This is a genomic window from Candidatus Poribacteria bacterium, assembly GCA_028820845.1.
In the GTDB taxonomy this organism is placed as follows: Bacteria; Poribacteria; WGA-4E; order WGA-4E; family WGA-3G; genus WGA-3G.
Genome location: JAPPII010000120.1, coordinates 1 through 52,977, shown reverse-complemented (window position 1 = coordinate 52,977; position 52,977 = coordinate 1). Strand labels below are relative to the sequence as shown.

At 47.9% G+C, this 52,977-nt stretch carries 47 protein-coding genes; 18 read left to right on the top strand and 29 right to left on the bottom strand.

Annotation, left to right across the window (positions count from 1 at the left end):
- Positions 1-128: 128 nt before the first annotated feature.
- The 9 genes from OXN25_23070 to OXN25_23030 all read right to left on the bottom strand — a co-directional run bounded on the left by OXN25_23070 (position 129) and on the right by OXN25_23030 (position 10,415).
- On the bottom strand, positions 129-2,261 hold the full coding sequence (locus OXN25_23070; protein ID MDE0427749.1) for a TonB-dependent receptor plug domain-containing protein: 2,133 nt from the start codon (positions 2,259-2,261) through the stop codon (positions 129-131).
- Between the two features lie 21 nt (positions 2,262-2,282).
- The gene (locus tag OXN25_23065) at positions 2,283-4,526 is read right to left on the bottom strand and encodes a TonB-dependent receptor plug domain-containing protein (protein MDE0427748.1); all 2,244 of its coding nucleotides are present in this window, start codon (positions 4,524-4,526) and stop codon (positions 2,283-2,285) included.
- 288 nt (positions 4,527-4,814) lie between these two features.
- A complete protein-coding gene (locus OXN25_23060) occupies positions 4,815-5,663 on the bottom strand; it encodes a phytanoyl-CoA dioxygenase family protein (protein MDE0427747.1) in 849 nt (282 codons plus the stop codon).
- A gap of 251 nt (positions 5,664-5,914) precedes the next feature.
- The gene (locus OXN25_23055) at positions 5,915-6,994 is read right to left on the bottom strand and encodes an SUMF1/EgtB/PvdO family nonheme iron enzyme (GenBank protein MDE0427746.1); all 1,080 of its coding nucleotides are present in this window, start codon (positions 6,992-6,994) and stop codon (positions 5,915-5,917) included.
- 3 nt (positions 6,995-6,997) lie between these two features.
- Positions 6,998-7,780: a biotin/lipoate A/B protein ligase family protein gene (locus tag OXN25_23050; GenBank protein ID MDE0427745.1), complete on the bottom strand. Its 783-nt coding sequence runs from the start codon at positions 7,778-7,780 to the stop codon at positions 6,998-7,000.
- Positions 7,777-8,409, bottom strand: coding sequence for a hypothetical protein (locus OXN25_23045; GenBank protein ID MDE0427744.1), 633 nt, complete (start codon positions 8,407-8,409; stop codon positions 7,777-7,779). The genes OXN25_23050 and OXN25_23045 overlap by 4 nt, the downstream gene beginning before the upstream one ends.
- 175 nt (positions 8,410-8,584) lie before the next feature.
- On the bottom strand, positions 8,585-9,448 hold the full coding sequence (locus OXN25_23040) for a hypothetical protein (protein ID MDE0427743.1): 864 nt from the start codon (positions 9,446-9,448) through the stop codon (positions 8,585-8,587).
- Positions 9,449-9,683: 235 nt separating this feature from the next.
- The gene (locus tag OXN25_23035) at positions 9,684-9,947 is read right to left on the bottom strand and encodes a hypothetical protein (GenBank protein ID MDE0427742.1); all 264 of its coding nucleotides are present in this window, start codon (positions 9,945-9,947) and stop codon (positions 9,684-9,686) included.
- Between the two features lie 243 nt (positions 9,948-10,190).
- The gene (locus OXN25_23030; GenBank protein ID MDE0427741.1) at positions 10,191-10,415 is read right to left on the bottom strand and encodes a hypothetical protein; all 225 of its coding nucleotides are present in this window, start codon (positions 10,413-10,415) and stop codon (positions 10,191-10,193) included.
- Positions 10,416-10,796: 381 nt separating this feature from the next.
- On the opposite strand from OXN25_23030, the gene OXN25_23025 reads away from it, so the two are divergent.
- Both OXN25_23025 and OXN25_23020 read left to right on the top strand, forming a co-directional pair.
- Positions 10,797-11,135 (top strand): hypothetical protein, encoded by a 339-nt coding sequence (locus OXN25_23025; GenBank protein ID MDE0427740.1) that lies wholly within the window; start codon positions 10,797-10,799, stop codon positions 11,133-11,135.
- A 501-nt stretch (positions 11,136-11,636) separates the two neighbouring features.
- Positions 11,637-12,728: a transposase gene (locus tag OXN25_23020; protein ID MDE0427739.1), complete on the top strand. Its 1,092-nt coding sequence runs from the start codon at positions 11,637-11,639 to the stop codon at positions 12,726-12,728.
- A 187-nt stretch (positions 12,729-12,915) separates the two neighbouring features.
- Here the strand turns inward: OXN25_23020 and OXN25_23015 are convergent, their stop codons facing one another.
- A complete protein-coding gene (locus OXN25_23015; protein MDE0427738.1) occupies positions 12,916-14,049 on the bottom strand; it encodes an ABC transporter substrate-binding protein in 1,134 nt (377 codons plus the stop codon).
- 767 nt (positions 14,050-14,816) lie between these two features.
- Entirely contained in the window at positions 14,817-17,840 is a 3,024-nt protein-coding gene (locus OXN25_23010; GenBank protein ID MDE0427737.1) for a hypothetical protein, read from the bottom strand.
- A gap of 312 nt (positions 17,841-18,152) precedes the next feature.
- Between OXN25_23010 and argG the strand changes: the two genes are divergently transcribed.
- Entirely contained in the window at positions 18,153-19,391 is a 1,239-nt protein-coding gene (gene argG, locus OXN25_23005) for an argininosuccinate synthase (GenBank protein ID MDE0427736.1), read from the top strand.
- 73 nt (positions 19,392-19,464) lie between these two features.
- On the opposite strand, the gene OXN25_23000 is transcribed toward argG, so the two are convergent.
- From OXN25_23000 to OXN25_22935, 14 genes are all read right to left on the bottom strand, one after another.
- The gene (locus tag OXN25_23000; protein MDE0427735.1) at positions 19,465-20,457 is read right to left on the bottom strand and encodes an AAA family ATPase; all 993 of its coding nucleotides are present in this window, start codon (positions 20,455-20,457) and stop codon (positions 19,465-19,467) included.
- 119 nt (positions 20,458-20,576) lie between these two features.
- Positions 20,577-21,932 carry a sulfatase gene (locus tag OXN25_22995; GenBank protein ID MDE0427734.1) on the bottom strand — a complete coding sequence of 452 codons (1,356 nt, stop codon included), beginning with the start codon at positions 21,930-21,932 and terminating at the stop codon, positions 20,577-20,579.
- Between the two features lie 29 nt (positions 21,933-21,961).
- Positions 21,962-22,456: a hypothetical protein gene (locus OXN25_22990; protein ID MDE0427733.1), complete on the bottom strand. Its 495-nt coding sequence runs from the start codon at positions 22,454-22,456 to the stop codon at positions 21,962-21,964.
- 34 nt (positions 22,457-22,490) lie between these two features.
- Positions 22,491-23,057 carry a Uma2 family endonuclease gene (locus OXN25_22985; protein MDE0427732.1) on the bottom strand — a complete coding sequence of 189 codons (567 nt, stop codon included), beginning with the start codon at positions 23,055-23,057 and terminating at the stop codon, positions 22,491-22,493.
- Between the two features lie 140 nt (positions 23,058-23,197).
- Positions 23,198-23,620, bottom strand: coding sequence for a T9SS type A sorting domain-containing protein (locus OXN25_22980; GenBank protein MDE0427731.1), 423 nt, complete (start codon positions 23,618-23,620; stop codon positions 23,198-23,200).
- 4 nt (positions 23,621-23,624) lie between these two features.
- Positions 23,625-25,565, bottom strand: coding sequence for a dockerin type I domain-containing protein (locus OXN25_22975; GenBank protein ID MDE0427730.1), 1,941 nt, complete (start codon positions 25,563-25,565; stop codon positions 23,625-23,627).
- Between the two features lie 327 nt (positions 25,566-25,892).
- Positions 25,893-27,011 carry a hypothetical protein gene (locus OXN25_22970; GenBank protein MDE0427729.1) on the bottom strand — a complete coding sequence of 373 codons (1,119 nt, stop codon included), beginning with the start codon at positions 27,009-27,011 and terminating at the stop codon, positions 25,893-25,895.
- Positions 27,012-27,422: 411 nt separating this feature from the next.
- Positions 27,423-28,157: a HEPN domain-containing protein gene (locus OXN25_22965; GenBank protein MDE0427728.1), complete on the bottom strand. Its 735-nt coding sequence runs from the start codon at positions 28,155-28,157 to the stop codon at positions 27,423-27,425.
- Between the two features lie 28 nt (positions 28,158-28,185).
- Positions 28,186-28,599 (bottom strand): aspartyl protease family protein, encoded by a 414-nt coding sequence (locus OXN25_22960; GenBank protein MDE0427727.1) that lies wholly within the window; start codon positions 28,597-28,599, stop codon positions 28,186-28,188.
- 42 nt (positions 28,600-28,641) lie between these two features.
- Entirely contained in the window at positions 28,642-31,017 is a 2,376-nt protein-coding gene (locus OXN25_22955; GenBank protein MDE0427726.1) for a glutamine amidotransferase, read from the bottom strand.
- A gap of 64 nt (positions 31,018-31,081) precedes the next feature.
- Positions 31,082-32,074, bottom strand: coding sequence for a Gfo/Idh/MocA family oxidoreductase (locus tag OXN25_22950; GenBank protein MDE0427725.1), 993 nt, complete (start codon positions 32,072-32,074; stop codon positions 31,082-31,084).
- A 34-nt stretch (positions 32,075-32,108) separates the two neighbouring features.
- Complete coding sequence (locus OXN25_22945; protein MDE0427724.1) at positions 32,109-33,083, bottom strand: Gfo/Idh/MocA family oxidoreductase; 975 nt, start codon at positions 33,081-33,083, stop codon at positions 32,109-32,111.
- A 45-nt stretch (positions 33,084-33,128) separates the two neighbouring features.
- The gene (locus OXN25_22940; protein ID MDE0427723.1) at positions 33,129-34,343 is read right to left on the bottom strand and encodes a Gfo/Idh/MocA family oxidoreductase; all 1,215 of its coding nucleotides are present in this window, start codon (positions 34,341-34,343) and stop codon (positions 33,129-33,131) included.
- 189 nt (positions 34,344-34,532) lie between these two features.
- The gene (locus OXN25_22935) at positions 34,533-35,480 is read right to left on the bottom strand and encodes a dihydrodipicolinate synthase family protein (GenBank protein MDE0427722.1); all 948 of its coding nucleotides are present in this window, start codon (positions 35,478-35,480) and stop codon (positions 34,533-34,535) included.
- A gap of 188 nt (positions 35,481-35,668) precedes the next feature.
- Between OXN25_22935 and OXN25_22930 the strand changes: the two genes are divergently transcribed.
- The 15 genes from OXN25_22930 to OXN25_22860 all read left to right on the top strand — a co-directional run bounded on the left by OXN25_22930 (position 35,669) and on the right by OXN25_22860 (position 48,837).
- A complete protein-coding gene (locus OXN25_22930) occupies positions 35,669-36,115 on the top strand; it encodes a cytochrome c maturation protein CcmE (protein MDE0427721.1) in 447 nt (148 codons plus the stop codon).
- A gap of 66 nt (positions 36,116-36,181) precedes the next feature.
- Complete coding sequence (locus OXN25_22925; GenBank protein ID MDE0427720.1) at positions 36,182-38,200, top strand: heme lyase CcmF/NrfE family subunit; 2,019 nt, start codon at positions 36,182-36,184, stop codon at positions 38,198-38,200.
- A gap of 19 nt (positions 38,201-38,219) precedes the next feature.
- A complete protein-coding gene (locus tag OXN25_22920; protein MDE0427719.1) occupies positions 38,220-38,762 on the top strand; it encodes a cytochrome c-type biogenesis protein CcmH in 543 nt (180 codons plus the stop codon).
- A gap of 48 nt (positions 38,763-38,810) precedes the next feature.
- Complete coding sequence (locus OXN25_22915) at positions 38,811-39,155, top strand: hypothetical protein (protein MDE0427718.1); 345 nt, start codon at positions 38,811-38,813, stop codon at positions 39,153-39,155.
- A 1-nt stretch (position 39,156) separates the two neighbouring features.
- On the top strand, positions 39,157-40,470 hold the full coding sequence (locus OXN25_22910; GenBank protein ID MDE0427717.1) for a carboxypeptidase-like regulatory domain-containing protein: 1,314 nt from the start codon (positions 39,157-39,159) through the stop codon (positions 40,468-40,470).
- A complete protein-coding gene (locus tag OXN25_22905; protein MDE0427716.1) occupies positions 40,463-40,858 on the top strand; it encodes a hypothetical protein in 396 nt (131 codons plus the stop codon). Before OXN25_22910 ends, OXN25_22905 begins: the two co-directional genes overlap by 8 nt.
- A 5-nt stretch (positions 40,859-40,863) precedes the next feature.
- Positions 40,864-41,472: a HEAT repeat domain-containing protein gene (locus tag OXN25_22900; GenBank protein ID MDE0427715.1), complete on the top strand. Its 609-nt coding sequence runs from the start codon at positions 40,864-40,866 to the stop codon at positions 41,470-41,472.
- 229 nt (positions 41,473-41,701) lie between these two features.
- On the top strand, positions 41,702-43,483 hold the full coding sequence (locus OXN25_22895; protein MDE0427714.1) for a 2-oxoacid:acceptor oxidoreductase subunit alpha: 1,782 nt from the start codon (positions 41,702-41,704) through the stop codon (positions 43,481-43,483).
- 18 nt (positions 43,484-43,501) lie between these two features.
- Positions 43,502-44,416, top strand: a complete 915-nt coding sequence (locus OXN25_22890) for a thiamine pyrophosphate-dependent enzyme (GenBank protein ID MDE0427713.1) — start codon at positions 43,502-43,504, stop codon at positions 44,414-44,416.
- Between the two features lie 121 nt (positions 44,417-44,537).
- Positions 44,538-45,233, top strand: coding sequence for an ABC transporter ATP-binding protein (locus OXN25_22885; GenBank protein MDE0427712.1), 696 nt, complete (start codon positions 44,538-44,540; stop codon positions 45,231-45,233).
- A gap of 51 nt (positions 45,234-45,284) precedes the next feature.
- A complete protein-coding gene (locus OXN25_22880; GenBank protein MDE0427711.1) occupies positions 45,285-45,980 on the top strand; it encodes a heme exporter protein CcmB in 696 nt (231 codons plus the stop codon).
- Between the two features lie 4 nt (positions 45,981-45,984).
- Positions 45,985-46,113: a hypothetical protein gene (locus OXN25_22875; protein MDE0427710.1), complete on the top strand. Its 129-nt coding sequence runs from the start codon at positions 45,985-45,987 to the stop codon at positions 46,111-46,113.
- 13 nt (positions 46,114-46,126) lie between these two features.
- Positions 46,127-47,428, top strand: a complete 1,302-nt coding sequence (eno, locus tag OXN25_22870; GenBank protein MDE0427709.1) for a phosphopyruvate hydratase — start codon at positions 46,127-46,129, stop codon at positions 47,426-47,428.
- Between the two features lie 101 nt (positions 47,429-47,529).
- Positions 47,530-47,817: a septum formation initiator family protein gene (locus tag OXN25_22865; protein MDE0427708.1), complete on the top strand. Its 288-nt coding sequence runs from the start codon at positions 47,530-47,532 to the stop codon at positions 47,815-47,817.
- 117 nt (positions 47,818-47,934) lie between these two features.
- Positions 47,935-48,837 carry an ankyrin repeat domain-containing protein gene (locus OXN25_22860; GenBank protein MDE0427707.1) on the top strand — a complete coding sequence of 301 codons (903 nt, stop codon included), beginning with the start codon at positions 47,935-47,937 and terminating at the stop codon, positions 48,835-48,837.
- 17 nt (positions 48,838-48,854) lie between these two features.
- On the opposite strand, the gene OXN25_22855 is transcribed toward OXN25_22860, so the two are convergent.
- From OXN25_22855 to OXN25_22840, 4 genes are all read right to left on the bottom strand, one after another.
- Positions 48,855-49,778 (bottom strand): site-specific DNA-methyltransferase, encoded by a 924-nt coding sequence (locus tag OXN25_22855; GenBank protein MDE0427706.1) that lies wholly within the window; start codon positions 49,776-49,778, stop codon positions 48,855-48,857.
- 32 nt (positions 49,779-49,810) lie between these two features.
- Positions 49,811-50,194, bottom strand: coding sequence for a cupin domain-containing protein (locus OXN25_22850; protein MDE0427705.1), 384 nt, complete (start codon positions 50,192-50,194; stop codon positions 49,811-49,813).
- Positions 50,195-50,220: 26 nt separating this feature from the next.
- On the bottom strand, positions 50,221-51,438 hold the full coding sequence (locus tag OXN25_22845) for a GNAT family N-acetyltransferase (protein MDE0427704.1): 1,218 nt from the start codon (positions 51,436-51,438) through the stop codon (positions 50,221-50,223).
- A gap of 281 nt (positions 51,439-51,719) precedes the next feature.
- Positions 51,720-52,769: a zinc-binding dehydrogenase gene (locus tag OXN25_22840; GenBank protein ID MDE0427703.1), complete on the bottom strand. Its 1,050-nt coding sequence runs from the start codon at positions 52,767-52,769 to the stop codon at positions 51,720-51,722.
- Positions 52,770-52,977 lie beyond the last annotated feature (208 nt).

Sequence of the window (52,977 nt, the reverse complement as noted above, 5' to 3'; positions counted from 1 at the left end):
TATCAAATTTGCCGCTAACAAGGATTTAACCAATCCCAAAACTACTTATTGCGTTTATTTTTAGGTTTTACTGTAAAAAAAGAGGAATTTTGGATGAGGACTTGATGAATCTCACTGGCACAGGTTAATCAAAATTCGAGCGTCAGTGCGATGAAGGGAACGATAGGTAATTGCGCGATCGGTACCTCTTTTGTGTAATCTTGATTGTAACGGACTTGAAGGAGATTAGTACGGTTATAAGCATTCCACAGTTCAAAGGTGACTCCGCCTTTCCAGTTGTTGATGTGAATGAAGTACCAATGGAATTCCTCAATCTGAAGAGACCGATGGAACCGTAGATCCAAGCGATGATATGCTGCGGTGCGTTCTGGATCGCCGTAGATTGGCAGCCACGTCTCGTTTTTTGTAAACGGATTGGTATAGGGTTCTCTATCTAACAACGGTGAATACAAAATGCCGCTCTTATATTGCCAATTCGCGCCAAATTCCCAAGATCCCAGTAGATAATTCAGACCAATTCCCAAAACATGTGGTGTGCTATACATATAAAAGCGCTCCTCGTCCCTTGGTGAGTCTTGACGTTTGGAGATGGTATAGGCATAGGAGAGCCAACTCCGAAAGGTGTTACCGATTTCATGTTCCAATGAAATCTCGATCCCTCTCACGTATCCAGTCCGCTGATTCTGATAGCGGCTTTCGGATTCATTGTAGGTAATCATATCTTGAAGGTCTTTGTAATAACCAGTAATGCCGACTCTCATTTGCGAAACTAAGGACTTCTGAGGTTTTAGTTCTTTTTGCAAGGTTATGACATAATGCTTTGCCAAACTGGGAGTGATTTCTGGGTTCTCCTTCCCGAGCAACACTTGATAGGGTTGTGGGTTTTGGATGTAAATACCGTACATGAAGCGTAGGTCTACTGGGAAAAGCGAAAGTCCATCGACATTCGCGAAACCCGGTCCGAGTGTTACACCGAGGAGCCCGCGCGGCTGCAGTGAAAACGTGTCTATCAGACTGAGGTAACTCGTCCGCATCCCGACAGTGGCGTAGAGGTCAGCATAACGGAACGAAGGTAGTTGCTGCGTTGCTTGCAAATATCCTTCAAGGCGGTGTGAGATTGTAGGTGTAGAGGTAAAAATTTTCTCTCCATCTTGTTTGAGTCTGAAGTTATAGTCGGGATCCCCTTCTTCAGGTGGACGCGCCCCGTCGCTAATCAATGTTGAAGGGAGTCTCGAAAGAACGAAACCCGACTCCAATAGCGTTTTTGGAAACTTAGCCCAATACTCAAGATCTCCCCGTAGGGCATAGACGCTTTCGGTATTTCGATAGGAGTAGCCTTCGCCAAAAATGAATTCTGTACGAGAGAACGAGCGCGTCAGTGATACAACGGAGCTGAACTGACTCTCTTTCTCAGAATAGAGATGAATGCCTTGTGAATCGAACGGGTTATTTGAACTTAGCGGACCCTGCAAGTCGCCATCAGACACTTCGGCCGAAGTGAAATTAAATTTAGCGGAATCATCTGCCGCAATGGCGTTGATAACTAACTTGTGAGTGCTGTTTAATTGATAGACTGCTTTTCCCTGATAACTCCAGAAACTTGGTACCTCGGTTACCAAATCGTTTTCGATTTCCAACAGACGAGGTAGTAATTCAAAGAGCGGCTCCATATAACTCCGCCGTCCAAAGGCGTACCAATACCCGCGTTCTCCTACGTTTCCTTCAAAGAAGGCTTGTCCATATACTGGGTTAAAGTTGACTGTTCCTCCGAAAGCGGTATCAGTCTTCGTGCGGGAGTGGATGTCAATCACGGCTTGTGAGTCGGAACCGAATTCTGCTCCGTATCCACCCGGATATACCTCGATATTTTCAATCACTTCAGCGTTGACCGTTGAAACGATTCCTTGGAGGTGATATGGATAACCTAACGGTAATCGATCAAAGTAGTAAAGATTGTCTTCAGGTCCGCCCCCGCGGACAGAGAGGATTCCGACGAAATCATTTAGGAGGCCGACACTTGGGAGGCTATTTAGCACGCGAATCGGATCTCCACCGCTCCCCATTGCACTCCGGATTGCCCTACCACTGAAGGTATGACGCGGCTTCTTCTCTAACCGTTGGACTTCAACCGGGATTGGATCTAAACGGGTGGCCTCGCCTGATGTGTCGTTCTCAGTTGGGTCCAGCTTTTCGGTATCATCGGTTTGCGCGAAGGCATTCAGTGTACCTACCAGCATTAAAAGAATTAATATATATCTCACGTTCCTGGGTCCTAAAAATGATTAGAATTCTGCTGTAATCCCCAAATAAGGGATAATAGGTAACTGGTTGATGTCGTTTCGTCTTTCGAGGCAGTCCTCTGGTGTTCGACAATCCTCGGGATAATTGAAATCGAGCAAGTTTGCGCGGTTATAGGCATTCAGGAGTTCGAGAAATGTCCCGAGTTTCCAGTTGCCGAATTGGAAGGTTTTACTGACGCGCAGATCCAACCTGTGATACGGTGGCAAACGGTCCGAATAAGTTTCTGCGAAAATTGGGATAAAGATAGGTTCTCCGTTCCTTGGGTCAACCCCGATATTTGTGCCTTCACGAGGCGTATAGGGGTTCCCGGTTCGGTACTGCCATTTCGCGCCGAACTCCCAGGTAGGCGTGAGGTTGTAGCTTGCGGCGATCGTTGCCACGTGTGTCTGATCAAAGGAGTAGGGTCGATAGGGTTCACCGGGGCGGTCTCTACGTTCAGAAAGCGCGTAGGCGTAAGAAATCCAACCGAAAAATCGTTCGCCACTCTGGTGCCGTAGGAAGATTTCGGTGCCTTGTGCGTAACCTTCACCTTGGTTCAGATAAGCGGCTTCCTCATCAACAGTCACCAAGCCCCTCAGGTCCTTGTAATAAGCCGCCATTTTGATTTCTGTGTCTTGCGAGAGTTGCCGTTTGAGTTCAAGGATATAATGACTTGCCTGACTTGACTTTAAAGCCGGGTTTCCTATGCTCGGAGAGAGGAGTGCTGGCAGGGGGGTCTGGTTGTAAAGTCCGTAAGAAAATTGAAGTTCGGAACTGTTGGGCAGTCCTATCAGGATACTGCCTCTCGGTTGGATAGAGAGTTCATCAATACGGTTGAAATAATCGAAACGGAGTCCATAGACGAGGGATAGATATGGCAGGAGTGTGTGTCTGTTTTGCAGGTAGCCTTCGATACGTTGTCCGCGCACGTATTCGTCTAAATCGACCTTTTCTTCAAGTCGGATATCAAAGTCGACTTCCCCCTCATCGGGTATCCGAGTGAAAGTGCCAGTAACCTGTCCGGGTTCGAGTCCGAGAATTAACCCGGATTCCAAACGGTGCCTCGGATTTAGTTCGTATATAAGGTCTTCACGAAGTGTGTAGTTGGGCGCGTCAATTTTCAAGGAGATCGTTGGACCGAAATTGGCATCAAAGAGGAAATCTGATCGGGTTAGCGATAGGTAAGAGGTGAGTCGATCTGTGAGAAAGGAGCGGAGGTGGAGGCCTGCGCCCTCGAAACCGCTCTCGAAACTGATGTTTCCTCTAAAATCTTCGTCTACGTCTTCACCGTCGAGTTTCAGGGCAAATCGGTCGCCTGAGGCAAAGAGGTTAAAAAAGAGTTGATGTTTTTCACTCAGATCGTATCCTGCCTTGAGTTGATAGTCCCAGAAACGCGGAAAAGCAGTGATAGCACCAGCGTCAAACGCCAGCGATCCGACGAATAGGTCAATGTAGCTTCTACGGCCCGCGGCATACCAGAACCCGTTTTCACCGATTTTACCTTCGAGAAGACCCTCTGAGTAGAGAAGATTGAGATTAAACTTTCCACCGAGATTCGCTCGGCTATTGTCTTGTGAGTAGATGTCAATGACGGCTTGGGAATCCACGCCATACTCGGCACCATAGCCTCCAGCATAGACATCAATTCGATCAATAATTTCGGAGCTTAAGGACGAGACGAGTCCGCCAAAGTGATATGGATAACCGACGGGAACCCTGTCGAAGTAGTAGAGGTTATCTTCATCGGAGCCACCGCGGATATAAAGTGCCCCGCTGAAATCGTTCGCAACACCAATTCCCGGAATAGCGGGAAGGGCGCGGAGCGCGTCACCACCTGTGCCGGGTAGACGTGTAATTTCTTGTGATTGGATACTTTTTTTGCTGACGGTTTTAGGGTCCCGTTCGCCGGTTACCTCGACCTCATCAAGACGGTACTGCGCTGTACCGACGTAAATCTCTGGCTTTGAGGTCTGCCCTGCTACAACAAGAATTGAGCTTTCATGTGTTAATTCGGGGTCAACCGAAGTTATAACTAAAGTGTAGGCACCCTCAGGGACGGTGCTGAAAACGAACTTTCCATTTTCATCTGTTTTTTGACGTTCATCTGTCTGAACAATCCGGACTTCTGCATCTACTAACGGTTCCTGTGTGATGTTGTTATAGGCGGTGCCTTCGATTGTGCCTGTTTGGGAAAAGGCAATGGTTGGCACGAAAAGGAACGTTAGCAGGCAGAGAAATGTTTTCATGGCGGTTGGCAACTCCTTTTCTTGATGTCTTAGAGGATAGTTTCTGGTGTATGCAAACGTTAGCAGCCAGCGAAATGTTTACATGAAGTTCGAGGCTGTGCTCCTGGGTGTTTTAGAAAATTGTGTGGTGTTATGCAATAGAAAGTATACAATTTTCTGTTGTAGAATTGCCAAGCAAATGGAAAAGTAGGGGTTTTAACTTTCTGGGAAGTTTAATTTCCGTTGGTTTGGGACTTTGTAGGCATTCTATTTAAGGGCGGGTTTGGCTCCCGCCCATTGTTTTGTGTTCTAACGGGCGACCGCCTCAGCACCGAGATTTTCCTGAATCCATGTGCGGAGTGGTACATCTTTTTCACCGGGAGAGGTATAGCCGTGTCCGCCCGTGCTTTTTCCCAAAATCTGCTGACGAATTGGATCAGAGCGTTCCATCCAGTGTGCCACGGTCATGTCGTCGCGAGGTTGCAACCAGCGGTAGCTATAGCCGTAGAAGAGGACTTTACGAATGACATCGGAGGTATTTCGTCCTGCAGCATGCCAGAGTCTTCGGTCAAAAAAGACGGCGGTTCCGGGTTTGGCGAAAACAGGGGTTGCGTTTTCAGGATCCGCGGTCTTGTCTTCGGGCATTTCGATTGTATTCCATTTCTGGCTCCCCGGTATCACGGAGAAGTTGCCGCGTCCGGGAATAGATGTGTCAGTGAGGAAAAATGCGACTTTCAAGGATACACGTGGGCGCGGCTCGCCCTCCAACTCGAAGTTGAGTCTACCACTGTCTTGATGCCAGCCGAGACGTTTCTGCTCGTTATGTTCCTCCGGCGGCAGCGGGGGCATCACAATCAAGTGAGAATGGTAGAGTTTGATGTTCCACCCCAAAATTCCCCACACTTTTGGGAAAGTTGTGTGCCAATCGAGCAATTCAATAAAGGCTTCGTCCCTGCCGACGAAATCGAGGAGATTGAAGCGCGCATCGGTGGGAAGTTCCTCTTTACCTAAATGCTCCGCTCCGACTCGGTCAACAGCGGCGATCAATCTGTCGACCATTTCTTGTGGGATCGCATCCTCAACTGCAAAGAAACCGTTCTCTTCAAATTGCTGTTTTTCTGACTCAGTCAAACAGTGTTCCAGACATAGCGGGTTCATTGTTTTCCCCTTGTAGAAGCGACTTTGCGTCGCGATGCATTAATTTGTGAAAAGTTTACACTGAATTTAAATTCACGTCAACATCAAAGATATTTCTAAAAGACTTACGCAAAATTGATTTGAGGTGCTTATCTTTGGACAGTAAGGGTTCTTATTCCTATTATAGGATCGGTGCGGTTAGAAACCGCACCTACCAGTGAAGATCGGTGCGGTTAGAAACCGCACCTACCAGTGAGGTGCGTAAGTCCAGCCTAATGAGAAGCTACAAAGTTTTCAGAGGCTACCTGCTTCGCACGCTTCACGGCGCGCCATCTTCTCCAAAAATTGACACCGGCACTACAGAGAAAACCGAGGCCGATAATGCCAGCGGTTACACCCCCTAATGCTAACTCAGGTTTCACCGTAATACCGTAAACTGCTCCACCGATAAGGAAAGCGGCAATCAGTATATCTTTGAAGCTATTTTTCTCTGTCCGTTTTTGAAGGAGCTGCAGATTCGCGAGTTTTCGTTGCTTTATATAGTCAATAAGCGGCGCTATGGGAACATGTACTGACGCAACTTGCCCGGGCGGTGCCTCCCGCACGCAACGGAATCCGATATTACCAGCAGTGTAATCTGGTGGCGCGTGTAAGCGATTGGCACACCGAAAATAGCGTTCCGCCGTTCCATCACGGACTTCCAACCACGAGCCGCCGCGTAGGATTTTGTGTTTATCGTCCAGATTGCGTCCATTTTTTTGACGCTTTGTGTCGGGATAGGGTTGATACCAATCTGCAGTCCATTCCCAAACATTTCCGACGGCTTCGCCGATTCCGTAAGGACTCACTATAGCAGGACGCACACCTATAGGGGTGAGGTGTGCTGTTAGGATTTCTGAACTTTCTGGCGCGGTTTCTGCCGATTCAGATTCCTCAGAAACAAAAATATTGCCCCACGGATAAATCCGACCATCGGGACCGCGACAGGCTTTCTCCCATTCTGCCTCTGTCGGAAGCCGCTTGTTTGCCCATTGTGCGTATTCGTTACTGTCATACCAACTTACATGGACGACAGGGAGATTTGCTTCTTCGGGTGTGAAGTTCCCATTTTTCCAATGTGATGGTGGAGAATGACCGGTTTCCCGCACGAAAAGGGCGTATTCGGCGTTGGTTACCGGATACTGCTCAATGAGATATGCTTCGAGAAAGCGGACATGCATTGGTGCCTCATCGAGTTTGGCATGCTCCGAATTCGCTAAAGCCGTGCCGTAAAAGGCTTCAATGTCAGTGCCCATAATAAACGCACCGGATGGGATGAGCACAGTGTTAGGAGGTTTTCGCCCTTGATTCATTGATTAAAAGTTCCACGTCGCTGTGGTATACTTGGTTTCGGCTAAGGTTTCTGCTTGCGCGCGCTCCACCGATGACAATTTACCTGAATAAAACGCAATGCCGATGTTAAATGTTTCAGATATTGCTTTGATGAGTACGCTTTTAGTTATGGAACGTCCATCTGTATTGATGGCAGTCGATTTTTCGATCAATATCTGCTGGACTTCGCAGTCTCTTGAGACACGTCTTAGGATAGACACAGGCGGCATATATAGTGAAATATAGCCTTGAAACATCATCCCGTTTCGGTTTCGCCTGACAGAAACGCCTGCCAATTTTTTGCCCTGGCACATGACATCGTAATCGGCGGGGTTTGTTAGGCAGATATTTTGGCTGGTTTGCGAGACATCGGTATCCACAGCATGGCACTCCGCGGGGATACCGAGTGTTTCAAATGCCTTGACGAGGCCTTCTCCGAGACGTTGATACACTTCGGAGATACTCTTTTCGCCTGTATGACGCGGGAGGATTAGCGTATAAGTTAAATCCCATCCATGTACGACAGTGCCGCCGCCTGTCATCCGTTTCACTAACTCGATGTCGTCTGCACGACACGCCTCCACGTCAACTTCTGAGGCAATGTCTTGGAAATAGCCGAAACTGAACGCTGCGGACGACCATGTGTAAAATCGCAGTGTCGGATTCGGCTGTTCTTTCTGTGAGAGCAGCATCGCTTCGTCAACTGCCATGTTCATCGCCGCACGGTTTGCTTCCATCTTCAATAGCCGTCCGGTTGTTTGCATCATGATAACGCTACGCGGCACACTGCTGTGGTGTGTGCATCGCAGTACCAGAAATATCCATCCCAGTACGTCATTCCATGGGGTTCGGGATGAGGTTCGGGTATCTCGATTTTGTTCAGATGGCTGCCGTCCTCTGGGTTGAGGTGAAAGATTGCGCGATGGTTCGTCTCAACACACCAGAGATCGTCGCCAATCCATGCGATGCCGTGGGGTCGATCGCCGGGAGCCGGGAGCGTGTGAATCACCTTGAAACCGTCTTCGACATCGACCTGATAGATGGTCGCAGCGGGAGGCACTGCCAACCAGAGTTTATTGTCGCGCCATTCTAAGCCGTGTGCACCGGTCTGTCCTGCACCGGGTGTGTCGTAAGAGGCGAATGTTTTACCGGTTTCTGGATCCGTTGAAAGGATTTCACAACTGTAGGTAGAGGCGAGCCAGAGGGTATCGCCTGTATCTGTGATCCCACTGCCTCTGTCGGAGCCAGTGGCGAGTGTCTTTTTTACATCGCCGTCGTAGGAGACGAGATGCACCTCATTGGTCTGCTGGTCAAGAATCCAGAGCCCTTCTGCTGTGGCTTGCATTCCGTTGGGTTGTGGACCTGGGGAGTCAAAAACTTTTTCGATTGTCGGCATGGGAGACCTCCGCATCCGATATGTCTTACTTGGGGTTTTATTGTATACGGTTTAGGGTGGGGTGTCAAGGATTTTTATTTCAATAAGGGTTTCTTTTTTTTATTTATCTTGGTGTTCATTAGTATTGAAGGGAATTATGTGGATTGACACGCATGTATAGATTTCTTTTCAATTGTTAGGTTTTATTACGTCTACGGCTATCTATTTTACCTTTATCGTTAAAAAAGACTTTATTTTCACGTAAATATTGCTTTAGCAGTTCTTTGAAAGTATTAGCACTCCAGGGAACCTGATATAGAATATTATATATTTTTGGAGGCCAATTATTATGATATTTTAGGTATCGATCCCGTGTCGCCCAATGGATTTTGAGACCGTCTCTAGCAGGTAATACCTTCGTAACAGCCAATAGTTCTGCGTACTCTGAATATTTTCTGTAATCAATTGAATCACGACCAAATCGTTTAATGTTTTGTGAATAAAGACAAAAGTTAAGCATTGGATCAACACCAGGAGCTAACTTTGCTATACCAATAGTGAGCGTATAGATTCTGCGTTGACTCCATTTATTCCAACCTCGAATCTCTACTTGGTTTTCCGTGTTCATAGAAGACCAATCGCGGTTGGATCGCTCTAACAGTTCTTTAAAAGTATTAGCACCCCATGGGATTTGATAAAGCATCTCCGGTTCTTCAGGGGGCCACTCATCAAACCAATCCATGTCCCGTGTCCACCAGTCGACTTTCAACCCATCTTCAGCTATGGCTATTGAACTGCCAGCTAATAATTCAGCACCACTTGGAAAGTCAGCATAATTTATTGCATTGTACCCGAATCGTTTTATTTTTTTTGCATAGAGACGGAGGGTTAATTCCGGATCAATAGCACGTTCCCAAGTAATCCCAATGCCGATTGTATAAAGTATACGCCGATTCCAACGATGATTCCATCTATCGAGGCATTCCATCAGGAGGAGGATAATTGCCGCGAGTCCACCAAGTCCGCCCAAAATAACCCAGACTTCCTTGATCCATATCATACTTCATCCTTATTTATTGAAAAAACTATCCAATGAGTCCATGCTAATTGGAGAAAAAGGTTTTATCTTTGTCATACAGGTGTTATTCGACAATATCATCTCACTATTTCAAAGTCAAGAATTCTGAACTTCACCCATGTTTTTATTACTTTACGAAAAGTAGTAGGTTCAGAACTGTCCGCGGGACCGAGATGTGTTGATAACTTCTTAACACTACTGTCACTGACGTCGCCTGTTACACGCTTAGCTGTTCCGGAGCGAAATCACTATTGCCAAGTGAAACTGCTTGTGTGCCAAAAGCGACAGCCTTTAGGATTATTAAATCCCGTTTCTCATCAACCGCGGTGTAGCCTTCTATGTTAAATTTTGTCTCTTTGCCTACCAGTTTTGCGTAGCCTCTTACTGCCCCTTCTACAACGTGGAGATTGGTCGCAATTTGGCCATCTCCGACGAAGAATCCACTACCCAATGAGAGCGGTTGACCGTTGGCATCTTCCATGACAAGCAACACCGTGGAACGGAAGGCTTTTTGAGCGATCTGTTGAGAAGTCTGAGCAGTTGCGACAGTTACTATACAAGATAGGAAAAATACTGAAAATACCAAAGATACAAAGTGCTTTATCCTTTTCTGTATTCGATCATGATTTTCTTTCCATTGTCTAATGATGAAGTCGTAAGTTTCATCTGAGGCGCAATGAACTGCGACTTAACACAAGCGATAAATCACCTTACTACGAACCGATTAACGTTCTCGTCTTGCATAACCGGGCCGAAAGTCGTTGATGAATCTGTTCAACCCGTTGCCTTCTCGCGCTAATGCTTTCATCTCTTCAATGTCATCCTCGTCTGCACTGTCGTAGGTGTACAGATAGACACCACCACTCGTAAACTGGATTCTGATGAAATCCGGTCCCTCCTCATAAGCAGCGATTCCCGAATTTCCGTGACGATTTCCATAGCGTTTCATGTTTCTCTCCTCTATGAATTCAGAAATTCCATAATGTGCAATGAATTGCGCTACTACGAACCATACCTCTTTTGATACCCACATATATTTTGAAGATGCATCTATTGGTAGTCAGGCGATTTATCATCTGTCTGTGTAGATTCTAATAGAAATCATCTCATTCATAGAATAGCACAGCCAAACCTCGTTTTCAAGTAAAATTATCCCAAGAATCAAGATGGAAAGGTCAGGGTGGCGGATAGAAAGTCTCTATTTTTTCACATCCTGACTTTACCCGCTTTTGTTTGACTCTTACTCCTTTTTGTGGTATACTATCTGCTAACTGATTTTAGTAATTACGGGTTTCTCTAAACCGTTTTGATCCTCTTCAAGGAGACACTCATGGCGAATAGCATACCAACGATCCCTGAAGACCACTGGAGCCGTCCAGTGGCTCTGGCTCCTGACGGGCAGTGGCTCTCTTTACGGAAAGTGGTAGAAGAAGAACCCGCCCGGTTTTCCTTTATCCAATTGACCTCTGAGCAACAGTCAGAATTGGTTGCGGAACGCATTCGACAGCGTCCCAAATTTGATATAGGTATCCTTGGGTTAGGGGTCCTGAGCAAAAAGCGTGCTATTAATGAAGTTCAGGCGCGAATGCGCATAGGACGCACCCTAATTGAAGTTGAACAGCGAATGATTGCACGTTTGATTGAACGGGCACGCGAAGGGAACCTCTGATCTGCCAAATAGGATGTTATTTCCCACCAGAGGCCCTGTGTGGCATTAGTACCTGATTTGAAAATTCTTGTTTGCGGCGTAAAGTCCCGGCGAGTGTCACACGCGTGCTCGGCGTTGATTTGGAATGCCCCACGCGCGTTCCGTGTTGATTCATGCGACGGGCATCATGGAACAAAAGAGCAGCATGCGTCAGTTGACAAGACTTGCACTACTTGCTACTAAGACCTGACACAGTGTCCTTGAGAAGAACGGTAGTCAACAAGTTACCCTCGGCCCATCTATAGCCTTGGCTGGCATTCATGACAAATTTCCTCGCCCTTTAGGGTGGGGTAGGTTGCAGTCATCTAAAATATAGTCAAATTTATACAAATTTACCTTGACAAAACGCACAGAACCGTCGTATAATTAACGTATCAGGTTGGCAAGCAGTGTAAGCATTACCGCTTGGTAATGTGCTTGCCTCCGACTTACACACGGATGAAAGCCTGATACCTGATAACCATGAGTTTACGAACACAGAAGATAGCACTCAACCCGAATAATAAGCAGTCGACGCTTATGGCACAGCATGCAGGTTATGCTCGTGTTGCGTATAACTTCGCTTTATCGTCCTTCAAAGTAGGCTTGGATACAGACGAATGGCGAAGTTATATTGACCTAAAGCGTGAATTCAATGCCATCAAATATAAGAAGTTTGACTGGTGTAAAGCACTCTCACAGAATGCCTCCAAGAATGCGATACACAATCTTGGAGACGCTGTCGCGCGTTGGAAAAAAGGACAAAACAAGTTTCCCGTCTATAAGCACCGATCTGGTAAATGCTCTTACCAAGCAGATAATGGACTCGGAACTGTTGAAGTCTACAAAAAGCGTATCAATCTCCCTAAAATCGGTTGGATACGCATACGTGAGGAACTCCAGTGGACTGGTGAAATCACGAAAGTTGTTGTGTCAAAACATAACAACAAGTGGTTTGTGGCTATTACCGTCAGGAACTTGGATAGCAATAACTATAATCACCAAGCCCTTTTGTTTGACGATAGACAACCGATAGGTGTTGACGTGGGTATCAATACGCTTGCTACCTGTTCAGACGGCACAACTTATGAGAATCCACGCCCACTGAAACGATATGAGCGAAAGGTGGCACGTGCGAACCGTAGACTCTCTCGTCGACAAAAAGGTAGTCAGAACTGGTATAAAGCGAAAGATGTGCTTTCTGCTGTTCACGCACGTATCGCGAATATCCGTGAGGACGCTCACCACCAAGCGACAATACGGATTGTCCGTAAGGCAAGTGCCATCGGTATTGAAACGCTTAAGATTACCAATATGCTCAAAAACCGTAAACTCACAAAGGCACTATCGGATTCAGCACTTGGGGGTTTCCTAACGAAACTCAAGTATAAAGCGGATAGGCGTGGTATACCGATAACCGAAGCACCGCAATTCTTTGCGAGTTCCAAAACATGTAGCCATTGCGGACACAAGAAAGCAGATTTGACGCTCTCAGAACGCACCTATCACTGCTCTGAATGTAGCTTTGAATGCGACAGAGACCTAAATGCTGCTATCAACCTGTGTCCAACTTAAACCTTAACACTTCGCCACGAGTTGCGAGGAGAAGTAAAATGCCTGTGGAGTTCGTGTAAGACCTCGTTGGGAGGCAGTGGACGTTGAAGCAGGAATTACGGCATCAATCAAACAAACACGTTAGATTTGTATAGATTCTAATACATTTTAATAGGTTTGTGAGATTTGTTTAAGTCCTAAACAGCGGTTACTGACTTGCCTTCACAATAGTGTATTCCTGGGGTTGACCATCAACAATTTTGAACACGCGGATACCCGCAGCAGGTTTGATAGGATGACGGTTCTCATCAAAGCCGGAAATAGTTGTTGCCCCTTGGTAGTCAGTGATAGCTGTAACTGCATCCCGAATCATAACAGGGTCTGTTGATTGCACGTTTTCAATGGCTATTGCCAATAATTTCATGGCATCGTAACCTAATGGTGCAATACCAATAGTCTGATCCCCAAACATAGTTTCATAAGCCACAGTAAAATCTGGGTCAAGCTCGTCTGAGATACTACAATAGTAGGAATTTTCGAGGGGTGTGTTATCCTCTAAAATGTCTAACATCAACGAATCATCCCAACCATCGCTGCCGATAAAGGTGGATTTAATGCCCATCTCCCGTGCCTGCTTTACTATGAGCGGGCTCTCTGGCGGAAAACTTGCGAGAAGCAGAACGTCAGGGCTTGCCTCTTTGATTATCGCAAGTTGTGCGTCAAACATTGTATCGTCTTGCTCATACGTTTGACTGACAACAATGCGCCCGCCAAGTTTCCTGAAAATCGCGTCAAATGTGTTAACGAAACCTTTAGAGTACACATCCCCGTTCTGCCAAATCATGGCTGCAGTTTTCTTTCCGAGGTCGTTCACCACAAAACCTGCCATGACTTCTGCTTGCAAGGCATTTGAATTCGCCACGAGAAAGAGGAAATCTCTCGGGTCATTACCAGTGTTCGTCACGTCGGCTCCTGTTGCCCCCACAATAACAGGGATATTGATGATCGGTCCAACTTTAACAGCACTACTTGAAAACATGGGACCTAATATAGCGACAACATTTTCTATTTCAGCTAATTCTTTGGCAGCATCAGCAATGCTTCCTATTTCTACTTTATAGATAAATTCTACCTGCCTCCCAAGAACACCGCCTGTCTTATTGATTTCGGCTAATGCGAGTCTTGCTCCGTCGCCAAAAGTAGCGTAATTTAGCAACGGATGAATCAAACCCACTTTAAGTGGAGCCATTGGTTCTTCAGCTATTCCGACATCTTCAGAAAGGCAAGCGACTGAGAGTGTGAGTAATACACATAGTGTTACCCTAAAAATTTTCGGATTCATAAACTACTCCTATGTTTTTAGGCCAAAGCCTCCAGGTTCAGTCTAATATTCAGTTGATAGCAGCCGAGAAGCGTCCATAGACTTCAGGATTCCCCACATAGACGTTGGTAATGGCTTTGAGAAACGGTGCCAAAATGCCAAAACTTAGGCAATGTAAACACGACCTAGGGCTGTTTAGTTTTAAGAATTTATCGAGTCGCGTGTCTGTTTTACTGAGCCAGCGAGGTTAGGAATGCACGTCGCATTTGAGCGAGTACGCTGCAAAACCTCGCCTACCGGGTGGGAAGGTCAAAAAAGCCTGAAAAATATTCACAGATATAACGTAAATATATAAACTAAACGACCCTGGACCTAAACCTTTTCAAACACACGTTAATATCTAAGAATTATACTAAATTTTGGCATTTTAGTCAAGTAGGACTTAACCTTCAACCGGAGGGACTTGAAGAAGGAGTCGGTGAGCAGCAGAGAGGAAGCCTGCTAAGATTATCCTCTCTGCGCTCTACCGAAATTTTCTTTTGAATTCTATATAACTGAAATCATGATGATGTCTGAGTATAAATTATAAATTATGAATGGATTTCAGTTTGAATTCTGTATGACTGAAATCATAATGACGTATAATGTATGAATGGATTTTAGTCATACTAATAGTATTATACACAAATTAATTCAGTTTTGCAAGAAAAAATTCAATTTATGTATGAAAAAATCTTATTTTGGTGGATTTTTTGCAAAAAATGCGTTTTGAAAGGGTAGGAACTTAACTATGCCAATGCATAAACACCGCGTCGGATCCTGACAATCTCGCCTGTTTCTACAAGATGGGTGAGTTCGTTTTTAATGGCACCCGGATTCCCCTGAATTGCTTCAACGATTTCAGATGTTGTTTTCTCTCCATCTGAGAGCAGATCGAGGATCTGGACATGAAATGGGATACGCTCGAGTTTACTCCCCCTCAATCTCGTCAAGATCCGGTTCGCTTGCGACTTAGAAACACCGAGCAGATACTCAACGCGTTTTCGATCCCACGATGCATCCATGTTCGCGTATTCTGCCTCGTAATCCTCACGTATCCGAATCGTCTTTGAAAGTTCATCCAACCCACCAGCGATTTCAAAGTCTTCCCAATCAAATAATTCTGTCTCTGGTGCATCGGTAACAAAGGGTATACGTAAAGCTGTGTTGAGAACCAGTGTTTTGTCTGATGACTCGTTGAATCCAGCAATACGAATCATCTGTGTCAGCGAGCCGATGGCGTTTTGTTCGTAGAGTCCCTGTATCCGTTCATCTTCAAATTGATAGGGGTTCATCGTCAAATTATAATTTAACGGCTCCACTCGGTTTCCAAACAGAACTTTCGCTTGTTCCCAGACAAATTTCGGTTGCCAATAGGGCGTACCGACGATCCAGACAACATCAGCAGCTTCAAAGATAGATTGTAGACCTTTGATGCGGTCGTAGTAAACGTCAGTAGTTTCAAAAGCGGTTCGCAACTCCTCAGCGTGTGCTGGGGTGTCTTTGATGAGATCGTGATAGTTGATAATATTATCAAGAACATTTTTCAACATTATCTTTGCGCTTGTGCTCGAAATAACAACATGCTTACGATCCGGATGCCGCTTCGTTTCTTGATAGATACCGGTAAAAAAGCGATTTGCAATTTTAGAAAGACTAAACACGTCCCAATTAACCTCGTAGTTTGCGATTGCATGGGAGATATGCGGTGCGCTCCGCAGCTGAAAAGCCTTATTGCCTGAAAGCGATGTCTCCTGCGATTCAGCCTGTCTCACCGAGACAGTCTCTTCAGGAAAGACTTCTTTGAAACAATCTTCCGAAAACGCTGGTGATATGAACACAAGGTGCTGAATCTCTTGATGAATTTTTGATGGTAACCAGAACCGCAGAATCCCATCATCGACAAACATCGGAGCATCCACATCGCGGGTGTAATACGCAAAAAATGTCTTCAATTGATGCCATAACGTCCACTCTGGGTCGCGATATACATTTGGGAGTTTCTCTATGTTCTCTGAGGTCGATATATCCAAAACCTCAAGTTGGATCGCACTATCCATATCCATGGCAGCCCTGCTACTCTCTTTATCTGTACAATTTACCTGATGCAGCTGCTGAACAATGCTATCTTCTAACCCTTCAAATGCCTGAATAACCGTGCGAATCCGCTTAGCGATATCACCATGCTGACTGTCTGTAATCCGAATAGCGTTCAGGACTGTTTTCGCGAATTGACCTAACGCCGCGCCGCTCCAATTAATGAGCCAACCTTCAAGAATTTCGCTTGAGAGACGATGTTCTGAAAAGAGTTGCGTGAGCTGGGATTCAGAATCATTTATAATACAGACCCTACTGGGAACAATCAGCGCGTCAACAAACGCCGCGTACCGCCGGTCCAAAAAGAGATTCGGAATCTCTGATACAATGACCTGTTTCTTTTTGAGTGCCTTGAATTGAGAAAGATACCCACGCGCTTGACACGCGTCATAAACCGAGCAACTCGGGCAGATACTTTTGTTCGGATCACCGCCTTTCTGTTCTAAGGCATCGCATCTCTCTGCATCTTCGCAGACGTTTCCCCGCGCGAAAGGGTTCTTCATTCGTTCAGCAATCGACATCCATTTCGCCTGTTCCCAACGATGGTTTCGCGGTTTCCAACGTCCTACTGAAACGTCCTGCGCTTCATAATACCGCTCTGCGTCTTCAGCATCGTGTGCGGTATTCGCGTTGATCCATATAGGTGCGGTATCAAGAAACGTGGCTTCGATTTCACATTTCTTTTCCGTGCTCATTGCACCCGTGATAATTCCAAGAATGCGAGCTTCCGTTTCAGAGAGATTTTTCTCATCCGCTACTGCAGTGTGTTTCGCTTTCTCAAGGAGCGGTCTCGGTCGTTTAATCCCAATCGGAGCCAGCTCACCGCGTCGCACTGCAAGGATACTTTCATTTACGAACGACTCTGTTTCTAACGATTCTATACAATCGAAATCGTCAAAATCCTGTGTATCCTTGGTCGTTTCATCTATCGTGTCTAATTCCGATGCCGGGGCGGATTCATGGAGCTGTTCTCGTAAGACCTCAAGAAACGCAAAAAGCACGTCTTTAGAGATGATAGGCGGGTCTAATAGGCTGCCCCTAAGAATCTCGTAGCGGGCATCCCAACGCGTGTAGCCTTTATTTCCAACAACCCGTACGTAGACATCTCGATCGCGAGGCGGATTTAAACCAGGTCGGTGCTTGTGAACATACTGCCTCGTATTTATAGTATTTGGATGAAGATAGTCTGGGATTCGACACGAAAACCGCAAGCCGCCATCTTTAAGTAAGGTGAGGAGCGGATTCATAACAGCGTTGACGAGTGCGTCGAGACATGCGCCAACGGCATCCTGCGCGTCTCGGATCGCCTTGTAGGTGAACTCGATGTCGTGCCAATTTGCCCCGTCGCGTGCAGATGGCGTTCCTGTATAGACCTGAATCCCCCACGACGAAAACCATCGTCTCGGCTCCCAGTTGAGTATGCCTTGTCGTCTTAAGAGACGCGTGCCACCACGATACACTGGACCCCGATCGAAGGGTGCCTGTCCAATCGGCATGAACGAGATATCTGCCTGTTCAAGCGCATGCAAAAGCAAGGGATACCGATGCGCACAATAAACGAGATAGTGGTAAGGATATTCATCGTGCAAGGTGGGTGAGACAATCGTCTCCCGCTGTTGTAGATCCTTTCGTCGCCGTTCGTGACACTGTTGGATAATATCCTTCACAGATTCCATGGCAGACATCTCCATAGAGAACATACGTTATCGAGTTTTTACGAACCTTGAAAATGACTTGAGAGCGGCGTGTGAAAATTGCGAAGTTGACGTAGGTTGTGAGCGTTCGCGGGAGAAAGATCTCGCAGTTTCCCTCTTCTGGGGTTCGTTGTTTTGAATGACACGGGTACCATCGCGCCATTGAAATCATTATACTATAAGCGAAATAAATTATCAATACGCCTTCGTTAAATGTCTCAATATAGATTTGCAAGCTGCGAAAAAAAATGGTATAATTCCGTCATAACTAAACACAATACCTTGGAGATTACTTTGAATATTGAAACATTAAAAGGAAAAACAGTGGGTGCCGCTGTTTCGGGCGGTTTGGATAGTTGCACCATCACCAAGTGGTTGGTCGATAACGGCGTTAAAGTCGTCTGCTTTACGGCAGATCTCGGACAACCTGATGAACGAGACGTATCTGAAATTAAAGAACGGATGTTGGCATGCGGTGCCGAAGACGCTATTATTGTAGATGCGAAGGACGCGCTTGCAGAAGACGGTATTCGCCTCGTCCAGTGCCAAGCGATGTATGAAGGCGGTTATTGGAATACAACAGGTATCGCACGGCATGTCACGGTGAAAGCTCTCCTGCCGGAGATGGAGAAACGCGATATTTCCATTTTAACGCACGGTGCAACCGGTAGAGGCAACGACCAGGTTAGATTTCAACTCGCTACTAATATGCTGAATCCACGTTTTGAGGTATACGCGCCGTGGCGGGATCCTGAATTTCTCAAAAATTTCGGTGGTAGGAAAGAGATGATAGACTTCTGCCAAGCACACAACCTCCCGATTACCGCCACACACGAAAAACCTTATTCGACTGATGCGAATCTCCTCGGATTGACGCATGAAGCTGGGCGACTCGAATCCCTGAAAACCGCTGCAGGATTTATTAGTCCGGGTATGGGCGTGCATCCGAAAGACGCCCCTGACGATGTAGAGCATTTTACTGTTACGTTTGCGCGGGGAATACCTGTTGAGGTTAACGGAAGCCCCGTCACACCGCTCCAGAGTCTACTGGAGGCGAATCGTATCGGCGGTCGAAATGGTGTCGGTATCGGCATCCATACCGTTGAAAATCGGTTTGTCGGGATTAAAAGCCGCGGGGTCTATGAGTCTCCAGGGATGGAATTGCTTGGAAAGTGTTATGAATATCTACTCCAACTGATTTTGGACAGACGGGCGCGCCGACACTTTGATGGCGTTGCGGCTACAATCGCTGAGCAGGTCTATCAAGGCTATTGGTTCGATGCTGCTACACAGGCACTGTTGGCTTCTATTGCGCCGCTAACCCAATTGGCGAGTGGAACTATCACAGTAGCACTTTATAAAGGGAATGTTGCGTTCCATGCCGCAGGTGGTGCGCCACACTCACTCTACTCCGAAGAGACGGCATCTATGGAAGCGGTTGGTGACTTCGACCATGCGGATTCAGAGGGATTCTTGGCGGTACTCGGTGTAGGGGCGCGTGCCTCGGCTGTTGCTGGACACACGCAGGAGTAAAAAGAAAGGAAGAATGGAAGGTGGCAACGGCGGAAAAGTGAAGTATTGAAGAATGGAAGGGAAGGAAGGGTTCTTAAGGCACTTCAATTTTCGCGAATACTTGTGAAATGATACTCTCCACATCACGACCGTCCGCTTCCGCTTCGTAACTGATAATGACCCGATGCCTTAGCACATCCATACCCACGGCGTGAATATCTTCAGGGGTAACGTAGCCGCGTTGGGAGAGAAACGCTCGCGCCCTCGCAGCAAATGCCAAAAAGATGGTCGCACGCGGCGATGCGCCGTATTCAATCAAGCTGCTAAGTTCATCTAATTGATAAGCTTCGGGTGTCCGCGTCGCACACACCAGATCGACGATATAGTTCTCCAACTGTTCAGCCATATAGATACTGCGGACGATTTCTCGGAATCGGATAATATCTTTCGGGGAAATCACTTGCTGAATTGCTTGGATTTCTTCGGTTGTCATCCGTCGGAGGATTTGCAATTCTTCTGCGTGCGAAGGATAGTCAACTTTAATCTTTAGCATAAACCGATCCACCTGTGCTTCTGGCAGTGGATAGGTGCCTTCATGTTCAATTGGGTTCTGGGTTGCCAGAACAAGGAATGGGTCATCAAGTGGATAGGTCGTTCCACCGATTGTAACTTGCCGTTCCTGCATCGCTTCGAGAAGTGCGCTTTGGACTTTGGCGGGTGCGCGGTTTATCTCGTCTGCGAGGATGACGTTAGCGAAAATAGGTCCCTTTTTCGTGTAGAAATCACCCTTCTGTTGGTCGTAGATGAGTGTGCCGATGAGGTCTGCAGGGAGTAGGTCGGGCGTGAATTGTAGGCGGTTGAAGGAAGCGTCAATCGTTTGCGCGAGCGCGCTCACGGCGGTTGTCTTTGCCAGTCCAGGTACGCCTTCAAGCAGAATATGCCCGTTGCAGAGCAGCCCGATGAGCAATCCTTCCAATAACTCGCTTTGCCCGACGATAACTTTTCCCGACTCTGTGAAAATCTGCTGTATGTGCCCACTGTCCGCTTGGATGCGGGCATTCATCGCTTCTAAATCGTAATTTTGCATATTAGATGGCTGTCAACAGTCGGCTTTCAGCGGTCAGAAAGAAACCTTTATGGTAGGCGCAAGCGTTTTCAATTACCACAAGCGAGTGGCTGAAGCCGATGACTGATTGCTAACCGGAATTAAAAGAAAGATTGCGTTTCGCCTTCCTGGAAGGACTGCTCAAGCCAGGGATCCTCAGTTTTCTGCCTGAAGTCGATGACCTTTTGGCGCATCTCGTTGGCGATGTCTTGTAACGCTGGCACGTCAATAAGATTTTGTGATTCTGCTGGATCGTTTTCTATGTCAAAGAGTGCCTCGCGCCCTTGGTGTAGAAAGTCTGTCCGCTGTCGTTCACCGAGTTGTTGGACGTTATCGTTCCGAACGGCTGTCCATGAGATGGATCGGAACAGGTCACTGGGGAGCGGCGTCTCCAATTGATACGCCAGATTCCGGACGTACTTATACCGTCGACCGCGCAACACGCGATAGGGATAGTAGTTGGTCACCTCGTGGAAGCAATGAGAAAAATAGGTTTCTTCCCATTCACCGTTCCCTGGATGCGCGCTGTCATCTTCGAGGATGGAGAGAATAGACCTGCCCGGGAGTGCGTCCGTGCCATCGGGATGCTCGACACCGCACCACTCTAACATCGTTGGACAGAAATCGACCCAATTGACGAGTGCTTGGTTGTGGAAGCCGCGTTTTTGTTGTGTAGGGCTGGCGATAAGCAGTGGGCAGTGGTGTCCGCTGTCAAAGCTCGATGCTTTCGCGCCCGGAAACGGCATGGCGTGATCTGTTGTGACGAAGACGAGGGTTTCGTCTGCGCGTCCAGAAGCGTCCAGGGCATCTAATACCCCTCCCACTACAGCATCCCATCGTGAAACGCTTTCGTAATAGTCAGCGAGGTCTTCACGGACTGCTGGGACATCTGGCAGGAAATTCGGCACGATTATTTCGTCCGGGCTATAGGGGTCGGATTCAATACCGGCATGTGTCCGGTCATTTCCGAAGCCTTTGCCTGCTCGGTGTGGATAGCTGCTACCGATGTGGAGATAGAACGGTTTGTCGGCGTTCTCAGCGAGAAAGTCATTTACCTTCGCTGCCATATCTACAGGGCTTCTCGCGTCGACCCTCGGCTCATAATCAAACGGATAGACTGTGGCGGGTTCGACGTGTTTCTTTCCGATACACGCTGTAGCAAATCCGTGTGCTTTCAGGATTTTCGGCACTGATGTGATATGTTCATGCGTACGGAATCCGTGAATCCCGTGGCAGTGTCCGTATTGTCCATGTGTGTGGCTGTGTTGTCCTGTGAGAATGCAGGCGCGACTCACAGCACAAGATGGACTTGTACAGAATGCATGGTCAAACACGACACCGCGTTCGGCGAAGGCATCAATGTTTGGTGTACGAATAACATCGTTTCCGTAGCATTTTGCGATACGGCTCCAATCGTCAGCGATAACGAACATGACGCTTTTGTAGGAATTGTTCATCGTTCTCCTTTTCACTTGTAACAAGCGCGTTACTCGTCTTTGCCGTCAGGCGTTTCGTCGGTCCAATCTTCTTCGGTATAGGTAATGCCATGTTTTTCACAGAACTGTTTAAAGCGGGCGAAATCTTCCTGTCGCGTTTTTGCCACCGCCTTTGGCACGGCTTCGGCTACCGCTTCAGCTACGGCTTCGGCTACCGCTTCAGCTACGGCTTTCTCTATGATCTCTGGCATCTTCTTTCTCAATTCCCAATACATCATCATCCTCCTCATGTGTGGGAGTATCATAAAAAATACTGCCTCGATGAACCCAAACCGAGCCAGTGAGGACAGCGTGGATCTCACTGCAACGATCTTCGGCTGATCCACAAGAAACTCCCAAGTTGTAAGTCCCACTGCTGCTATACAAAAAATAATTCCGTATAGCAAAAGCGATATGTTATATTTTCTACGCGGAATTAGCATCCCAAGCACGGACACTGTATCGTCTTCCCGCATAAAATCCGAGAGCCAGTTTTTATCCTTCAAAATGTTCTGTTGTTTTCCTTCAGGGCGACCCTGGTTACTCGAAAAGTTGCGAGACGGAACAGGTGAACCCTGGTACAACATCCTCAGCGGTGAGAGTGTCTTCACACGTAAGCAGGGTCATATCTTTTTCAGAACGGTAAACCGTCACTGTTTGAGAGCGGGGTTCAAGAACCCAGACGCGGCGCGTCCCTGCGTTCAGATAGGCAAACGCTTTGTCGACAATACGCGACTGAGCGTCTGTCGGCGAAACGACCTCAATTGCCAGATCGGGCGGTATCGGAAATCCTTTGTTTTCGTCTCCATCTAACCGGGTTGTTGACACAAACGCCACATCTGGCTTCAGTCCACGTTCACCAACCTGAAAAGTTGTCTCTACATGTACCTCCCCTAACTGATTCTCACGGACATGCTGGTCCAAATACCGAATGACGTTGACACTAATCCTGCTATGTGCTCTCGTCGCTGGTGACATCGGCACTAATTCTCCTTTAACGTACTCATATCCTTCTATATCGTACTCAAGAAATTCTGCCAATGTCATGGAGACCTGTTCGGGTGAACGAATCCCTTCCACGATTTCATGGAGTTCTTGTTGTGTCATGCGTTTTATGCCTCTGTGACTGAGTGCTCTGTGAGGTTTATTGTAACATCTAACGTTGCGTTTGTCAAGGCAAAATTCTGACAAAAAAGCAGGGAGCCATAAGAGCTCCCTGCCTGAATATTATACCAGATAAACAGGTCTTATTTCCGAATCAACAATTTTCGCGTAGCAGTGAAATCGCCAGCGGATAGCGTATAGAAATAGACACCACTTGCAACAGACTCCCCTTGTGCGTTCCTGCCATCCCAGTACGCGGCACGGTTTCGATCTTCATAGAAACCTGCTGTCTGATGCCCTAAGTCCAAGGTACGTACAACCTGCCCGTTGACGGCATAGATCGTGAGTGTGACCTCTGCGGGGTTTGCTAAACGATACGGGATCCACGTTTCTGGGTTGAATGGATTCGGATAATTCGGTAATAGCACAGTTTCTTCTGGTGCTAACAGGGTAAGGAGTTGTGCCAATAACAACACCCCGCGCCGATGAGCAGGCGACTTATCGGCGAACTGTCTGGCTTCAGTGAGCCACTGTTGTACCTCTTCTGGGGTGAATAGATGCGACACCTGTCTATGGCGCGCCGGCAGCCGCCTCTATTGCCGCTAAAACCAAAACGATATCCTCTGCATTCACAATGCCATCACCGTTGATATCCGCATCGTTCTGTCCATATTTTCCCAAGTTCGCGTGAACCAATGTTAGATCCTGGGTATCTACGACCCCATCGCCGTTCACATCTGCCGCTAACGCTGACGGTTGAACATCTGGTGCGGCTCCCCAGAGCCGGATGGTATTGTCATCTCCCCCACTTACGAGTGTCTGCCCATCCGGACTAAACGCCACGCTGAGGACAGTATCCGTGTGCCCTGTGAGGGTTTGGCGTTGGATGCCGGTGTTTACATCCCAGAGACAGATGATTCGGCCGGCACTCCCACTTGCGAGTGTCTGCCCATCCGGACTAAACGCCACACTATAGACACCTTGCGTATGCCCTGTGAGTATTTGGTGTTGTATGCTGGTGGTGACATCCCACAGATGGAGAGTTCTGTCAGCACTCCCACTTGCGAGTGTCTGCCCATCCGGACTGAATGATACGTCCCAGACAACCCCCGTATGTCCTATAAGTGTTTTACGTTGCATGCCAGTGTTTACATCCCAGAGATAAATGATATTGTCAAGACTACCCCCTGCGATAGTTTGTCCATCCGGACTGAATGATACGCTACTGACAGCATCCGTATGCCTTGTGAGGGTTTCATGTGTGCCGGTGGCAACATCCCAGAGGCGAACAGTTTTGTCGACACTTGTACTTACGATAGTTTGTCCATCCGGACTGAACGCTACGTCCCAAACCCAATCGGTATGCCCTATGAGTTTTTTGATTTCAGCACCGGTGGTGACATTCCAGAGACGGATGGTGTTGTCAAAACTCCCACTTGCGATAGTTTGTCCATCTGGACTAAACGCGACGCTGTAGACACTGTCCGTATGCCCTATGAGTTTTTTGATTTCAGTGGCTGTGTTAACATCCCAGAAACGGATGGTGTTGTCACCACTTCCACTTGCGATAGTTTGTCCATCTGGACTAAACGCGACGCTATAGACACTGCTCGTATGCCCTGTGAGGGTTGTGCGTTCTGTTAGCGCGTCTGCAACTTGCGTCCTAAATGACCAAGTCGTCTCAATTGCATTACCGCTCGTATCCCGGACACTTAACTGCACATTGTGTTCGCCACTGGATAAACCGCCCGCCCGGTAGGAAACGAGTTGGTTTATGCTATCATAAGTATGTGAGACAGTGTTTCTGTCAACCTTCAGCACAATTGAATTGCTGTTAATCTTGCCTGCAGGTCCTGAGATCACCGCACTGATAACGCTTGGGGTTTGCTTGAGCGTTGCCCCTGCAGCGGGAGTCAAGCTTGACCCATCAATAAAGACATTATCAATACGCCCTACGACAACCTGTCTCTGAATTTCGCGAGAGAACCCGTTTTCCGCCGACACTTGAATGAGGTATGTTCCGTGTTTATCGACGGAGCGGTAGTTATTGGCATAGACACCGTCGTTCGCCGCACGATCATCATGACTACCGTCATCGTGTAAGTTAAGCGTATCAACTCTGCCGTCTGGACGAATGACTTTGGCAGCAGTCGTCGCGCCTAACACTGCGGCAAATGTATCCCCAGTTTTTTCTTGGACCTCGATGCCGATCTGGATGGTTTCGCCAACGGTATAACTTGAATCGAAGGAGAGGAGATTGGTAAAAAAATCTGAAGCCGCGCTCACGGTGAGGTTGAAGGGTTCTCCTTGCGGTGGAATATCTGTGCCGGTCGCCTGTATCTGCCATTCGCCTACCTTTGGATTCTCAAGCGTATAGATGGCATAAGTCGGCGCGGGTTTATAAGTGATGCGTGGGTTCGCAGCAGCGTCCCGGGGCGTTATCTGAGTGCCATCTGGATCAATAAGCACGAGTTCAATCGTGCTGCCCTGCCAGTTGCAGGAAACGTCCATCTGATCGACGGTATCATCAATTGAGACATTCTTCGTAATTTGCTGGTTCTCATTAATATAACCGGCGTAGCTTGCGATTGTAGATTTACCGGTCGTTTTGTCAAGGATTACGCTGTAAACGGTCTGTATATGATAGTCATGGGATGCCTCAAAATATTCGCCTCCGGTGGCTTGAGCGATCCTTAACGAGTTCAGCGGCTTCTAATACCATTTCTAAAAGTTTATCTCGCATTAACCGAACCCACTCACGTCACACCCAGTAGGTGCGGTTTCTAACCGCACCGAGCAGTGCTGAAAAATAGCCAACCTTTTAAGAGGAATTATCAATTAGAATTGGTATAACGCTACAAGCAAACCACTTGAACCAATTTTCACAAATTTTCCCACTTTCGGTGCCGCTTTCAGGGCTTTTCCAGATAACTTTAGTACTTGTGGAGCCAAAACTCTAATCAGCGTCGGTGTTGTCTTCCCAATTCCTTTGGCAACAGCTGTTAATCGATCCTTACTAATTACCGTCAAATCGTCAAGTGCCATTTTCATGCCATCGATCATTGCGGGGTCCTTAAGACCGCCCACCTGCTCCATGAGTAGCAACGTATCCTCTAAACCTTTCAATATGATAATATCTTTGGCCATTTCTGCCATAAGAGAATTCCGACGGATTTCGTCATTGATATTATCCGCTAACTCAAGTACAGCACTCAACACACCTAAGGCACGTACGCTCTTGCCGAAAGGCCCCTTATGAATCCTATGTGCTACTTTCTTCGCAAGTTCATTTTTACTGACAATCTGTCCGTGTTCAAGTGCTTTCCTATAATCTTCAACTTGACGCAGGTGTTGATAGGCAGATCCCCCAACTTTCGCCCCGATATTTGCCAAACCCAAGAGTTGTAAACTGCCGTCCAAACTGTGGTCAATTGCGTCGGGTAAGAGATCGGGATACAGACGTCCCGTTTCTTCCAAAACCACTGCGCGCAGAACCGCGTCCCGATAAAAGTGAGCGCGGGTAGTACGGGATTTTATCTTATCAAGCTTATCACTCAGATCAAAAGCTGAGAAAAAATCAAATGTTCCTCCGTCTTCGCGTCTCAGTTGAAACAGTTTTATGTCAGAAGCTGGCACCGCGGAAAAGGGTATTCCGAGTGCTTGGGCAAGGATAGATTGTCCTTCCTCCCAGAGGACTTGCTGTCCATCCGCGTCAGTTATAGATAGTTCCTGAATACCGGGTATAAGCGCGAGATCTCCCGCGCTGCCAACCTCAACCAGATCAAGAATACCGGACTTGCCACCAGCTAAACTGAAACCGTCAATATCGACACGGATTGTGTCCTCGTTAAAGATAAAATCTTGTGTTGCCGCGTTCGCCTGCTGTTGACACGCGCCAATTAGCACTATGGCGGGAATCAAAAACAGTATTAACATCAAAATCCGATTAACTTTCATCTATGAAAAATCTCCTGTTTTGGTAAATATAGTAGATTCCGTATTCTAAGTGCATAAATAGCCTGCCATCAGCGTCCCTTCAAGGCATGACGCGGCATCGTAGCGGCGAGGTTGCCTGTCTCTGTAGGGTGCGTTCCCAACCTCTACGAGAAGTATTTGTGCACCCCCGCAGCTATTAAAGTTATAATAAGTCAATTTGTGTTTTTATTCAAATTAAAAATTTTAACCCTTAAGTAACTATAAAATTACACAACACTTTCTGGGAAAATGCAGAGGGGTATTTCGTTTTAAGTTTTGGTATGGAGAAATAAGGTTCTCTGTACGCATATATGGCGTGAAAACTCACGCCATATATGCTATATTTCACCTTAAGTGCGGTTGGGAGTTTTGGATGGAGAGACGAAGGGGGGTCTAATTCAGCTGATCGCGAACGGCTTGACGAACTGTAGTGCATATCTGCACTACATGCGCTGCATCCTCAGCCGTGGCAAACTCTCCCGGATAATGGAGATCCACAGCATGGGTTGTAAATGATGAGAAGTCCGAGTGCCATGCCCGCCAAGCGGGAATAGTGGGAGCTATTAAGCTGAGCGAGTCTTTTAAATCGTGCGTTTTTGAAAAAGGGATGTTCGCCTCTTGAAGCCACGCCTTCAGGTATTTTTCGATACACTGCTGCGCATGGAAGCAGATAGCATCATAGACAGGCGTCGATGATTGATGATTCTGGCGCATAACGGTGTAATCGCCTTCAGCCTTTTGTATCCACTCCAAGGTTAATGGATTCATAGCGCGTTTTTCCTTTTTAATCGGTTTTAGGAAAAAATCTGTGGATTGATAAAGTACTTTTCCTTTTTCGGTGATCTCGCGAAGGAACCAGTCGTTATACGAAACGCGGTAGGCGATTTCTTCAGGAGAACGCACCAATAGATCCATGCGAAACCGGCGTGGAATACGCTGCAGGATTTCTACGGTTTGGCGGCGCGTCTCTGATTTGGGAATCGGCATCACTACGAGTAGGTCGACATCCGAATCCTCTGTGGGGGTGCCGTAAGCATAGGAGCCAAAGAGAATGACTTGTAGTGGTGCGAATTCCCGCACAATATCATCGCATGTAGCTTGAATGTCTTGACGACTAATCTTGTCCATTTTCTGTAGCCCAATTGAAGAATTTTTATTAGAGCTGGTCTTCAATCCACTCATCGTCATGCTCGGGATTGTAAATCAAACCTCTTTTGATGTCGAGGCAAAGGTCAAGGTATTCTAAAATCATGTGCCCTACAAGGGCTGGCAGGTCCGCTGGCAGGTTTGCTACTTCTATTGTTCCGTCCCGTTCCAAGACTGTATAGCGGACTTCTGAATAAACGGTTCGAGTGACGATACCGTTCGTGGTTCGCGCTCGTCTATTCCTGACTGGCGTCAAACCGAGCTGTTCAATGAGTGGTTCTGGGAGGGACAACCCGGTTGCGCCAGTATCAACGACCGCGTCCTCAACAATGACTTGCCGAATTTCTCCAGGGGCGATAACGCCTGCTTCCGCCAAGAACATATCTTTTCGGTTTACGAGTTCAATTCTTGTTGTATGTTTCATTTTCTATCTCCATAAGGTTGTTAGTGGGAAGCGGTTTTTCTGCTATATCAACCCACCCCGTTTCCTTAGAAACCACTCGAATCCAAGTAGCGCGATGACCAACCCGAAAATTAGGGGCATATCCCAAATGTCTACGTCCGTAATCTTTGACGTTGCACTCTCGACAAGTGGAATCCGATTGGCAAGTTGCGATGCTTCTTCGGGACTGTAGTATGCCCCACCGCTACCTTCAGCGAGTGTTTTGAGAAGCTCGACGTTGAGTTCGGCGTTGCTAAATTCGGCGTAGGAGGTCTTTACCTCGAACAGACTCTGTTGTTCTCCGAGGTTTTCACCATCAAGGGTACCGGTAGCAGTGACGGTGTATTCGCCGTACCGATTCGGAATAAAACGCGCTGTATAGAATCCGTCTTTACCGAGGACCTGCTCAAGTTTCAGTTCTCTCCGTTTTCCCGCTTCATCAACCACAACTGCTCGGAGTTTTGCGTTGTTTGTGGGTTCAAACTGCGGATCTGTAGCGGTAACCTCAATTATCACGGGTTCTTTCAGGGAATAGGCGGTTTTCGCAATATCGAGTCTAATATGTTCCTTGGGTGCGGTTGTCAACCACTTGGCGACCTGTCGCCAGAACCGTTCATAACTATCATCTTCGTGGGGGGTATGCATCCGCCACCGCCATGAGGTGTGCGGTGTAAACACCATGACGCGTCCTGCATTGTAGTTATGGGTTGCAATAAGGATGCGATTGCCGAATTCATTCCGATCTGTCGGATGTTCAGCGAGAACAAGTGCTCCTGCTTTTGCCCGCTTTACTTTACTATAGCCCATGAGCGTAGGAAGACGCGTCCAACGCTCTATGTTCTCCGTTGGGCTATTTGCCAATGCCATGAGTGTTTCAACTTTTCCATCGGGTGTCAATTGCAATTTATATCCCGTGTTTCTAAGAGACTGCGAGCCGCGTCGTCTGGGTGCTAACGGTGCCGGTGGTGAACCGATTTCCAACTCTATGGGGAGGCATTGGGCAATCGGTGTGTTAATATAGGATTCCGAGAATTCGTGATTCCCTAAAGATTTGGAACCGCCTAACATCAGCAGTCCACCGCCTCGGGTGCGTACGAATTCATGGGTGTTCTCTAACTGCGTAGGGGTGAATTGTGAAGCATCGACGTTGCCTAAGATAATCGCGTCAAAGTCGAAGAGCATCTCTTTCTGGTCGGGATAAAAGCGGAAATTGTGTGCTGCTTCGGATTGTGTGCCCCCATAATGCCGTGTATCGTTGGTAAAGCTTGTCAAGAATCGGTCGGTTAGTTGGATGTTCGGATCGTTTTTGAGGGCGCGTTTTATAAAGCCGAATTCGGAACGCGGCTTGCCATCAACGAATAGGATTTTTACGCGTTTTGTAGGTGCTACCTTTAATAAAAACGTCTTCGTATTATTTTGTGGGACCGCTTCCGTTTCGCCTAGCTCTGCATGGACTTCAAATCTTTGGGTGCCCGCTTGTCGCGGTATGAACCTGAGCAGGACACGTTCTGTTTTTGTGTCAGATACATCATCTGTTACACGGAGTTGGCGCATCCAGGAGGACTCTTTATCCATATCAACGGATTCTGTTTTCAGTATCCGTCCGTCGCTGATGAGTTGAACGTTGACTTTCTTTCCCGGAAATCCCTTGCGTTTGAGTGTTAACCACATTTCTACGGGGAAATCTTCCTCGGCGGTTCTCGGAATATCCACTTTGACGAGTTCGAGATCCGGGTTGCCCGTTTTTGAGCCGATACCGACGGTATGGATAGGGAGTTTCCGTTCTCGGATTTGCATCGCGAATTTTGCGATGTCTGCGCTGCTTCTGTCTGCCCCATCTGTCAACAGCACAGCCCCAGAAAGCGGGACACCTTGTAGATCGTCGAGTGCTTCGTTAACCGCCTGCGGAATATCTGTACTTTCGCCGTTCGCTGCGTTCAACGGTTCGCTCGGAATCCGTTTTGCTGTCGTATCGAACCCAAAGAATCGTACTTTGAATTTGGCGTTTAGTTTCTCAAGAAGCCCCTCTCCCTCTTTGAAAAGGAGTTCGTTGGCGCGGTGCAATCGGGTTGCATCATCGGTCGAATCGGTAATCTGCATGCTCTTGGACTGATCGACCATTACCAATAGATAAGAATCATCAGGACTGGTTTGGTAAATTGTGAGGAAGGGTTTAAGTAGACAGAAAGCGAGTAAACAGAGCACAACAGTGCGAAAGAAAATGAGAATCCCTCGAAATGGGCGTCGCGTGCGTCCGCGCGTGCTCCGATATGCCCATATCGTAGCCACAAAAAGCGCGACGAGCAACACGGCTATCAGGAGTCCCGGCAGCGGCACTCCAAACGAGAAATTGCCTTCTCGGAAGACATCTATGGGGTACTTCATCATTTTCTCAAACATTTTTTAACCTACGCTTAACAACGGGCAATGAATTGCCCTACTACAAACGGAATTACTTCCAATTTTAGCCCACTTTGTGCCTTTGCCCCGTGCGTGCGGACTCGTGCAATGCATCAATAACCCGCATATTCCCGAGTGCGTCGGCTATCGGTAAGAGAGTCGGTGTGTCAGTTTCCACTGCTCGGCACAGGTCAAGGATCTCAGCACTATACGGATTCACGCCAGTAACGCTAAAAGTTTCACCGTTGATGGTGAAATGCGATTCTCCTTCCGAGTTGCCCCACGCGCTCTGAACGAAGAGCGTGCCCTCTGTGCCAGCGACCTCATAACATTCACGCCACGTCCAGCCGAAACTACAATCCAATTGTCCAGTAACCCCATTACCGAAGTCCAAGGTCCCGATGAGGGTTTCCCAAACACTGTTGATCGGTTCAAACTTTCCTGTTGCCCAGACCGACTGTGGTTCTCGCCCAACAAGATAACGGATAATATTAATGGAATAACACCCTAAGTCCATGACAGCACCACCGCCGAGGTCGCCTCTCAATCGCCAATTCCGACGATCTGTCAAGCCTGTCGAAAAACTGGAGCGCGCATAGCGGACCTCTCCGATGGCGCCTTCTTCAATTTTCTGTTTCACGGCGAGCGTTAGGGGGTGGTGTCGATACATAAACGCTTCCATCAACAGAATATTGGCGCGTTCGGTAACCTGAATCATCTGTTCCAACTGTGTGGCATTAACAGCAATCGGTTTTTCAACGAGAATTCCTTTAACACCACACCGTACGGCTTCCAAGACGTTTTTCAGATGGCTTGAGGGCCACGTTGCAATCACCAAGATATCGGGCTGCTGTTTCTCCAACATCTGTCGAAGGTCGTTGTAAGTATTTTGGACGTTATATTCAGTGGCGAAGCGTGCAAGCGGTTCAAACTTCTCATCACACGCCCCCACAATTTCAATCTCTGGTACATTTCGCCAAGCGTTGCCGTGAGCCTGAGAGATGCCACCACAACCGACGATTGCTACGCGGTGTTTTGGATTAGAGGGTTCGGGCATAATTTTTTCCTTTTCAGGGACCTGAAGTGCCTACTTACAAAATTGAAGAGATGTCTACAGGGTTGTTTTCCTGTGCGGACTGGTTCGCTGCAAGGGATATTGCGAGTGTTTTAACCGCATCGCTATAAGGACTCAAGATTGAAGCGGCATCACCACTGCGTACTGCTTCAACAAAAACGTCATCAATTGTCGGACTCGGTGCTGTTTTATCTACCCAGTCGCCATCTTCCTGTACTGTGACTTTTGATGGATTCCAATTCAGGAGTTCTCCCTCATAAAGCACATCGAGGATATTGGCGTTTGCCCAGTCCCCTGCATAAGCCCAAGTAGCAGTCAGCGAACCGACAGCACCACTCGCAAACTGAAGGGAGACACTGTTCGCATCTGGGCAGTCCGTTTCTTTGAGAAACCGATTTGCTTGCATGGCGTAGACGGTCTCGACTTCACCGCACATATAGCGCATCATATCGATGGTATGTGTCGCTTGTTCGACAAGTTGCCCGCCGGATTTGTTCATCTGTCGGAGCCACGCGTTCGGGTCCCCGTGTCCAGTGCTGCACCAATACTTACCGACGACCATGTTAATTGTTCTGTCCTGCAGGATCTGCCGTGTGATTTGGGTCGAACCGAGGTAACGGAGTTGATAACCGACACAGGTTATGAGTCTGGCTTCCGCTACTGCTGCTTCAATCTCGCGGGCGATTTCCATACTGATAGCGACAGGCTTCTCAACGAAAAAGGGTAAGCCGCGAGCAATAACATCAAGCTCTGGTTGCCCATGAACAAAGACCGGAAGACTCAAATAGACTGCGTCCAAGTCATCACGTTCAAGGAGTTCCTGGTGTGCGGTATAGGCATCAGCGTTATGTTTTTCAGCTGCACTTTGCGCTCGGTCAGCTTGAACATCACAGACAGCCACAACGCGTGCACCTTCGATTTCGGCTAACCGATTCATGTGACCATTGGCGTTGCCGCCACATCCGATAAATCCAATTTTAACTTCAGTCATTTTCACCTCTATTGCGGTCTGAAATTGTTACAATTTTCGTGCTACCTAACGCTCTTTGAAATTAACCTGTAACGCCTTTTCGATATTTTCACGTGGGTGAACACCGAATCGTTCTTCAAAATTGCGATCAAATGCTTCTTCTTCGGCAGGGTCGGGTTGAAGTGGGAGCGCAATCGGTTGACGATTCGTCCGGATGGATCGGTGTGCGGCGATGACCATCTCCTGATCTGCCCTTCCCATTTCTCCCGTCCAAAGGGGTTGCGTGTCTTCTCGGACTGCGCGAGCGATACCGTCAAGCATCGTCGCCAATGAAATACCGCGCTCCGGTAGAGTTGTGTGCCGATAGGGGTTTACCCATTCAACAGTGCCACCTAACGATCGTGGAAGTTCTACAAAGATACGTTGTAGCGTTCCATCCTCACTATATTCTCTCTGAAATTCGTACGTTTGTGCCTTGCTGCCGCGTAGGGCGATGTCCTCATCCGTGCAAACGTTGACCGTCTCACCACCAGTAGCACTCTGGTTTCCGTTGGTAATAATCGTTCCGCGTTCACCACACGACTCAAAACCGACGAGTTTGTTCCGTCCGAGACACCCGTTTTTATTTCCGACCATGGCGATGCCGAGTCCGCCATTTTCAAAATCTACGGCGTAAAATTCGAGGTTCTCCCGATTAAAATCCCGTTTTGCGCTATCAATGTAAGAGGTAACAGGCATCGTGTGTCCTATGCTGCTGACCGCCGTAGGCGCAGCGTTCATCCGACATCGTATCGCGGCGAGTCCATGGTATCCAGTCGTCGAGAAAAGCCGATAGCACTTATGGACATCCCCGATGACACCTTCGTGAATGAGTTTGCACACAAACTGCTCAACCGGAACGAAAGGAAAATTCTCTGATGTCTGAAGTTTGGCCGCATTTTCAGTAGCATCAGTAATCATCATATCCATCAAACCGAGGGTTGGTGCGAGTCCGGTCTCCACGTTGTGCGGAATACCGCAGCGGGAGAGATAGCAAGAAACGATATGATGGAGTGGTGCCGGCACGACGACATCACAGACATCCAAGGGTACTTCTTCAATAAGCTTTCGGACATCGGTGTATGCCTTAACGCCCAGCTTCGCTGCGCCTGCCGCTGCCGATTCGCGATGTGCGTCACACACGGCGACAACCTCAAAGGTGTCCTTTAATGTCGCAGCTGTTGACAGATGTGCTGCGCCGCGTCTACCGTGACCGATGAGTGCATATTTTAAACGTGACATTTCATTCCCCAATTCTGTTTCAATTGGTAAACCTTAGAATTAATCAGACATTCAGCACCGGTGCGGTTAGGAAACCGCACCTACCGGGGCAGGGTAAAATGTTCATTTATTTTTCTGGTTTACCAAATGACTATTAGCCATCAGAACATTCGCTACGCTGATTTTTGATTTTTTGCTGATTGCTAACCGCTAATTAACACACTGATAGCCGGTTGTCTCAAGCCGGGTTCGGATATTATCTACTTCGGCAGTGGACAGTTGACGGAGGGGTCGGCGCATCGTCATTGATGGGAATCGACCCATTAACCAGCGCGCACATTTCATGCGTTGATGTGCATCACTGCTCGGTTCACCAAAGTTGTAGACAATCCGCGCCAGTGCGTCTACTTGACTGCGCGCCTTGCGCGCACCAAGTAGGTCGTTGTTGAGTGCAGCGTGAACGACATCTACCATCAACTCTGGCACAAAACCGGCAAACCCGATGAGAGCCCCGTCACTGCCTTCAAGCAGCGAAGCGAGTAGGTATTCATCGTGACAGGTCAAGATAGGAACGTCCGGTGCCGCTTCTTTGAGTTGTTCATAATCCCATCGCCAGCGCGCCATGTCGCGGGTCCCCATCTTAATACAGATAACCTGTGGGATCTGGACCATCTCCAACATCTCTTCGAGACTATAGCCTGCCTTCGTCCATGCCGGATATTGATGAACAATAATGGGTATATCTGCGCCTTCAGCGACATCTTGGAAGAAGCCGACTGCGGTTTCCGGAGTCCTCCCGAAACGCAGCCAGTGGTGTGCAGGCATTAAGAGAATGGCATCTGCCCCGGCTTCCTTCGCTGCGAGTGCGTCATCAATTGCCGGAAGACTCCCTTCCGCACTCACGCCTGAGACGACTTTAACTTGGTCGCCAACGGCTTCAGCGGTAATTTGTGTAACCCGCTGTCTTTCATGCAGACGGAGAGACATAATTTCGCCGGTGTGTCCGTTACAGACCACACCTTTTATGCCTGGGACACTCGCAAGTTCCTGCATATACTGACGCAGTCCGGTTTCATCAATGGATTCATCTTCATGAAAAGGACAGAGCGTCGCCGGAAATACGCCTGCCCACGAGTGGTGCTGCCAATTCAATTTCATTTTTTTGTCCTAAAGATTTGCCAAAATAGATCTTTCTTTCTGCAAAATTCTGCGTGTATTTCTGATTTTGTTCTATTTTAACTTGATTTTGAATCCAAAATCAAGTATTATTTTAACAAAACAGATTTCGTCTCGTCGGTGTCGTTAAAAATCAAAATGTCTGGTTTACATCACTGGAGGATGTTCAGGTGCAAAAACAGAGAAGGCTTAAAATAATTGCTGCGAGCCTCGTTTTGCTAAGTGGTATGGTGTTTTTAGGGTACGTCATGCTTAAAAAGACGAGTGTGCAGCATTTTACACCTGCTTTGCTTGTGGTAGATAAGGGCAAAGTTGACAATCAACTCGTCCAAGTTGATGGTCTCATTGCGGAAGATAGTTCCAAATGGGATGCCGCCGATTTTGAACTCACCTTTGCTGTCCGCGACCGCGAGAGTGCAGCAACCGTCAATGTGATTTATAAGGATAGACTTAAGCCAGATAACTTTGTTGATGGCGGTAGCGTTTTCGTTGAGGGTAGATATGATGCCTCGCAAAACCTTATTGTTGCTACGAAACTCATGACGAAGTGCGCCTCGAAATATGAAGGGGCAGAGAGTGCTATACCTACAGATGAAACTTCTTACATTTCGCAGTAAGAGATACACGATACTTTAAAAAAACAATATGTTCAAAAATACCTTTTTAAGGAGGCACAGACGCGTATGACTGCGGAAATTGGACAAGCCGCTATATTTCTCTCTGTGCTTTCTGGTTTATGGGCAATCGGTTTTCTCTGCGTTGGGCTGCGCACACGAAACCCGAATGCTGTGCGAAGCGGTAGAAATGCCGTTATTGCTACCTTTATTCTTATCAGTATTGCAACGGTTGCTTTAATCTACGGTTTTGTAACTGATGACTTCTCAATGCGCTATGTTGTTGAGGTGTCCAGTGCGGCGCAACCGCTTCTCTATAAAATCACAGCACTCTGGGGTCGAATGTCCGGTTCATTATTGTTCTGGCTCTGGCTGCTTACGGTTGCTGGGGCGATTGTCGTCTGGCAGAACCACCGATACAATAAACAGACGGGTGATACCCTCGCAGATTATGCCCTAATTCCTGTCGCTATTGTCCAACTCTTCTTTATTATCCTTGTTACTGGCTTAATCGAAGGCGTTTACAACCCACTCGCTCGCTTCCCGAATGGACAGGTCGCGCCCGATGGTGCGGGTATGAATCCGCTCCTCCAGACACCAAGCATGGCGTTTCATCCACCGACGTTATATATCGGTTGGATTAGTCTGACGGTACCGTTCGCGTTTGCCGTTGGTGCCCTCGCGTCTGGTAGAGTTGGCAGCGACTGGATCCTCCGTTCTCGGAGATGGACACTCTTCTCTTGGATTATTTTGACCGTCGGTATCACGCTCGGTGGCAATTGGGCGTATCGTGAGCTTGGTTGGGGCGGTTATTGGGCATGGGATCCCGTCGAAAACGCCTCTTTTATGCCGTGGCTCCTCGGCACTGCTTATCTACATTCTGTGATGATCCAGGAAAAGCGGAGTATGCTCAAATTGTGGAATATCCTCCTGATTACCCTCGCTTTCCAATTCACATTGCTCGGCACTTTTATCACCCGAAGCGGGATTATCTCATCGGTGCATGCCTTTGCACAATCGGACATTGGCGGCTATTTCCTCGGTTTCATTCTAATTTCGACGGCTGGGGTCGTCGGACTCATCATTTATCGTTGGAACCGACTGAAAAGTGCCAATCGTCTTGAATCACTGCTTTCGCGTGAAAGTGCCTTTGTACTGAATAATTGGCTTTTCGTTGGGTTAACACTGATTATTCTCTGGGGTACGTTGTGGCCGATTATCTCCGAGGCAATTAATGGTCAAAAGGCATCTGTGCCTGAAGCCTTTTTTAATCAGGTCGTTATTATTCCGGGATTGTTGCTCCTCTTCCTGACGGGTGCGGGACCTATCATTTCATGGAAAAAGATTACCGCAAATAACTTCCGTCGTATGTTTATGTGGCCCTTGGTTATAGGTCTGGTCAGTGGTGCGTTGACTTGGGGATTTCTCGCATTAAGAGGTAATACATCTCCTATCTATTCGGTGCTCTGTGTTTCCGCTGCTGTCTTCGTGCTTGTCGCAATATTTGCGGAATTTTATCGCGGTGCGAGACTCCGCGCAAAACGACAGGAGACCTCACTCCTCAACGGTTTGGGTCTCCTCATCCAGCGTAACAAAAGACGGTATGGCGGTTATATCATTCACATCGGTATTGTAATCCTTTATATTGGTATTATGGGATCGAAGGGATATTTTCTCCTCGAATCTGACAGTTTATCACTTGGTGAATCGATGAAGGTGGGTGCCTTTGAACTCACAATGAAAGACTCCTTTGAGAGAGAATACGCCAACTATCGCAGGGCTGGTGTCATTTTTGATGTCGCAAAGAACGGAAAGCAGATTGGCACGATGGAACCGGCACGCCACTTCTATTACAAGGCTGGTCAGGGGGAACAGGATACGATTGAGTCTGCCATCCGTCACTTCGGCGTGAATGACCTCTATATCGCTCTCGGTGAGCTGCCGCGGAATATTAAAGGCGGAGATATTGTGAACGTTCAGGTGTATCACAATCCTCTAATTAGTGTCGTTTGGATTGGTGTCGCTATTATGGTAATCGGTGGAATTATTGCTATAGCTGAGAAGTCTCAAGACAGTAAAGAGGCTTAATGAGATTCGGGACAGAACTATGAAGATCGGGAAATTGGGTCGCCTTTCAACATCTATCAGTGCTGTATTTCTCGTTGTCTGTTTTTTTCCTGCCACTGTCTACGCACAGACGGAAACATCTGGCGTGTCGGAAGTGCAAAATACAGCGGATGCCCAATTTGAGTCCAAGTTAAACGAACTCCTCACGACGGTCTACTGTTACTGTGGGTGCGAACGTGAGACGATCGAAGTCTGTGTTTGTGGTACAGCGGAACAGATTGAAACCGATTTTCGCAATCAATTGCTCGTCGGTCAAACAGTAGAGCAGATTCGGACGAATTATCTTGACAGATACGGTCCCCAATTTTACGCAGTTATGCCAGCGGAAGGCATTAATTTGATTGCTTATATTATGCCTGCTGTTATTCTTGTCCTCATCGGTGGTGTCGCTTTTGTCGTGCTCCGAAAGTCAAAGCAGGTGGTTACAACGACAGATAGCAGCGGCACGTCAAGCCAACAGGTTTCTGATACGACGCTGAAGCAGGTTGAAGCTGAACTGGAAAGATACAAACAGGAGAAATAGCCGGGACAGTCTTTCGCACGAAATAGCGCGGTTTAAAAAAAGATTTTTATGGATTCACTTGTTCTTTTATGGATGCTAATTCTCGGCATCATGCTCCTTGTTTATCTCGGATTCCCGATCTTCTCGAAGACCGGTTCTCAAGACGCTGTGTCTTCTGAAGACATAATCGAAGAACGGCGGCGAACCCTTTTTCAGGAACGTGAACGGAGTTACGCTGCACTTGCAGAACTTGACGAAGATTATGAAACCGGAAAACTCTCGGAAGCCGACTACCAAGAGTTACGCGAGGCACTCTTGCAAGAAACGGCACGCGTCATCCTGCAGCTTGAAGAGGAATCGCTCTCAGATGTGGAAGCAGAGATTGAGAGATTTAAACAACAACGTGGAACATAGTATGCACATTAACTTAGCTTCGGACAGCAGTTCAAAGGGCAATTTACAGATTCGATATCTCACAGTGTCGTGCCTCAGTAGCCTGTTAGGGGTTGCCCTAATCCTTTTCTATCTGCCTACCGCCACTGCGCAGACAACGAAACTCGGCAATATTCAAGGCACGGTTATTGACAGAAAACTTGAGAAGCCGCTCGTTTCGCATCCGATAACCCTCACTGTTCATAAAGCAGACACCGCTGAAACACAAGAAGTGCTGACCGATGAAAACGGCAACTACCGTTTTACGGATTTACCCCTGGATCCGACTGTCCACTACACAGTTTCTACTGTTTATGAGGACACCGACTACACCGAGAAGGATTTGGTTCTGTCAACGTGGGCTACAAATATAACTGCCAACTTCGACATCGGAGCGTTTACGGACGATACATCGCAAATTCAGGTTAGAACGCATACCTTTATTATTGGACCGCCGCCTGCGGACCACGCCCCTGACGGTGCTGTCACGGTTGTTGAGGCGGTCGCTGTTGAAAACCAGAGTGACTTGGCTTTTCAAACAAAACACGGCACCCAGACGGTTGGGTTGCATTTAAAACTTCCGAAAGGGACTGAAGGGTTTCAGCCGCATTCGCCGATAACACTTACGATGAACCCTATCACTCATGACGTTATCCTCCCAGCACCGCTACCGCCCGGAGAATCGCAGTTAGGTTACACTTATATTTTTCACGTTGAAAAAAGCAAGTTAGATTTATCGCGTCGCTTAGATTTCGACACAGCAGAATTCTACTTCTTTGTTCCTGACGGTATCGGTTTTGCACCAAACGCCAAATTTTTCAACGCACCCAGGCGCGAACAGATCCATGGGAACGTTTATCTTGTATATCAGAGCGTTGCAGGGAAGACTTTCACTGCGGGAACAACGGTTGATTTGACACTGAATGTGAACATGAATGCGGGTCGTGGTGCGATGCCGGGGCAGACCTCTAACCTTGGGCAGCTGGTACTTATTGCTGTTGCGGCGGCATTGGCTGGCGGTTTTTTCGTCGCTGCACTTTTCAAACTCCGTGCCCCAAGTCGTGCGGAATCTCATACGGATGACTCCATAACACCACCGGATGCGGGATGGCTCCGTAAACTCAGTCCCGATGATATTGAGCATGTTCGCATCGCAAGACTTGAATTCATTACATATCTTGATGATACATACGGGAAGCAGGAAATCTCGGAGCGCGTCTATAAACGACTCCGCCGAGAACAAACCGAACGCCTCACCACGCTCTTAGAGCAGCAAAAAAGGGGAAATAATGCATAGCAAACACCACATCGCTGATTTGATAGTCATGTTAGGTCATATAGACGAGAATGTTCGGAACACTGCGAAAGCAGAATTGGTTGCCATCGGTAGACCTGCCGTTCCGCAACTCATCGATGTTCTTACCCAAGAGTGCTGGTATATGTCTGGGTATGGTGCCGAGTTCTATACACATATCGAAGAATCTGCTATCCCTGTTTATATGGAGCAGATGGCGAATCTGGCTTCGGAGATACTCGCAGAGATCGGAGAGTCCACCGTCCCAGAGTTGACAGCGGAACTCACCAGAGCCGAACGCGAGTTTTCTGAGTGGTTTTATAAGTATTTGCGACCTGAACAGACTGACCGTCTTATCACAATGTTGGCGTATGTTAAGAAAGGAGAATAAGTGTGATGGACAGCGAAGGTGCCATAACTGACCTGATCGAAGATCTGTCAGATATGGATGACGATGTCCGTGAGGCTGCAAAAAAAGAACTGGTTGCTATTGGTGCACCTGCTATTCCACAGCTGATTGAGGCACTCGCGGAGAATTTGTGGGACATTTCGGATCAAGCCGCTGATATCTTAGCAGAAATCGGTGCAGCTGCTGTACCCGCACTCATGGAGGAGTTGGGGATCGTCGAACGATACCACGCTCTGTGCATTAGCGATACGTTAGGTCGTATTGGTGCACCTGCTATTTCTGCGCTGAGTGAAGCCTTACAAGACTTAGACGAACAACTCCGCGAATATGCGATTCGTGCCTTCAGCAATATGGGAGCCCCAGCAATCGATGCGATACCGGTGCTTATTGAGGCTTTAGGTGATCCAGAGGAGGAGGTGCGGACGTATAGTGCCTACGCACTCGCGAACCTTGAGGGTGCCGCCAAGGACGCTGTTCCTGCGCTAATTGCGGCATTGGAGGATGATTCTGAACGCGTCCAACACCATGTAGCGTATGCATTAGAAAAAATCGACACCCCAGAAGCGAAACAGGCACTTATAGCACTGACAACTTAAAAAATTTGAAAAATTGGGTGTAAATATGGTATAATTAAGAAAAGTAGATTATTTTTATGTGCATGAATATTAAGAAAAAGGCGCAAATATTTCAGCTTAACTAACAAAGAATCGATTTGTTTATTTATCCACTCATCTGGTGTCGTCAGGTTCATCGAATTGTGGCGTGTTTTCGGTAAATTGTGCTACATCAGAATGGGATCTGGAAAATTATTAGAAGGGAGCCAAGATGGCAAAATACGATTTTGTAATCGCTGTAGGAGGGGCACCCGGTCAAGGGATTGACACCGTTGGTAAGAGTATGAGCCAAATCTGTGCTCGACACGGTCTCCACGTCTTTACCTATAGTGCTTACCAATCTCTCATCCGCGGCGGTCATACCTTCCTTACCGTCAGAATTAGTTCCGATCCAGTCGCCAACCACGGTGATAAGATAGACATGATTATCGCACTGGATCGGAACAGTTTAGAAACCCACCTTCCACACGTCGCCCCCGGCGGTGCCATTATCTATAATAGTGATGATGTTAAAGCTGCACCCGAACGCGACGATATCCAACTCTGTCCTATCTCCTATAAAGAGTTATCCAATGGTACAGATAGAAGAAAGTTGATGTTGAACATCTGTATGTTCGGTGTTGCTTTGAAAATGGTTGGTGGCGATTTAAAAGTACTCGAAGACATTATCAACCTGACGTTCGGACGTAAAGGACAAGCGTTGGTAGACGCGAATATTGATGTCGCGCGCGCGGGTTACAATCATGCAGCGGAACACTTTACCGCCTTTGAAGCGCAGTTTGAGAAGCAAGAGCCTGCACTTGCTTTCGTTGACGGAAATTCAGCAATGGCAATGGGAGGCGCAGCGGCAGGTGTCAAATTTTACGCTGCCTATCCAATGAGTCCATCAACGGGTGTCCTTCACTGGATGGCGAACAATGCCCGCGATCTAAACATTATGGTTCGCCAATGTGAGGACGAAATTAGTGTTGTCAATATGGTTATTGGTGCGGCACACGCCGGTGCTCGCGCGATGTGTGCGACATCAGGTGGTGGATTCGCACTCATGTCGGAAGCCATTGGCAGCGCAGGGATGATGGAGATTCCGATCGTTGTTATTAACGTCCAACGCGGGGGTCCCTCCACAGGTTTGCCCACAAAAACCGAACAGGGCGATCTATGGCAGATCCTGGGTGCCAGTCAAGGCGATTTCCCGAAAATCATCGTCGCACCGACAAGCATTATGGACGGTTTTGACACCATTCCAGAAATCTTTAATCTCGCCGATAAATTCCAATGTCCGGGCATGGTGCTCTCCGATCTCACACTCTCTATGGGCTTCACAACCTTTGACCCTGACTCCATCAATTGGCATCCGGAAATTGACCGCGGGGCACTTATCAGTGGTCCCGTGCAACTTGACGGTGAATACCTCCGGTATCAAATTACGGATAGTGGTATCTCACCGAGAGCGATCCCCGGCACGCCGGGACACGTTCATGTCGTTGCGACCGATGACCACGACGAAGATGGTACTTTAATTAGTGATGAGTTCACGAATCCGCATAAACGGCGCGACATCATGGAGAAGCGGCAACGGAAGATGGAGGGTATCCTTGAACTCCTACCGCCGCCGACGCTTGAAGGACCCGAAGATGCCCAAATTACGCTCATTGGATGGGGGTCGACCCTTAGTGTGATTGGCGAAGCGGCTGAACAACTCACGGAAGCCGGTATTCCGACTAACCATATCCATTTCAAATGGCTCTATCCGATGGACGAAGACGCTATAAATGAAGTGCTTGCGAAATCGGGACACTCGATTATTGTTGAGTGTAACTACACCGGTCAATTCGCACGCTTCCTGCGCGGTGAAACAGGCTTTAAGGCAGACGGTCAGATTCGCAAATACGACGGCGAACCGTTTATGCCGCATCACATTGTTGACGGTGCCCGTGAACTCTTGACGAGTAAGACGGACCTTTATGTCCCCTACCAAGAAATTGTAGTCTAATAAAGGAGGATGAATCAGATGGCAAAAGCAAAACGAGAAAGATCCACTCGACGCGAAAGACCCATTCAAGGGGCACCCACCGCGAGAGATTTCCAAGGTGATGTTCGTCCGGATTGGTGTGCAGGGTGTGGTGATTACGGTGTACTCAGTTCTCTGCAGACTGCTTATGCAAAACTTGGCAAAGGCAATCATGAACACCTCACCGTAAGTGGCATTGGTTGCTCCTCCAACCTGCCCGGATACATTCGGACTTACGGGATGCATACACTCCATGGACGCTCACTTGCGGTTGCAACGGGTGCCAAGCTTGCCAATCACGAGATGAATGTGGTTGTTACTGGCGGCGATGGGGATGGATACGGCATCGGCGGGAACCATTTTGTCCACACGATGCGAAAGAATATTGACCTCCTCTATATCGTGATGAACAACCAGATTTATGGATTGACCATTGGTCAAACTTCGCCGACGAGTTTGATGGATATGAAGACGAAAAGCACACCCTTTGGCAATATAGAGGCACCGCTCAATCCGATTGCTATGGCAATTGTTACCGGCGCGACCTATGTCGCCAGAGGGTTTAGCGGGAATCCGAGACAACTGGCAGAATTGATGTACAACGGCATGCAACACAAGGGTTTTGCCCTTATTGATGTGTTTAGTCCTTGTATTACTTTCAATAGAGACAATACAACTGACTTTTTCAAGCAGCGCGTCAGAGAACTCGAAAACCACGATCCGAGTGATCAAGCTGCGGCACTTCAGGAAGCTGCCAAGTGGGGAGATGAGATTCCGATCGGTCTGTTCTATCAAGATACCAGCCGCCCCGCCTTAGATGAGATGGAACCGGTTTTAGAAAACGGGCCCATGGCGCATCAACCGCTCGGTGTTACCGAAGAACAAGGCGATGCAATTATCCAGAGTATGATGTAAGACGGACGTGGTATCGGTCGTTTTTTGCACGCCTACTTTTTGTTCATGATATTGGTTGATTATAGGGCGGGGCCAGGCTCCGTCCTATGTCTTTTTTGCGCCTTACGGAATCGTTCACACCATGCGCATCCGTGCTTCCGGACTCACTAAACACTTTGGACACCGCACAATTGTCAAAGGGGCTACGCTTTCGGTTCGTCCGGGAGAAGTCGTTACGATTTTCGGTCCGAATGGCGCAGGGAAAACAACGCTCATCCGAATGCTCGCAACCCTCCTCCGACCGACATCAGGCGCGCTTGAAATTGAAGGCGCAGATGCCATTGCCAATCCTTCGGACGTGCGACGGGCATTGGGTGTCGTCGTTCATGAACATCTGGCTTACCCGATCTTCAGTCCTTATGAGAATCTCAGATTTTTCGGACAGATGTATGGTGTCGAGCAGCTTGAACACCGCGCAACAACACTTCTCACAGAAGTCGGGCTGCAACGTTTTATCCATGAACCCCTGCATATCTTCTCACGAGGCATGACACAGCGCTTTATGATTGCCAGAGCCCTCCTCCATCATCCCTCAGTCTTGTTATTCGATGAACCCTTCTCTGGCTTGGATGCTTCCGCTAAACAGTTCGTCCTTGAACGCATCGCAGAAGAACGCCAAAAAGGGACAGGTATTGTTGTTACAACACATAACACAGAGTTGGGCTATCTTGTGGGGACAAGGTTCCTCTTTATGATAAATGGAGCGTTGGAAGCGGTTGCACAGAAAGATGAGATTTCGGCAGAGACGCTTCTGCTCACGTACGAGGAGAAGTTATAGGCACACTAATCCGAGGCAGGTATAGATGGATACTTCCAAATTGAGACAGACATGAGGTTTCCATTACGTCAAATTGGCGCGCTGATTCGCAAGGATCTTGGACTTCAATTCCGTTCAAAGGAGACGCTGGCATTAATTTTCGTCTTTAGCGTGCTCGTTGTTCTTATCTTCGCTTTCGCGTTTGGTCCGATTTTCCCTGAAAAGGTGGAACGTGGTAAATTAGCCGCGAGTGTCCTCTGGGCAGCGTTCGTTTTTGCAGGAATTATTACCTTGAATCGTTCATTTACGATAGAACGCGCACACGCTGCTTTACACGGTATTCGACTTACCGGTGTCGATGCGGGTAACCTCTACCTTTCTAAGGTTATCAGTAACGTTGTTTTTCTGTTGTTATTGGAAATTGTTATAACGCCTATCGCACTTCAATTTTTAGACTTACTTGATGTGGCGACGGTGAGCACATTACTGAAATTATTCGGCGTGCTGAGTATCGGGACACTCGGTTTTTGTGCTGTCGGTGTGCTGTTAGCTGGTATGTCTACAAGCGCGGACGGCGGTGAAAGTCTGCTTTCTGTTATTCTACTTCCACTTGTTATCCCAATCATTATGGGCGGCGCGAAATGCACCGTCTCGCTGCTGGTAACGGGTGGGTTAGAAAACAAATTTTGGCTGCAATTGCTCATAGGATGCAGTTTAGTTTTTCTGGCATCTGCGTACCTACTCGCTGATGCTGTTATTGAGGAATAGTAAAATGGCTGTTGGCGATCGGCAATCGGCAGTCGGTAGTGTCCAGTGCAAAAAATACAAACGTTTTGTATGCCATAACACTCGCTTTTCCAACCGCTGGAAACGCAGTGTCCCGAGTGCTGACAGCCACTAAAAAGGAGAAGAACTTGTCAGAAATTATCCATATTCATGCACGCGAGATATTAGACTCGCGTGGTAACCCGACAGTCGAAGTTGACGTTGATTTAGCATCGGGCGCATTCGGACGCGCCGCAGTGCCGTCTGGTGCCTCCACAGGAGAACACGAGGCGGTTGAACTGCGGGATGAGGATGCGGGTCGGTATTTGGGAAAAGGCGTTCAGAAAGCCGTCGAAAATGTCAATACTGCTATCGCTGAAGCCCTCATCGGCGCGGATGCCTTCGCACAGAGCGATATTGATGCTGCTATGCGTGCACTTGACGGGACAGAAAACAAAAGTCATCTCGGCGCGAACGCGATTTTAGGCGTCTCCTTAGCCGTCGCGAAAGCGGCTGCTGCTGAGGCTGGACAACCGCTATATCGCTATATCGGCGGAACGAACGCCAAAGAACTCCCTTTACCGATGATGAACATCTTAAACGGGGGTTCTCACGCTGATAACAACGTTGATATCCAAGAATTTATGGTGATGCCAGCGGGGGCAGCGAGTTTTGCTGAGGCACTTCGTATGGGTGCCGAAATCTTTCACAGCCTCAAAGCCGTCTTACAGGAACGCAATTGCAATACAGCTGTCGGCGATGAGGGTGGATTCGCACCCGATTTGGGATCCAATGAGGAAGCGATTGCTGTGATTATTGAAGCCATTACGCGCGCCCGTTATCTGCCGGGTGAAGATGTCCTTTTGGCGTTGGACGCTGCTTCGAGTGAATTTTACAATCGGGATACGGGTGTTTATGAGTTGAAGGCAGAAGCACAACCGACCAAATCGCCCGAAGAGATGGTCGCGTTTTACACTGAACTCTGTGAGAAGTATCCAATTGTCTCCATTGAAGATGGTATGGATGAAAACGATTGGGACGGTTGGAAACGTTTGACTGAGGCGATTGGCGACAAGGTTCAGCTCGTCGGAGATGACCTTTTTGTGACCAATACCACCCGTTTGCAGCAGGGGATTGATGGACAAATTGGCAACTCTATCCTCATCAAAGTCAACCAAATTGGTACTTTGACGGAAACGCTTGATGCGATTGAACTCGCACGGCGTTTTAATTACACGGCTGTCGTTTCGCACAGATCCGGTGAAACGGAGGATACCACTATTTCTGACCTCGTCGTGGCGACGAACGCCGGTCAGATAAAAACGGGTTCGCTTTCTCGTACGGATCGTGTCTGTAAATATAACCAACTTCTCCGGATTGAGGAAGAATTGGGAGAAAGTGCCATTTTTGCTGGCAGGAAAGTCTTCTATAATTTAGCAGTTCGCGAATAGCATATTGCTAACCGCTAAGAGTAGAGCGGAGTGGAACACCTTAACAGCAAATGGCGTATTGCTAACAACGAATCACCGATAGCCGTAATGAGGTTTCCCTTATGCACGTTGGGCGTCTGATCTTATTTATCATAGCACTTGGCTTGCTCTTAGTGAGTGTTGGGCAATTTATGAACGGTTACAGTGACTGGCAACAGGCACAGATTGCTGAGGAGGCCTACCGCGCCGAGATACGAAAACTGGAGGCTGAACGGGACCTACTTCAAAAGCGTGTTGAAATGCTGAAAGGTGATACGCTCACCAAAGAACGACTTGCCCGGAAACGGCTCGGCTACGTTAAACCGGGGGAACTTAAGTTTAAAGTCGTCAAGCCTGATGCCGTTGAGTGATTTCGCGTGGTCCTACGATTAAATTGTCTGGGAATAAAAAAGTATTGTATTTTCGCGCCGCGTCCAGTAAAATAAAAACAGAGTTCTATCTTACAGACTACACCTAAGGTTAACTTGATGAACGAATCCGGCTATACTTCCCTACATGATGCAGCACGGGACAACGCTTGTGAAGCGACGACGGTGTTACTAAAAAATGGTACTGATGTCAACGCATTGGATCAATATGGATACCCGCCGCTCCATTGGGCAGCGTGGCACAATGCTTATGAAGCGGCAGCGGTATTGCTGGAACATGATGCGGATGTCAACGCACGGAATGATAAAGGGTTTATGCCCTTACACTGGGCAGCGTGGAACAACGCCCATGAAACGGCAACGGTATTGCTGGAAAACGGTGCTGATGCTAATGGGAAGAACGATGAAGGGGATACACCGTTACATTGGGCAGCGTGGCGCAATGTTTATGAGGCAGAGGCACTGTCGCTGGAAAACCGCACGGAGCTCAATCCGAGGGAAAAGTCGGGCTATACGCTCTTACACTGGGCAGCGTGGCGGAACGCTTATAGAACAGCCGTCGTGCTAATAGAGAGTGGCGCCGATGTTAACGCGCAAAATCGTAAAGGCTATACTCCCTTACATATCGCAGCAGAGGACAACGCGCATGAGGTAGCAATTGCATTGATAGATCACGGTGCTGATATTAACGCGACGGATGAAAATGGTGATACCCCTCTCCATGTTGCAGCGGCTCACAATTCGCATGAAACGGTATCCTATCTGGTGAAAGATGGTGCTAATGTCAATGCAGTCGGTGCCAATGATTGGACGGCTCTCCACATCGCGGCACGAGACAATGCCCGTCAAATCGTAGCAATGCTGTTGGAAAATAGGGCAAACCTCAATGTGAAAGACAAAAATGGCTATACCCCCTTAGACCTTGCTGAACAGCGGGAAGCACTTGAGGCGGTAAAGATGTTAAATGTTCGTCGAGGCAGAAGGCGCTGGTTATGGGGATAGCCTGGATCTAAGTCCCCTTATACCGGTAGCCGGGTCTGATGGGTGTATGCTTTAATCCGTTCAGTTGCTAATTCAATATAACTCTCCTCAATATCGTATCCGATATAGTGTCGTCCCGACTTCAAGGCACTCAAACACGTCGTACCACTCCCACAAAACGGATCCAAAACGACATCCCCAACGAAAGTATAGAGTTGAATGAGTCGGTGCGGAAGCTCCTCAGGAAACGGGGCAGGGTGACCGATGCGTTTCGCTGAAACAGCCGGGAAGCTCCAGACGCTTTTTGTCCATTCTAAAAAGTCCTCTTTACGAATTGAGTTTTCTTTTCCGTCCCGTTTTCGCGAGAAGGAGCCTTTGGAGAAAACGAGGATGTATTCGTGAACGTCTCTCAATACCGGATTCGCTGCCGATAACCAACTCCCCCATGCCGTTGAACTTCCGGCACTTGAGGCTTTGTCCCAGATGATTTCGCCACGCATGTGGTAACCTATCGCCAACATATCTTCTATGATGTAGCTATGCAGCGGGATATAGGGTTTGCGTCCCAAGTTGGCGATATTGATGCATGCCCTACCACCCGTAACCAGTTTTTTATAGGTCTCGGCGAAAACAGTGTAGAGGAGTTCTCTATATTCTCCGAGCGATAGGTCTTCGTCGTATTCTTTTTTCGCATTGTACGGCGGGGACGTAACCATCAGATGGACACTCTCATGGGGGATTTCGGACATCTCTGTGCTGGATGTGCAATAAAGTTGATTGAGATTTTCGGTGGGGATGGGGTTTTCCGTCCACGTATCGGGTTCGGGAATTTCCTGATTGGCGTAGAGTCTGCTCCCATAGAATTCGCTGGCATCGTGATTGATTCTTCCACGGGTCCCAAACGCGCTGGTTTGCGTTCCACCTTTCCGAGATTCTGAATTGTGTTTATTTTTTTGCGCCATCCTTCTACTAACCCGTCCTACCTTTGCACTACTTAGCTGCTTCCGCCAATTACAATAAGGAACGCACTATCTCCACTGGCGTGGACGCTATGAAGGATGTCAGCTGTGAAGGTAACACTATCGCCTTGTTCGAGCGTTATTTTGTCGTTGCTTGTTGTAAATATGATGTTTCCACTGAGCACAATGACGGTAGCGGCTGCGGGTGCTGAATGCTCCACAAGCGTCGCTTCCGATTTCATAGCGACCAGGACGATAGTCAATTCATCACCGCGGGCTAATGTCAACGAGGCTCTCCCTGACGTAGCGGACGTGGCTTCTTCCATGAGGTTTTCAGCCATTGATATGAGTGGAAATGCTTTTGTTAAGGATGTGTTCAGATCTGCGGGCCTGTAGGGTCTTTCAAACGATGTGTTCATTGTAAATCTCCGTAATTTAATGGACGCTAATACCCATCCGGACACCAATAAATAACATCCCGTTTGGGAAACAGAACCGCTAAAAACGCCGAGATTTCTGTGGGGACTGTCGCATCAGCACTTATCTGCTCCCACCCAATTTCGCCAAATAGGAGTTTCCAAAAATCTGCTTCGGATAGGTCTATGCCGAAATCAACTGCATCGGCATCCTCAGGAAGGATTTGTAGGGTGCCATCAGCATTGTGCCGTAGCACTGCTTGCTGATTGTCGAGGGCAGGGAGTTTGACAGTGAGTGGTGGAAATGTCCCATCAGCATCCCCAATTCGCGACTCCCATTGGACTATAAAGCGACGCAAAAACACAGCCGGACGAATAGCGTAGAGCATCATCCCTGTGTATTCTATCGGCGTTATCGGACTGTCACATTCTGCTATTAGGCGTTTGGCAAACGGGTGTTGAGATGTGAATCTACTTTCTATCTCTTCAACGCTTTGTGTTTCGCATACCTGTAAAAAATGGGATACAAGTGCATCCAAGACTGTCGAATTATCGGGGATATATCCCACTTCGCGCACCTCCACACGCTTGCCTTCTATTTCATAGTTGAGGTATCCGGCAATATATCCATCTTGGCGTGCGACAACGGTTGGAAGGACACCCCGAATACGGGGGGGTGCCATATCCCAATAAGCGCGTGTCCGGGCGATGGTTCCGCTCTGTTCGGCATTGGCAAGATCGTGTAGCTTCGCCACAGCGTCTACGTCGGTTTCTGGGTTAAAATCGGTTACCTGCCATTCAGATGAAGTTACCGTGCGTGTTGCCGAGTTGCATTTCAAATTGAAACTGTGGAGAGGCAGGGAAGTCCATCCCAATCGGCGGTAAAATGCTTCTGGAATGATCGTGAACAGCACACCAAGATCGCATCCTGTCGTCCGTAGATAGTCGATTGTGTCTCGCATGAGGGCAGACGCATAGCCGACCCCACGATAATGCGGATGTGTGCAGACGCCACCGATGCCACCCATCGTTACGAGAGAGGCACCGACCCGTATGCGTCGTTCCCAGACGCGCAGGGTCGAAATAACACGGTCGTTTACAACGACGACTCGCGTCTGTGAAAGCCTATAACTGCTATCGCCTTTCACATACTGCCAATAGCGTTCATGTCCATTTGGGTCAAAAGCCAAGCAGCTAAGTTCTATAACCTGCTCTAACTCTGATTCTCGAACCGCTCTAATTTCCATATTTTATTGGTTGTTAGTTATTAGTAGTCTGTCCACCTTTGAATTGTAGGTGAATGCGTTCGTAGTAGTGCGATTTATCGCACGTCCGAAAATAAACAACGGTCAATGAATTGCCCTACTACGAACCGAGTTACTCCCAATTTTAGACTGAACAGACTATTAGTTATTGGTTATTAGTTAAGAGTTTTCTTTGTAACAATTCTATTGACCTTAGAGACCGCCAAGGCGGGGAAAATTGTTACAACCCCACCTCTTTGCTGACTGCTGACTGCTGACCGCTATCACCGCATTGAAAAGACAACACCTAACGCCTCGTTTGGTGTCTGGATGAGTTTCTCACACCCTTCGGGTGCCTGATCAATCGGAAGAATATCTGTAATCAAGGGTTGTACCTGAATCTTGCCCTCCGACATCAGGCGCAGCGAGAGTTCCAAGTTGCGTTGGGTCGGCCAGGGGACAAATACTGGTGGATAATCCGCACCGTGTTCGTAATCCTCATCGTGATACCCCGGCCCCGTCCGCGCTGCACTGATAACGTCCACGTTCCCGAGCCCTGCTGCGAAGCCGTGCGTAATATTTGCACCGCCGACAATAACAATCCGTCCGACTTTGTGCGTATCGGGTGCGGTCTTCAACATCGCTCGGATTTGCTGGAACGCGCTCGTTGCGTCGCCGCCGAAGGCGATAATCCCGCAATCCATACCGTAGCCGTTGGTGAATTCCGCTGCGGTGGGAATCGGATCCGCCTCTGAGACGTTTATCGCACGGTGTATCCCAGCATTTTCCGCAATGCCTATTCGTAAGGGTAACCTGTCCAAACCGATGACATAAGCCCCCGCCGTTTTGGCTATCTGACAAGCAAACTGCCCGACAATGCCCAATCCAGCGACAACAACGTTTTCTCCGATACGGATACGTCCGCGTTGCACGGCATGCAATGCCGTTGCTGCGAGATGAATAGATGATGCCGCCTCACTGGCGACGTTATCGGGGACCTTCGCACATAAGTTGTGCGGCACACAGGCGTACGTCGCGTGGAGTGCGTAGCCGCCCCCCATACCAGCGACCCGATCGCCAATCTCGAATTCGTCGCAATCGCCTTCTTTGCCAATCACGACACCGGCGTTTGTGTATCCGAAAGGACGTTGCCGCGCTTCGGACCCCGGGTTTTCGCGTCGGCGTTTGACACCGCCGAGTTCTGTCCCGGGACTTACCATAGAGGCGTGGACTTGAATTAAAAGCTGCCCGGGTTTCGGTGCAGGCGTTTCTTGTTCTTCTGTCCAGATACGTCCGGCTTCGTTCATCATCAGAACTTTTCTTGTTTTGCTCATTGACAGATTATCCTTTCTTATGCTAAAAATCCAAGCCTAAAACTACTAATTGTGTTTTTCAACAAAAAGGTATCAAAGTAAAACAAAAGGCAGCAGGGGTGTGGCTGCTGCCTTTATCAGATTAACTGTCCAGAAATGTTTGATAGTCAATCTCTAATTGTTTAAGAATACTTCGGAGCGTCCCTATTTTCAAATCTCTACTACCCCA

Excerpts from the sequence above, each read along its gene's own strand:
- OXN25_23065 (MDE0427748.1), bottom strand. The coding sequence starts at position 4,526 with ATGAAAACATTTCTCTGCCTGCTAACGTTCCTTTTCGTGCCAACCATT.
- OXN25_23060 (MDE0427747.1), bottom strand. The coding sequence starts at position 5,663 with ATGAACCCGCTATGTCTGGAACACTGTTTGACTGAGTCAGAAAAACAG.
- OXN25_23055 (MDE0427746.1), bottom strand. The coding sequence starts at position 6,994 with ATGAATCAAGGGCGAAAACCTCCTAACACTGTGCTCATCCCATCCGGT.
- OXN25_23050 (MDE0427745.1), bottom strand. The coding sequence starts at position 7,780 with ATGATGCAAACAACCGGACGGCTATTGAAGATGGAAGCAAACCGTGCG.
- OXN25_23045 (MDE0427744.1), bottom strand. The coding sequence starts at position 8,409 with ATGCCGACAATCGAAAAAGTTTTTGACTCCCCAGGTCCACAACCCAAC.
- OXN25_23040 (MDE0427743.1), bottom strand. The coding sequence starts at position 9,448 with ATGATATGGATCAAGGAAGTCTGGGTTATTTTGGGCGGACTTGGTGGA.
- OXN25_23035 (MDE0427742.1), bottom strand. The coding sequence starts at position 9,947 with ATGGAAGATGCCAACGGTCAACCGCTCTCATTGGGTAGTGGATTCTTC.
- OXN25_23030 (MDE0427741.1), bottom strand. The coding sequence starts at position 10,415 with ATGAAACGCTATGGAAATCGTCACGGAAATTCGGGAATCGCTGCTTAT.
- OXN25_23025 (MDE0427740.1), top strand. The coding sequence starts at position 10,797 with ATGGCGAATAGCATACCAACGATCCCTGAAGACCACTGGAGCCGTCCA.
- OXN25_23020 (MDE0427739.1), top strand. The coding sequence starts at position 11,637 with ATGAGTTTACGAACACAGAAGATAGCACTCAACCCGAATAATAAGCAG.
- OXN25_23015 (MDE0427738.1), bottom strand. The coding sequence starts at position 14,049 with ATGAATCCGAAAATTTTTAGGGTAACACTATGTGTATTACTCACACTC.
- OXN25_23010 (MDE0427737.1), bottom strand. The coding sequence starts at position 17,840 with ATGGAATCTGTGAAGGATATTATCCAACAGTGTCACGAACGGCGACGA.
- OXN25_23000 (MDE0427735.1), bottom strand. The coding sequence starts at position 20,457 with ATGCAAAATTACGATTTAGAAGCGATGAATGCCCGCATCCAAGCGGAC.
- OXN25_22995 (MDE0427734.1), bottom strand. The coding sequence starts at position 21,932 with ATGAACAATTCCTACAAAAGCGTCATGTTCGTTATCGCTGACGATTGG.
- OXN25_22985 (MDE0427732.1), bottom strand. The coding sequence starts at position 23,057 with ATGACACAACAAGAACTCCATGAAATCGTGGAAGGGATTCGTTCACCC.
- OXN25_22975 (MDE0427730.1), bottom strand. The coding sequence starts at position 25,565 with ATGGACGTTTCCTGCAACTGGCAGGGCAGCACGATTGAACTCGTGCTT.
- OXN25_22970 (MDE0427729.1), bottom strand. The coding sequence starts at position 27,011 with ATGAAAGTTAATCGGATTTTGATGTTAATACTGTTTTTGATTCCCGCC.
- OXN25_22965 (MDE0427728.1), bottom strand. The coding sequence starts at position 28,157 with ATGGACAAGATTAGTCGTCAAGACATTCAAGCTACATGCGATGATATT.
- OXN25_22960 (MDE0427727.1), bottom strand. The coding sequence starts at position 28,599 with ATGAAACATACAACAAGAATTGAACTCGTAAACCGAAAAGATATGTTC.
- OXN25_22955 (MDE0427726.1), bottom strand. The coding sequence starts at position 31,017 with ATGTTTGAGAAAATGATGAAGTACCCCATAGATGTCTTCCGAGAAGGC.
- OXN25_22950 (MDE0427725.1), bottom strand. The coding sequence starts at position 32,074 with ATGCCCGAACCCTCTAATCCAAAACACCGCGTAGCAATCGTCGGTTGT.
- OXN25_22945 (MDE0427724.1), bottom strand. The coding sequence starts at position 33,083 with ATGACTGAAGTTAAAATTGGATTTATCGGATGTGGCGGCAACGCCAAT.
- OXN25_22940 (MDE0427723.1), bottom strand. The coding sequence starts at position 34,343 with ATGTCACGTTTAAAATATGCACTCATCGGTCACGGTAGACGCGGCGCA.
- OXN25_22935 (MDE0427722.1), bottom strand. The coding sequence starts at position 35,480 with ATGAAATTGAATTGGCAGCACCACTCGTGGGCAGGCGTATTTCCGGCG.
- OXN25_22925 (MDE0427720.1), top strand. The coding sequence starts at position 36,182 with ATGACTGCGGAAATTGGACAAGCCGCTATATTTCTCTCTGTGCTTTCT.
- OXN25_22920 (MDE0427719.1), top strand. The coding sequence starts at position 38,220 with ATGAAGATCGGGAAATTGGGTCGCCTTTCAACATCTATCAGTGCTGTA.
- OXN25_22915 (MDE0427718.1), top strand. The coding sequence starts at position 38,811 with ATGGATTCACTTGTTCTTTTATGGATGCTAATTCTCGGCATCATGCTC.
- OXN25_22910 (MDE0427717.1), top strand. The coding sequence starts at position 39,157 with ATGCACATTAACTTAGCTTCGGACAGCAGTTCAAAGGGCAATTTACAG.
- OXN25_22905 (MDE0427716.1), top strand. The coding sequence starts at position 40,463 with ATGCATAGCAAACACCACATCGCTGATTTGATAGTCATGTTAGGTCAT.
- OXN25_22900 (MDE0427715.1), top strand. The coding sequence starts at position 40,864 with ATGGACAGCGAAGGTGCCATAACTGACCTGATCGAAGATCTGTCAGAT.
- OXN25_22895 (MDE0427714.1), top strand. The coding sequence starts at position 41,702 with ATGGCAAAATACGATTTTGTAATCGCTGTAGGAGGGGCACCCGGTCAA.
- OXN25_22890 (MDE0427713.1), top strand. The coding sequence starts at position 43,502 with ATGGCAAAAGCAAAACGAGAAAGATCCACTCGACGCGAAAGACCCATT.
- OXN25_22885 (MDE0427712.1), top strand. The coding sequence starts at position 44,538 with ATGCGCATCCGTGCTTCCGGACTCACTAAACACTTTGGACACCGCACA.
- OXN25_22880 (MDE0427711.1), top strand. The coding sequence starts at position 45,285 with ATGAGGTTTCCATTACGTCAAATTGGCGCGCTGATTCGCAAGGATCTT.
- OXN25_22875 (MDE0427710.1), top strand. The coding sequence starts at position 45,985 with ATGGCTGTTGGCGATCGGCAATCGGCAGTCGGTAGTGTCCAGTGCAAA.
- OXN25_22865 (MDE0427708.1), top strand. The coding sequence starts at position 47,530 with ATGCACGTTGGGCGTCTGATCTTATTTATCATAGCACTTGGCTTGCTC.
- OXN25_22860 (MDE0427707.1), top strand. The coding sequence starts at position 47,935 with ATGAACGAATCCGGCTATACTTCCCTACATGATGCAGCACGGGACAAC.
- OXN25_22855 (MDE0427706.1), bottom strand. The coding sequence starts at position 49,778 with ATGGCGCAAAAAAATAAACACAATTCAGAATCTCGGAAAGGTGGAACG.
- OXN25_22850 (MDE0427705.1), bottom strand. The coding sequence starts at position 50,194 with ATGAACACATCGTTTGAAAGACCCTACAGGCCCGCAGATCTGAACACA.
- OXN25_22845 (MDE0427704.1), bottom strand. The coding sequence starts at position 51,438 with ATGGAAATTAGAGCGGTTCGAGAATCAGAGTTAGAGCAGGTTATAGAA.
- OXN25_22840 (MDE0427703.1), bottom strand. The coding sequence starts at position 52,769 with ATGAGCAAAACAAGAAAAGTTCTGATGATGAACGAAGCCGGACGTATC.